This is a genomic window from Streptomyces sp. NPDC052052 (assembly GCF_040680455.1).
In the GTDB taxonomy this organism is placed as follows: Bacteria; Actinomycetota; Actinomycetes; order Streptomycetales; family Streptomycetaceae; genus Streptomyces.
On sequence record NZ_JBFAWU010000003.1, the window covers coordinates 339,631 to 394,784 of the forward strand.

Here is a 55,154-nt window from a genome sequence, read left to right on the forward strand (position 1 = left end):
ACCAGGGCGCGGACCGCCTTGTCCTCGGAGTGCATCCAGTCCAGCAGCTCGGTGGAACGTTCCTCCTTGCCGAGCAGTTGCCCGAAGATCTTGATCCAGGTCTCCATCATCGCCTGGGTGCCGTAGGTCAGACCGATGACCTTGAACCCGGCGTTCTCCAGGGGGGCGATGACGTCGTCGCCCATGTCACCCCACTGGATCACCACGTCCGGCTTCAGACCGACGATGGTCTCCACATTGGGGATGAAGTCGGCGCCCGCGATGGTGGTGGTCTTCTTCGACTTCGGGAAGAGCGTGCCGAAGATGCCCTGCTTGTTGGCGGTGAGCGTGGACTCGTTGATGCCGACGATGTGGTCGTAGGAACCGTCCACCGCCGCGATCATCGACGGCGACGGGATGATCGCGGTGGCGATGCGCTGCACCGGTCCGTCGAAGGTGATCTTCTTGCCGCGCTGATCGGTGACGGTGAACCCGGCACCGGACGCGGCGGTGCTGGAGTCCTTCACTTCTCTTGAGGAACACGCACCGAGCACGCCTACCCCGGCAAGGGCGGCGGTTCCGGCGCCGAGCCCTCGCAGGACGGTCCGCCGAGGCGGGAGAAATGGGGAAACAGCGGCAGGCACGTGCCACCTCCGGACGAATGGGGGGACTTAGGCATGCCTAACCTAATCCACGCCCGAAGTGGGCCCGGCAGGCGGGGGTGCTTTTTACGGGAACCCCGCCCCTGGTCAGCGGCGCGCGGGCACGGAACGAGACGGGCTCAACCGGCCGTCACCGGGTTCACCGGGCAGGGCGGGAGCAGGGGGGCGCCGCCCACGCGGGTACACGGGGCGGCGCGATGGAGCAGGGTGTGGCGGCCACGGCACCAGGAGTGGCGCGGCGACCGGCGCCTCCTGATTCCTGACCGGCCTGGTCACCTGTTTCGCGACACACGGCGGAACCTTCACGGCCTTCAGTCGCATGGACGACCGGGCGGCTCAGCGAAGTTCCTGGATCCGGATCAGGTTGCCCGCCGGATCACGGAAGGCGCAGTCGCGGATGCCGTACGGCTGTTCGGTCGGCTCCTGGACGACCTCGGCGTCGGCGGCCCGCACCTGCTCGAACGTACCGTCCAGGTCCGGGGTGGCCAGCAGGATCCAGCCGTAGGTGCCCTTGGCCATCATCTCGGTGATCGTGCGACGTTCGCCCTCAGTGATCCCGGGGTCGGTGGCCGGCGGCGCGAGGAGGATCGACGTGCTGGGCTGACCGGCCGGGCCGACCGTGATCCAGCGCATCGCGCCCTGTCCGACATCGCTGCGGACCTCGAAGCCGAGGGCGTCGCGGTAGAAGGCCAGGGACGCGTCCGGGTCGACATGAGGCAGGGCACTGGTGTGAATGGTGATGTCCATGTTGATCAGGCTAGGCGTGGCCTCGTGACGCCGCTTCTTGATTCCTGATCGATCAGGACACCTCCACCAGCCCGACCATCTCTCCACCACGCACGGCCGCCGCGCCCCCGTTGCACCCCACTGCCACCCGGCACGGCACCGCCCAGGATCTCCCCCGACCGCGCCCGGCGCCGGCCTCAGCGCGGAAGCCGCCCCTCCCGGTTGATCTCCGTCACCCGCGCCCGCAACTCCAGCCCCGGCGGCGCCGGCCGGACGAGATCCGGCGGACAGTCCCACTCCGCGCCACCGCCCGGCGGACGCAGTTGTACGTACGAGCCGACCCGGCCCATCACCCGGCCCACCCGCCCGTCCCGCGTGTCCAACGCGAACGACCCGGGCTCCGGCACGCACGGCTCACCACTCTCACCCGTCATGCTTCCGACCGCCCCTGCGCCTCCAGCACCACGCTCAGCCGCAACGCCGTATCGAGATTGCACCGGCCGAGGTCGACGAGCGGCGCCGCGGGTTCGTTCCCCGCACACGACACCGGGTCGACCCGCAACGACGGCAGCGTGATCCCCACTCCGGAGAACCCCTCCTTCAACCGCGCCACCGCGCCCTCCGCCGCCCGCACGCCTTCTTCGACCGCTTTGCACCGTTCCATCGTCGTCATGATCCATCTCTTTCCCACGCTGAGTAATGACAATGCATACCCAGCGTGTCCAACGCGTCGCTAGCCTGGAAGGGGCGCAGAACCAACAACCGCACGTGTGTCACAGGGAGTTGTCATGCCAGGGCCCAAGAAGCTCGACCCGTCCTCCTCGCCGCGCGCCCTGCTGGGAGCCGAACTCCGCCACCGCAGAGACAACGCCGGCCTCTCCCAGGAAGAGCTCGGCCTCCCGCTCTTCGTCAGCGGGTCGTTCATCGGCCAACTGGATTCCGGTACCCGTCGGATGCAGTTGGACCAGGCCCAGAAGCTCGACGAGATCCTGAAGGCGGACGGGTTCTTCGTACGGAACTGCGAGGCTCTGAAGAAGTCCAAGTACCCGGACCACTTCGCCGAGGCGGCGGAGGCGGAAGCGATGGCGAAGGCCATCAGGGAATACGCACCGCTGCTGATCCCGGGCCTGTTGCAGACGGAGGCGTACGCGCGAGCGGTTTTCCGGGCGTACCAGCCGACGGCTCCGGAGGACGTCATCAACGACCTGGTCGCGGCGCGGCTCGAACGGGCGCAGTTGCTGACCGGTCCAACAACGCCCCTGGTTTGGGCAGTTCTGGACGAGGCGGTCCTACGGCGACGGGTCGGCGGCCCGGCCGTGATGGCGGAGGCCCTGCGCCACGTCCTGAAGCTGGCTCGCGGGCACCGGATCATCGTGCAGGTGCTGCCGTTCAGCGCGGGAGCGCACGCGGCACTGAACGGCGCCCTCAAGCTCATGTCGTTCACTGATGCTCCCGCACTTGCTTACCTCGAGGTGCTGGGAACAGGGCACTTGGAAGACGATCCAGCATCAGTCTCCCGCTATGAACTGTCATACGAACTCGTCGTGGCCAGCGCCCTGTCACCGGAATTGTCTCTGACCCTGATCGAGTCGCTGGCGGAGGATTACGCTCATGAAGATCAGCAGCTCTGACTATGACCTGTCCACCGCGACTTGGTACAAGTCCTCCTGCAGCGGAGGCGAGGGCGGCAACTGCCTCGAAGTCGGCACCTGGCGGAAGTCCTCCTACAGCGGCGGCGACGGTGGCAACTGCCTCGAAGTAGCCGATGGCCACCCCGGCATCGTCCCCGTACGCGACTCCAAGGTGACCGAGGGCCCGACGCTCGTGTTCCGCTCAGCTGCCTGGGCGTCGTTCGTCGAGGACATCAAGAACGGCTAGGACACGCCCGGGTGGCAGGGAGGGCGCGTGCGCAGTTCCCTCCCCGCCACCACGTCGTTCTGATCTCCGTCAGGTCGCTCAAGCGCCACCATGACAACCGGCCGATCAGGCGATGCGGTGGCGCTCACACATCCCGCGGCATGCGGATGTTGTCGTACTTCGGGTTCGGCTCCTCACGCACCGCCTCGGCCAGTGCGGGCCCGCTGATCTCTCCGGGGCATCCTTGGGGCGGGTAGCCGGGTATGTCGCGGACCTTGTAGTAGATGCACACCAGCCGGTGCTCGCCCAGTCCCCAGGATCCGCCGCCGTACGGGAGCATCCGCTTGTCGCCGCAGACGGGACACCGCGCGCACGGGTGTACCAGCGTCCTGGGCTCGGTGAAGGCGTGGGGCAGGCGCCCGTCGACGATGGCCTGCCGCGGGAGGGTCAGGCCGTAGTACTCGCCCATGACCCGATAGACGTCCGACATCGTCACGTCGTCGGCTGCGTCGTCCCTGTGGACGCGGTCGGGGCGCTCGACGAATCCGCCCTCGGCCACCAAGCGGCGAGTGAGCGGGTGATCCGTCTTGTCGGTCGTGTACTCCCAGAACATCCAATCGCGATCCCCGTCCACGCCGACGGAGATGACCGGCGGGTCCATGGTCGTGTCCAGGACACTCACGGCGGTGTGTCGGGACCAGAGGTCCCTGCCCGGGGCGAGCCGGTAGTTGCGGTCGCCGGCATCGGGCGACTCGATCGCGAACGCCCAGCCGTTGTCGGCTTCGCCCAGCATCGCGTAGGCCGGCAGGTCCCTCGATCCGGACCCATGGGAAAGCTTCAGCATCTCGTGAGCGATACCCGGGTCCATGAGGGTGCCTGGCTGCGCGCCCAGATAGACAGCCAGTTCTTCGTGGCTGATGCCCTTCACCATGATGAGGGAGAAGCCTCCGTCACCCAGTTCGGCGTCAATCCACTCGATTCCGTCACTCATGGACGGGACCCTAGCGGGCGGGTGCGACAGCAGCCCGGGGCATCCCCGACTGCCGGGCCCGGTAGGTGGGCGCCGATCGCTCCAGCGTGTCACCAATGGGCCAGTGCACGACCCGGGCGCCTACGCCCGAGCCAGGATGAACGAGGCAGAGGCGGGAGCAATGAGACTCCCGCGCCGATGAGTTGAAGGTCATGCACTCACCTCGACGGCGCAGAAGTCTCATGCGTGGCAAACCTCCCGCTCTCACCCGGAGTGCGCGCCCCGGTGAGTCTCAGCGGTTTCGCGTCAGCAGGTCAGCCCGCGACGCCCTTTGCCACTTCCTGCAGTTCCTCGACGCTCGTGGTGAGGTTCCCCGAAGAGAGAGACCTCTGCGAAGTGGCGTCATCCGTAAGGGCCTTGACCTCGGAGGATCGCGCCGTCGCGGTGCCGCCGTCAGCATCCGTGTCGAAGATTCCCTGGTCCCCGCCGACCGGTGTCCAGATGTCTTCAGCGACGCTCTGGATTCCCGGATGCTCGTCGAGCGAGAGGCTGTCGCCGTAGATGATGACGTAGCTTCCGGGCGTCAACGGTGACGCGCCCTCCAGGTCCACCTTGTCGGTGTCCACGTTGCCGATGATTATCTCGCCCAGCGGGACCGGGTCGGCGCCGCGGGTCGAAGCGCCTTGATAGATCTCGGTGACGATGTCGGCCTTGTAGAAGACCATGGGCAGGCAGCCGGCATTCTCGGATTCCCCGCCCTCGATGCCGTCCGGCGGCGGACTCACGCTCGGGGTGGGCGAGGCGTCCTCGGGGTCGGAGTCCTCGGTGCCTGGAGTGGGTTCCCCGCCGTCTCCTGCCGCGTCCCCTCCGTCGTCGCATTCCCTGCTGACCACATCGCCGACCTTGACGTGGTACGCGGCCGTCGATGCCGCGGTCAGGTCCTCGACGCTGGAGTAGAGCTCGTAATCGGCTTCTCCGTGCATCTTCCCCTGCTCACTGCTGCCGCCCGCCGAGCAGGCAGCGACACACAGGGACATGGTGGCCGTCAGGGCAGCCAGAGCCAGTTTCGTCTTCATTCATCCACCTACGTTTGCCGTTCGATGCACTGTCACTTTTCACGGGGTGTACTTGGCTCTGGCGCCCTTGATGTCGTCGGACCAGGGACCGTCGCCACTGCACCCGAACTTGCCCGTCCCCTGCCGCATCAGGGACGGGCCCGATGAACAGGTGAGAGAGGTGTGACCCAGTCCGTAGGTGTGTCCTATTTCGTGCTCCGCCACCATCTTCTTCTGACGGGCGGTAAGTCCCTTCATGGTTCTGGAATTGAAGGCCACATACACTTCGTTGTAGGCCCAGTTACCGAAGATGCAGCCCTGCCACGACGTGCGCGCCCACGCGTCCCAGGTGTACGAACCGTCACGCACCTCCACCATGGGGTCCCCGTTGCTCTGCTGCTTGCTGAAGTATCCGGGGGAGTTCGGCGACGTGGTGTCCCACCGCTCCTGCGCGTTCCCGAAGGCGGTCTGGTATGTCGACGTGATGCTGTAGTAGCGGTACGAAATTGCACCCCCCTCGCCGATTCCGTAGAACTTCCCGCAATTGTGCGTATACGCCTGGGCCGGTGTCGCGGTGAACAGCATTCCCGCCGCCGCGACCATGAATGCAGTGAGCGCCGACAGCGACCTCCCCGCAATCACCCCGCCCGACTCCCTCGATCGGATACATCGCCTCAGTCGCACATTTCCCCCAGGTGGGTGTCAGGGTCATGATCAAACAGAAGAGAACATAGGGCGCCACACCCCATACGCACAAGATCTTTTTTTATTACTGAACCGGAGCTTCCTATTCCGTTCGTGCGACGGAATCACACCACCGAATCGCACAACGGAATCGCGCGGACGATTCGCACGGACGAATCGCACGTCGAATCGCATGGCCGGACCACTCGACCGAGCACATGACCGACCACCCGATTGCTCGCGTACCCGATCGAGTGGACGTTCCTGGCACAGATGTGATGTGAGGGAGAAACACCCTTTCCGAACGCGATCATTCGGCCGTGATCTCATCAACTCGGGCGGCTCACCGTCCCACCTCCCTGCTTCCGGTCGGGCTCGGTGCGCTCAGCGTGCTGGCCCTGCTCCCGGCAGTCCCGGCCTCCGCCACCACCGCACCCGCGCAGGGCAGCTCGCCACGCGCCGCCTCCTACGCGGCGCCCCGCCCGGTGACCCAGGCCGAGCTCGGGACCTCGCGCTACCTCGAATCGCTCCAGAACCGGCCCGAGCAGCTGAGAGCCTTCTTCACGGCGCTGCCCAAGGGGGGCGACCTCCACAACCACCTGTCCGGGGCGGCCAGGACCGAGTACCTGATCAAGCTCGCGGCCGAGAAGGGGCTGTGCATCGACGGCACGATGACGGCCGTGGCGCCGCCGTGCGGACCGGGCAAGCGGCCCGCCGCAGATGCGCAGACCGACGCCGCCTTCCGGCAGGAGGTCATCCGGGCCTGGTCCATGCAGGACTTCCCTGCCGGCCAGTCCGGGCACGACCACTTCTTCGCCACGTTCGACAAGTTCGGCATGGCGACCTGGGACCGCGGCAAGCTCCTCGCCGATGTCGCCAACACCGTGGTGAAGCAGAACCAGTTCTACCTGGAAACGCTGGTCACCCCCGCGTCGGACAGCGCCAAGAAGCTTTCCGAGACCGTGGGTTACGACCCCGACTTCGCCGCCTTCCATCGCAAGCTGCTGGCCGGGGGGCAGCTCGACCGGGTCGTGGACGAGGCGGTCAAGGAGGCCGACGACGCCGACACCCAGTTCCGGTCGACCGCGCACTGCGACACCCACCGCCCCGACCCGGGCTGCCGGCTGCCCGTCCGATGGATCTCCCAGGTGTCCCGCGGCAGCACACCGGCCCGGGTGTTCACGCAGATGGCGCTCGGTATGAGGCTGGCCGAGCGCGACCCGAGGTTCGTCGCGGTCAACCTCGTACAGCCCGAGGACTGGGACAGCTCGCTGTCCAACTACAGCCTCCAGATGCGCATGCTGAAGTACCTGCGCAGCCAGTACCCCGGCGCACATCTCACCCTGCACGCCGGTGAGTTGGCGCCCGGACTGGTCAAGCCCGAGGACCTGACCTTCCACATCCGGGAGGCCGTGCTCGTCGCCGGGGCCGAACGCATCGGACACGGTGTGGACCTGGTCCACGAGGACGACTGGCGCGGGCTCGCCCGGACGATGGCACAGCGCCATGTGGCGGTCGAGGTGCCGTTCTCCAGCAACAAGCAGATCCTCGGCATCGCGGGTGACGACCACCCGTTCAACGCCTACCGCCGCTACGGCGTCCCGGTGGTCCTGGCCACCGACGACCCGGGGGTCTCACGGATCGACATCAGCCACGAGTACCAGTACGCCGCCCAGACCTACGGTCTGCGGTACACCGAGCTGAAGGACCTGGCCCGCGCCTCGCTGGAATACGCGTTCCGCACCGGCCGCAGCCTGTGGGCGACCGGCTCCGCCCCCTCCGACTACCGCGTCGTCGCCGCCTGCGCGGGCGACCGGCCCGGTGCCGAACGCCTGAGCACCCGCTGCCTCCGCTACCTCTCCGACAACCCGAAGGCAGCGACCGAGTGGCGCCAGGAGAGCGCCTTCGCCGTCTTCGAGAGCCGTCACCGGTCATGAGCCCGCAACCGGCCGGGCCCCGGGCTCGCCCCGGGGCCCGGCCGTGCGTGCGCGGGCTGTCACCGCGTCCGGCCCTCGCCCGCCGGAGCGGACCAGAGCGAGCCGAGCGCGCCGAGCACAAGACGGCAGACCTCGTCCGGATGGGCGCCGGCCAGCGGCTCGCGTGCGACGACCGATCGCATCAGGCCGATCCCGAGCAGCCAGGCCATGGCCAGATCCGCGCGCAGGGTGCTGTCCTCGGCATCGGAGAGCCCGGCCAGGGTCTGCTGGTACTTCTCCCCCAGTTCCCGCAGGGCCTCGGCCGACTCGTCGCCCTGCCCGACGGACCGCAGATAGACCTCCAGGGAGCGGTCGTCCGACCCGGCGGAGGCGCTGCGCGTCAGCATCGAACGCAGGGCGGCCTCGAACAGTTCCTCGGGCGGCGTCGCCCGCAACCGCTCCCGTCCGCCCTGGGCGATGACCTCCGCCAGCAGCCCCTGCTTCGAGCCGAAATACCGGAACAGCAGGGCCTGGTTGGCGCCCGCACGCTCCGCGATGGACCGGACCGTAGCCCCCTCGTAGCCCCGCTCCGCGAACAGGTCGCGCGCCGCTTCCAGCAGCCGACGACGCGTGGCCGCGGCATCGCGCCGACGCTCTGCGGACGGTGGTGCGGCAGCGGGCTCCATGGCTCATTCCTCTCCAACGGCCCGTCAGGATAACGGCCATAAAGCGTTGTTGACCGCCGGAAGAGCACACTCCTACCGTTGTAAGCAGCTGCTTACATACTGGAGGTCACAGTGACGAAAGCAGACACCACCCCCCACGTCTATCCCTTCAACACAGGCGGCGGGCTCCAGCTCGCGGACGAGTACGAGCAGGTCAGGAACCAGCCGGGCCTCTTGCGGGTCCAGATGGAATACGGCGAACCGGCCTGGCTCGTCACCCGCTACGCCGACGCCCGCCTCGTCCTGGGCGACCCGCGTTTCAGCCGGGCCGCCGGGGCCTCGCACGACGAGCCGCGGCAGTCCGAGGGCCGCCGCGACGGCGGCATGCTCGGCATGGATCCACCCGACCACACCCGGTTGCGGTCCCTGGTCGCCAAGGCGTTCACGGTCCGCCAGGTCGAGAAGCTGCGGCCGCAGGTCCGGGAGCTGACCGCGGGCCTCCTCGACGACATGGAGGCCGCCGGGCCGCCCGCCGATCTGGTCGACCGCTACGCGCTGCCGCTGCCGGTCGCGGTGATCTGCCGGATGCTGGGCGTCCCCACCGAGGACCGGCCCCGCTTCCGTGTGTGGAGCGACGCCGCACTGTCGACCAGCTCGCTCACGGCCGAGGAGTTCGACGCCAACCGCGACGAACTGCGCGCCTACATGGCCAAGTTGATCGCCGACCACCGCGCCTCGCCGCAGGATGACCTGATGACGGCGCTGATCGAGGCCCGCGACGGCGGCGACCGGCTCTCCGAACGGGAACTCGTCGATCTGTGCATGGGCCTCCTGGTGGCCGGACACGAGACCACCGCGTCCCAGATCCCCAACTTCGTCCTCACCCTGCTGGACCACCCGGACCAACTGGCCCGGCTCAGGGCCGAACCCGAACTCATCACGGGTGCGGTGGAGGAACTGATGCGCTTCGTGCCACTGGGCAGCGGCGCCGGACAGGCCCGGTACGCCACCGAGGACATCGAGGTCGGCGGCACGCTCGTCCGCGCGGGCAGTCCGGTGCTGGTCGCCATCGGCGCCGCGAACCGCGACGCGCTGCGCTTCACCGCCCCCGGCGTGCTCGACTTCAGCCGCGAGAGCAACCAGCACCTCGGCTTCGGCCATGGCGTCCACCACTGCCTCGGCGCTCCGCTGGCCCGGATGGAGCTCCAGGAGGCGCTGCTCGCGCTCATCACCCGGTTCCCGGGGCTGCGGCTGGCCGGTGACGTGACGTGGAAGTCCGAGATGCTGGTTCGCGGTCCGCGCGTCATGCCGGTCGGGTGGTGAGCCAGATGGCCTGGAACGTACGCGTCGATCCGACCCTCTGCCAGGCGTCGGGCATGTGCGCCGGGGCGGTGCCCGAGGTGTTCGTGCTGGACGGCGCGTACTCACGCGTGCTCGTGGACGGGATCGAGCCGGACGAGCGGGTGCTGGACGCCGCCGACATCTGCCCGGCCCAGGCGATCACCGTGTACGACGGCGAGACCGTCATCGGCCCACGCCCCGACTGAGCCCCGGCGGCCCACCACCGAGCCCCCCACGGAGAAACCGCCCCGTGCCGGGAACGAGAGTTCCCGGCACGGGGCGGTTGCGTGAACGGCGAGGCAGGTGCGGGCGGATGCGCTCCTGGACGGACGGGCTAGCCGAGCCGCTCCAGGACCCACTGGCGGCGGTCATCGGGGCTGAGGACCACGCGGTTGCCCTGCGTGGTCAGGTTGCCGAACTCGCCCCGGCCGAGGGCGATCACGACCGGCTCCCTGTCGGTGTCGCCCTCGATCGACCACAGGTCGGGCTGACGGCCGCACGGGGCAACCCAGACGGTCGGCGGGTAGATCCGGAGCGGCGAGAGCGCCAGGCAGCGCTCCTCCCCGCGGGCCTCGACGATCTGGGCCAGGCCGTCGTCCTGGTTGCGGATCTCCCAGACGGTGCCGGGGCTGCACGGCTCGACGTGGCCGCCCAGCGGGCCCTCGCCGCCTGCGAGGCACTGGCCACTGCGCAGATCACGGATGAAGTAGGAGCCGTCGTCGGCGGCCTGGGCGGGGGTGGCCAGCGCCGCCACGGCGACGGCGGACGCGGCGAGAGACAGGATCGAACGGATACGCACGGGACTCCTCGTATGAAGAGAAGGGGGAGGAAGTGCGGGCCGTGCAGCCCGCACTTCCAAGATCACAGGAGTCCCTCGCCCTTCCCCCGATCCCGCCGTCGCGCCCGCACCGATCCACTCCACCAGCAGGGGCGCTCAGAAGCCCGCCCGGCGCATTGAGCGAACTCCGCACGCCCCCATCCGGCACCGCATCTCCCGGGGCTCGAGCCTCGATGTCCGAGCGCTCTTTCCGAGACCCGGGATCCGGAACCGGCTCCGGCGGGACGGGGGTCGCGTGCTCAGGGTGTTCCGGCGGGCATCGCCGCTGCCGCCCGTCCCGCGCCGACACGGCATCGACCCCCGGGACCAGTCGGTCCCGGGGGTCGATGAGGCACAGCTGTGCGAGAACTACCGATCCGTCAGGATCAGAAGTCCATGTCACCACCCGGCATGCCGCCCGGAGCGGCCGCGGCGGCCTTCTCCGGCTTGTCGGCGATGACGGCCTCGGTGGTGAGGAACAGCGCGGCGATGGACGCGGCGTTCTGCAGGGCGGAGCGCGTGACCTTCGCCGGGTCGAGGATGCCCTCGGCGATCATGTCGACGTACTCGCCGGTCGCGGCGTTCAGACCGTGGCCGACGGCCAGGTTGCGCACCTTCTCGACGACGACGCCGCCCTCGAGACCACCGTTGACGGCGATCTGCTTCAGCGGGGCCTCCAGCGCCAGCTTGACGGCGTTGGCGCCGGTCGCCTCGTCACCCGAGAGCTCCAGCTTCTCGAAGACGGCCGAGGCCTGGAGCAGAGCCACGCCACCACCGGCGACGATGCCCTCCTCGACGGCGGCCTTGGCGTTGCGCACCGCGTCCTCGATGCGGTGCTTGCGCTCCTTGAGCTCGACCTCGGTCGCGGCACCGGCCTTGATGACGGCCACGCCGCCGGCCAGCTTCGCGAGGCGCTCCTGGAGCTTCTCGCGGTCGTAGTCCGAGTCGGAGTTCTCGATCTCGGCACGGATCTGGTTGACGCGACCCTGGACCTGGTCGCTGTCACCGGCACCGTCGACGATCGTCGTCTCGTCCTTGGTGATGACGACCTTGCGGGCGCGGCCGAGCAGGTCGAGACCGGCGTTCTCCAGCTTGAGGCCGACCTCCTCGGAGATGACGGTGCCACCGGTGAGGATGGCGATGTCGCCGAGCATGGCCTTGCGGCGGTCACCGAAGCCCGGGGCCTTGACGGCGACGGACTTGAAGGTGCCACGGATCTTGTTGACGACCAGGGTCGACAGGGCCTCGCCCTCGACGTCCTCGGCGATGATCAGCAGCGGCTTGCCGGACTGCATGACCTTCTCCAGCAGCGGAAGGAGGTCCTTCACGCTGCTGACCTTGGAGTTCACGATCAGGATGTACGGGTCGTCGAGGGACGACTCCATGCGCTCCATGTCGGTGGCGAAGTACGCCGAGATGTAGCCCTTGTCGAAGCGCATACCCTCGGTGAGCTCCAGCTCCAGACCGAAGGTCTGGGACTCCTCGACGGTGATGACGCCTTCCTTGCCGACCTTGTCCATGGCCTCGGCGATGAGCTCGCCGATCTGGGTGTCGGCGGCGGAGATGGAGGCGGTCGAAGCGATCTGCTCCTTGGTCTCCACGTCCTTGGCCTGCTCCAGGAGGGCGGCGGAGACGGCCTCGACGGCCTTCTCGATGCCCCGCTTGAGCGCCATCGGGTTGGCACCCGCGGCGACGTTGCGCAGACCCTCGCGGACGAGAGCCTGGGCGAGAACGGTGGCGGTGGTCGTACCGTCGCCGGCGACGTCGTCCGTCTTCTTGGCGACCTCCTTGACCAGCTCCGCACCGATCTTCTCGTACGGGTCCTCCAGCTCGATCTCCTTGGCGATGGACACACCATCGTTGGTGATCGTGGGGGCGCCCCACTTCTTCTCAAGGACGACGTTGCGACCCTTGGGGCCAAGGGTGACCTTGACGGCGTCGGCGAGCTGGTTCATGCCGCGCTCGAGACCGCGCCGGGCCTCCTCGTCGAACGCGATGATCTTGGCCATGTGAAGTGGTCCTCCCGGACAGGGGTGGATTGCTCCGGACCGAGTGGCGCCCGCGACGGACGGCCTGCGCGACCGGTGGTTCCTTGCCCCACCGGCCCTGCGGGCCTCACCGGCCCGGTCCAAGTTCTGTCACTCTCACCTGGAGAGTGCTAACGCCAATGATTAGCACTCGACCCCCGAGAGTGCAAGCGCCTTCGGCGAAGGTCCGCCCAGGAGTGACGGCCGAAAGGAGCAGACGCCTCAGGGGTTCGCGGACGACGACAGCCGCCCGCCCGGGTACGCGAACGCGCGAAGGACCCGCACCTCTGGGGGTGTACCCCGGTGGTGCGGGTCCTTCGCGTATGAAGTGGTGTCGTTGGCCGACCGCGCCGAACTCAGCCGACGGCGAGCTTGACCATGTCCGCCTGCGGCCCCTTCTGGCCCTGCGAGATCTCGAACTCAACTCGCTGACCCTCTTCGAGGGTGCGGTAGCCGTCCATCTGGATCGCGCTGTAGTGGACGAAAACATCCGCACCACCGTCGACCGCGATGAAGCCGTACCCCTTCTCCGCGTTGAACCACTTGACGGTGCCCTGAGCCATGCCTAACTCCCCTATTACTGGCCCTTGCGCAGGACCGCACTTCGCGGACCCGGGTCAGAACTCACTCCCCGACAGGGCAGGGTGTGTGCGCCGGAACGCGTCGACCGCGGCCGAATGTATCTGCCCAACTGCCCTCTGCAACAGGTCAATCGGACGAGAAATCTGGGCAGCACCGATCGCCCGAATATGGGGAATTCGTAAGGATCCAGGGCAAGTCGGGCCAGACAAAGGAGACTTTTGACGCAAGGTGCTTCCGCACTTTGGCTGCTTCTTATCGCAGCCAGGCGCATTCTCATATGCGGGCGGCACGGGCAGCTGGGGGGACTTCCCACACTGTACCGCGCTCAACCCTACAGAATTGCCCCCTCCGCTTCTCTCGCAGAGGGGGCAATTCCGATAACGCTGTGAAGTCGGCGGTCAGCAGCCGCCCGCGACCGCCGGGATGATCGAGATACCGGCACCGTCCGGCGTCGCCGTCTCCAGACCGCCCTCGAAGCGCACGTCGTCGTCGTTGACGTACACGTTCACGAAGCGGCGCAGCTTGCCCTGGTCGTCCAGGACACGGGCGGCGATGCCCGGGTGGTTCTGCTCCAGGGACTCGATGACCTGCGAGAGGGTCGCGCCCTCGGCCGGGACCTCGGCCTGGCCGCCCGTGTAGGTGCGGAGGATGGTGGGGATACGGACCTTGACGCTCATGCGGATGCCTTTCTCCGGTCTCGGGTGGTCAGTTGCCGGCCAGGCCGGCGGCGCGGAACGCGTCCAGGCTCGGACGGATCGTCGCGGTCGCCTGCGAGGTGGCGGCCACCGCGTCCAGGGTCTTGAGGCCGTCGCCCGTGTTGAGGACGACGGTGGTCAGCGCCGGGTCGAGCAGACCGGCCTCGATGAGCTTCTTCGTCACGCCGACCGTCACTCCGCCCGCCGTCTCCGCGAAGATGCCCTCGGTGCGCGCCAGCAGCTTGATCGCGTCGACGACCTGCTCGTCGTCGACGTCCTCGACGGCGCCGCCGGTGCGGCGGGCGATGTCCAGGACGTACGGGCCGTCGGCCGGGTTGCCGATCGCCAGGGACTTGGCGATGGTGTTCGGCTTCTGGGGCCGTACGACGTCGTGTCCGGCCTTGAAGGCGGTGGAGACCGGGGAGCAGCCCTCGGCCTGGGCACCGAAGATCTTGTACGGCTTGTCCTCGACGAGACCGAGCTTGATCAGCTCCTGCAGACCCTTGTCGATCTTCGTGAGCTGCGATCCGGACGCGATCGGGATGACGATCTGGTCGGGCAGCCGCCAGCCGAGCTGCTCGCAGATCTCGTACGCCAGCGTCTTGGAGCCCTCGCCGTAGTACGGGCGCAGGTTGACGTTGACGAAGCCCCAGCCCTCGCCGAGCGGGTCGCCGATGAGCTCCGAGCAGAAGCGGTTGACGTCGTCGTAGTTGCCCTCGATGCCGACCAGTTCGCCGCCGTACACCGCGGCCATGACGACCTTGCCCTGTTCCAGGTCGTGCGGGATGAACACGCAGGAGCGGAAGCCGGCGCGGGCCGCGGCGGCGCCCACCGCACCGGCGAGGTTGCCGGTGGAGGAGCAGGAGAGGGTGGTGAAACCGAAGGCGCGGGCGGCCTCGACGGCGATGGCGACGACCCGGTCCTTGAAGGAGTGCGTCGGGTTGCCGGAGTCGTCCTTGACGTACAGCTCACCGGTGACGCCCAGCTCGCGGGCGAGGTTGTCGGCCTTGACCAGCTTGGTGCAGCCGGGGTTGATGTTGGGCTTGTCCGCGACATCGGCGGGGACCGGCAGCAGCGGCGCGTAGCGCCAGATGTTGTGGGGCCCGGCCTCGATGCGCTTCTTCAGTTCGTCGGGAGAGCCGCTCGGCAGGTCGTACGCCACTTCGAGCGGCCCGAAACAGGACGCGCAGGCGAAGATGGGGCCGAGTTCGAAACGCTCACCGCATTCGCGGCAGGAAAGCGCCGCTGCGGGGCCGAGGTCGACACCATCGGCGGAGGAATCGGTGTTCACTGCAACAGTCTGCGCAGCCATGAGAGGCGAGGCCCTTTCTCCTCATCTTCCTCGTGACGCATCTCGCCACGAGACGGAATTGGCACCTTCCCCACCTGACCTCGCGAATTGGGGTCGTCCCGGCTCGAACGAAATGGACGGCCGGGGGATGGGAGGGTTGCCGGGACTTCAACGGGCCGTTCCCTCAGTCCCTCTGGATGAGCGCTGTGGCACTGGATCAGCGATCCAGGCATTTTTCGGCGGACGGACCCCGACATACGACGGCCATCCGCGTTGTTCAAGACTGTAACCGAAGCCCTGGACGGTTGAGATAGTCGTCCGAACCGCGAGATGGATCACATACAGGGAGTATCGACCGTGCTCGAAGAGGTCGAACGCTGGCTGGTCAGTCGTTCCTGGTCGGCCGCCGACCGCCCGCTGGAGCGGCTCGTCGCCGCCAAGGCACGGGACCCGCGCCGCGGAAGCGTGAGCGTGGTGCTGCCCGCGCTGAACGAGGAGGCGACGGTCGGCGCGATCGTCACGACGATCCGGCGCGAGCTGATGGAGAAGGTCCGCCTGGTCGACGAACTCGTGGTGATCGACTCCGGTTCCACGGACGCCACCGCCCGGGTGGCCGGGGAGGCCGGTGCCCGGGTGGTGCACCGGGACGCGATACTCCCCCGGATCCCGGCCGTGCCCGGCAAGGGCGAGGTGCTGTGGCGGTCGCTCCTGGTGACCAGCGGTGACATCGTCTGCTTCGTCGACGCCGACCTGAAGGAGTTCTCGGCGGACTTCGTCTCCGGCATCGTCGGCCCGCTGCTCACCGAGCCGGACGTGCAGTTCGTCAAGGCGATGTACGACCGCCCGTTCGGCGACACCGCGGGCCAGGGGGGCCGTGTCACCGAACTGGTGGCCCGCCCGCTGCTCAATCTGCACTGGCCGCAGCTGGCCGGCTTCGTCCAGCCGCTGGGTGGCGAATACGCCGTGCGCCGCTCCCTCCTGGAACAGCTCCCCTTCCCCGTCGGCTACGGAGTGGAGCTGGGACTCCTGGTCGACGCCCTGCACACGGTGGGTCTGGACGCCCTGGCCCAGGTCGATGTGGGGGTGCGCAAACACCGCCACCAGGATGGACAGGCGCTCGGCCGGATGGCGGCGGCGATCTACCGGACCGCTCAGCTCCGGCTCTCCCGCGGCCACCTGGTCCGGCCTGCGCTCACCCAGTTCGAACGCGGCGAGAACGGCTTCGTACCGCGTACCCATACGGTGGACACCGCGGAGCGGCCCCCGATGCGCGAGATCGAGGAGTACGTCGCGCGCCGCGCGGCCTGACTTCGCACGTTTGGGCGGTTCGTGATCGGGCTAGATTCCGCAACATGGTCTCCGCGCACGAAGCCCAGCCCGAAGCCCCGTCCGCAGCCCCGTCCGAGGGCCGGCCCGCCGCGCAGGTCCTCGTCGCGTCCAACCGCGGCCCGGTCTCGTACACCCTGGCCGTGGACGGAACGCTCGAAGCCAGGCGCGGTGGCGGTGGGCTGGTCTCCGGGCTGAGCGCCGTCAAGGACAAGCTGTGGGTCTGCTCCGCACTCGGTGACGGGGACCGGGAGGCGGTCCGGCGCGGGGTCGGTGAGCAGGGCGTACGGATGCTCGACATCGACGAGGACGTGCACACCGACGCGTACCACGGCATCGCGAACTCGGTGCTCTGGTTCGTCCACCACATGCTCTACCAGACACCGCTGGAGCCGGTGTTCGACGCGGAGTTCCGGAGGCAGTGGGCGTCGTTCGAGACGTACAACCGGGCGTTCGCCGAGGCGCTCGCCGAGGAGGCGGGCCGGGGTGCGGCGGTGCTGGTGCAGGACTACCACCTGGCGCTGGTGCCCGGCATGCTCCGCGAGCTCCGCCCCGACCTCAGGATCGGCCACTTCTCGCACACCCCGTGGGCGCCCGTCGACTACTTCCGCCTGCTCCCCGACGACATCGCCGAGCAGGTGCTGCGCGGCATCCTGGGCGCGGACCGGGCGGCCTTCCTGACCCGGCGCTGGGCGGACGCGTTCGTCGACTGCTGCAACCGGATCCTGGGCGGCACCGGGCACACCGAGATCGGGGTGCACGGGCTCGGCGCGGACGCGGACTTTCTGCACGGGCGCGCGCACGAGGCCGATGTGGACGAGCGGATGGCGGCGCTGCGGGAGCAGATCGGCCCCGGGCGCAGGACGATCGTGCGGGTGGACCGGACGGAGCTGTCCAAGAACATCGTGCGGGGCCTGTTCGCCTACCGCGAGCTCCTCGAGGAGAGGCCCGAGTGGCACGAGCGGGTCGTCCATGTCGCCTTCGCGTACCCCTCGCGCCAGGACCTGGCGGTGTACCGCGAGTACACGGCCGAGGTGCAGCGGGTCGCCGACGAGATCAACACCGTGTACGGCACGGCGGGCTGGACGCCGGTCGTGCTCCACGTGAAGGACGACTTCGCCCGCTCGCTCGCCGCGTACCGGCTGGCCGACGTGGCGCTCGTCAACCCGGTCCGTGACGGCATGAACCTGGTCGCCAAGGAGGTCCCGGTCGTCTCCGACCACGGCTGCGTCCTGGTGCTGTCGCGGGAGGCGGGGGCCTACGAGGAGCTGGGCGGCGACGCGGTCGTGGTGAACCCGTACGACGTGTCCGCGACGGCGGCGGCGCTGCACGAGGCGCTCACGATGGCGGACGACGAACGGGCCGCGCGCACGCGGCGGCTGGCGGCGGCAGCGGTGGCACTGCCGCCGCAGCAGTGGTTCCTGGACCAGCTGGACGCGCTGCGCAGGACGTGAGCGCGGGTCCGGCCGGACCCGCAGCCCGCCGTCAGTGCTGGAGCCGGCGCGCGAGGGCCGCCAGGAACGCCACGACGGATCCCGGGCCGTTCAGCAGCAGATCGGCTCGTTCGGCCAGTTCGGGCACCTCCGCGCTGCCGCTGCACACCAGCAGGCCGGGGATGCCGTCCGGGCCCTCGGCGCGGAGTTTCTCCACGGTGGCGTACGCGGCGAGGTCGCCCAGGTCGTCGCCCGCGTAGAGGACGGACTCGGCGTCCGCTTCCCGCAGGTACCGCGCGAGCGCCACACCCTTGTCCATGCCCGGCGGGCGCAACTCCAGGACCAGGCGGCCCGGTTCGACGATCAGCCCGTGCCGGGCGGCGAGGTCGACCAGGGGGCCGCTCAGGGTCTCGAACGCCACCTGCGGGTCGGCGGCGCGGCGGGTGTGGACGGCAATCGCCTGCCCCTTCTCCTCGATCCAGGCGCCGCGCCCGGAGTCGAACAGGTCGAGCACACACGGGAGTTCGGCGCGGATCGCGGCGATGCCGGGGTGCGGGGCGGGGGTGTGCACGGCGCCCGAGGCGGCGTCCCAGCGTTCGGCACCGTAGTGGCCGAGGACGACGAGGTGGTCGAGTCCGGGCACTCCCGCGAACCCGCCGTACCGGACCGCGACGTCGGCCGGGCGGCCGGTGATCACGGCGATGGAGGCCACCTCGGGGGCGAGGGCGGCGAGGGCTTCGACCGTGCCCGGGTGGGCGCGGGCCTGTTCCGGGTCGGGGACGATGTCGGCCAGGGTGCCGTCGAAATCGAGCGCGATGACGGCCCGGTCCGGGCGCGCGAGGATCGCGGCGAGGGCTTCTCGGCCGGGTCGGGTGGTGGGGGTGGGGAGCTCGGACGGGGTCTCGCTCGGCGCGGGTACGTGCGGGTTGCTGCCCATGGGCCGAGCCTATAGCGGCCGTGCGGCGCCGGTCGCGCCGAGCGGCCGGTGCTCCGGGGCGCTCGGGGGCGTTCCGGGGCCGGAACGCCCTGGGCCGCCACTCAGCGGCGTCCCCGCCGGGCCTCGCGGACCCGGCGCAGGCGGTTCACCGTCACCGGGTCCTCCTCCAGCGCCCGCCGGTCGTCGAGCAGCGCGTTCAGCAGCTGGTAGTAGCGCGTGGGCGAGATGCCGAGCCGTTCGCGGATCGCGCGCTCCTTCGCGCCGGGACCGGCCCACGGCTGCCGTTCGAGGGCGAGCACGGCACGGTCCCGGTCGGACAGGCCCACGGGGCCGTCCGGGGTGCCGGGGCCATTCGGAGGAGCGGTCATATCAGCCAACCTATCGCCCGGCGGAACACCGTGGCGGCCGTGCTCCCGGACCGGCGGCGGTACCCCGTCCCGGTGCGCGATGGGGCGCCGGGACGGGAAGGGGGGCGCGACGTGCGGTGGTGTCAGCCGAGCGGGGCGACGGTGTCGCGCAGGGCGGCCAGCACGGGGGCGTACATGCGGGCCTTGATGGTCCCGAGGGTGTCGCCGGCCCTGTTCACCTGGGCCTGGGCCAGTTCGACGGCGGCCGTACGGACGGCGTCCTCGGCGACCGCCCGGTCGACGATGCCTGCGGCCTCGGCGTCGGTTCCGCCGTAGCGGTGGGCGGTGAGCATGGCCTGGTGGGCGGTCTGCGGGGCCAGCCGGGCCTGGATGAGGGCGGACATGGCGGGGGTGAAGGGGATGTTGATGTCCGCCTCGGGCAGGCACCAGTAGCCACGGTCGGCGCGCATGACGCGGAAGTCGTGGGCGAGGGAGAACATCGCACCGGCGGCGAAGGTGTGCCCCTGCAGAGCGGCCACGGTGATCACCGGCAGGGACAGCATCCGTGCGAACAGCCCGTGCACGGAGGCGACGTAGTCCTGGTGCTGGTCCGCGTGAGCGAACAGCCAGTCCAGGTCCAGGCCGTTGGAGTAGAACTTCCCCGTCGCGGCCGTCACCAGGGCCCGGGGTCCTTCCGCCTTCTCCACCTCGTCCAGCGCCGCGCCGACGGAGGCGATCCAGTCGGGGTGGAAACGGTTCTCCCCGTCTCCGAGATCGAGGACGAAGACCTGGTCATGGCGGTCGAGCGTGGGCATTTCGACTCCCTCAACGGTGGGCTGGATCGGGGCGGTGGGCTGGTCACGGCCTGAGGACGAAGCGTGGAGGACCGAACCCCGAGGGGCCCCGCAGTGCGCGAGGACGCGGTCGGCACGGCTACCGCCCACCGGGAACTCCCGTGCGAGAGGCGCCCCACAAGGATCTACTAAGCGGTAACTTATGCCGCGCGCGAAGGCCCCGCAAGGGTCCGGAGCAGGCTCCGCCCCGGCTGCGAGCACTCCTGCCGCAGGGCCCGTATCGCCAGAAGCCCCGACGGCCGACGCCGTGGGCCCGGCACCCGCGCGACGCACCCCGACCCACTCCCGGACCGCTCCCGGTTGGCTCACACGGGCATTGCCCTTGACCTGCACCGACTGCTAAGGAGGGGACGGGGTATGCCCCTTGATGATCCGGACCCGTGCCCCACCGCTGTGCCGCACCACTCGCCTCGTCACCGTTCCCCGCCGCAAGGAGCCGTCCAGCATGTCCCGTACCGCATCAGAGATCGCCACCCAGCCCGACTGCTGGCGCCGTGCCGCAGAGGCGGGAGCGGCGTTCGACGGACTGCCGCTGCCCGGCGAGCGGGTCGCCGTCACCGGGTGCGGCACCTCCTGGTTCATGGCCATCGCGTACGCGGCCCTGCGCGAGGCCGCCGGCCAGGGCGAGACGGACGCGTACCCCTCCTCGGAGTTCCCGGCCGGGCGGCCGTACGACCGGGTGGTGGCGATCACCCGCTCCGGCACGACGACCGAGGTGCTGGAGCTCCTCGGCGCGCTGCGCGGCAAGGTCACCACCGTGGCGCTGACCGCCGATCCGGCGACACCGGTCATGGACGCCGCCGACACGGTCGCCGTGCTGGACTGGGCCGACGAGGAATCGGTCGTCCAGACCCGGTTCGCTACCACCGCACTGGCTTTTCTGCGGGCCGGCCTGGAGGCGTCGGGCCCGCTTCCGGCCGGAGTGAAGACGGTCGCCGCCGCCGCGGTCGACGCGGAGCTCGCGGTGAGGGAGCCGCTGGACGAGGCGGTGGTCTCGGCCGAGCAGTGGACGTTCCTGGGGCGCGGCTGGACGTACGGCCTGGCCCAGGAGGCCGGGCTGAAGATGCGTGAGGCGGCGGGCGCCTGGACGGAGTCGTATCCGGCGATGGAGTACCGCCACGGCCCGATCTCGATCACCGGACCGCAGCGGGTGGCCTGGGTGTTCGGCCCCCTGCCGGAGGGGCTCGCCGGTGAGGTGGCACGGGTGGGCGGCACGCTGGTCGCCCATGCCACCGCGGACCCGATGGCGGACCTGATCCGGGCACAGCGGCTGGCGGTCGAGCTCGCGGAGTCGAAGGGGTACGACCCGGACCACCCGCGCAACCTCACCCGCAGCGTGATCCTTTCGCCCTGAGCCCACCGCCCGGCCCGCAGCTCGGGACATCCGGCGACGTTTTTGTATGCACGCGAAACAAACCGAAAAGTGGACTAGACCTTTTGGGGCGGGCGGGCGAGACTGTTTCCCGTGAAACACGTCATCGCCCTCGATGTGGGCGGCACCGGAATGAAGGCCGCACTGGTCGGGGCGGACGGCGCCCTGCTGTACGAGGCGCGCCGGGCGACCGGCAGGGAGCGCGGCCCCGACGCCGTCGTGGAGTCGATCCTCGCCTTCGCCGCGGACCTGCGGGCGTACGGCGAGGAGCACCTCGGCGAGAGCGCCGTCGCGGCCGGTGTCGCCGTGCCGGGCATCATCGACGCCCGGAACGGGATCGCGGTCTACGCCTCGAACCTGGGCTGGCGCGACGTACCGATGCGTGACCTGCTCGGTGAACGGCTCGGCGGCGTCCCCGTCGCGCTCGGCCACGATGTGCGCACCGGCGGGCTCGCCGAGGGCCGGATCGGCGCGGGCCGGGGCGCCGACCGCTTCCTGTTCCTGGCGCTGGGCACCGGAATCGCCGGGGCGATCGGCATCGAGGGCACCATCGAGGCCGGTGCGCACGGGTCCGCGGGCGAGATCGGCCACGTCGTGGTCCGGCCGGACGGCCCGGACTGCGGCTGCGGCCAGCGCGGCTGTCTGGAGACCCTGGCGTCCGCCTCCGCGGTGAGCCGGGCCTGGGCCGCGGCGTCCGGCGATCCGACGGCGGACGCCGCGGACTGCGCGAAGGCCGTGGAGTCGGGCGACCCCGCGGCCGTGGAGGTCTGGCGCAACGCGGTGGACGCACTCGCCGCCGGGCTCGTCACCGCGCTGACCCTGCTCGACCCCGGCACGCTCATCATCGGTGGCGGTCTCGCCGAGGCCGGGGAAACGTTGTTCACACCACTGTGTGCGGCCGTCGAGGAACGTGTCACGTTCCAGAAGCTGCCGTGCATCGTCCCGGCGGCCCTCGGGGACACCGCCGGATGCCTGGGCGCAGGGCTGCTCGCCTGGGATCTACTCTCCACGGAGGTATCCGCCTGATGGCCGGACGCGCAGACAGCACCGTTCTCGCAGGCGCCCGGGTGGTGCTTCCCACCGGGACCGTCGAGAACGGCCGAGTGATCGTCGAGGGCAGCCGGATCGCCGGCAGTGCGGCCCAGGACGCCCGGACCGTCGACCTGAGCGGGCACTGGGTGGTCCCGGGCTTCGTCGACATGCACAACCACGGCGGCGGCGGCGCGTCCTTCACCTCCGGCACCGTCGACGAGGTCCTCACCGGTATCCGTACCCACCGCGAGCACGGCACCACGACCCTGGTCGCCTCCACCGTCACCGGTGAGCTGGACTTCCTCGCCCAGCGGGCCGGCCTGCTGTCCGAACTGGTCGAGCAGGGCGACCTCGCCGGAATCCACTTCGAGGGGCCGTTCATCTCGCCGTGCCGCAAGGGCGCCCACAGCGAGGACCTGCTGCGCCACCCGGACCCGGCCGAGGTCCGCAAGCTGATGGACGCGGCGCGTGGCACGGCGAAGATGGTCACCCTCGCCACCGAACTCCCGGGCGGAATCGCGTCGGTGCGGCTGCTCGCCGAGCACGGGGTGATCGCCGCGATCGGACACACCGACGCGACGTACGACCAGACCGTCGAGGCGATCGACGCGGGCGCCACCGTCGCCACCCACCTCTACAACGCGATGCCCGGCCTCAACCACCGCGTGCCCGGACCGATCGCGGCCCTGCTGGAGGACGAGCGGATCACCGTCGAGCTGATCAACGACGGCACGCATCTGCACCCCATCGCCCTGGAGCTGGCTTACCACCACGTGGGGGCCGGCCGGGTCGCGCTGATCACCGACGCCATGGACGCGGCCGGCTTCGGCGACGGCCGGTACCAGCTCGGCCCGCTCGCGGTCGAGGTCAAGGACGGCGTCGCGCGGCTGGTCGAGGGCAACTCGATCGCGGGCTCCACGCTCACCCTGGACACCGCCTTCCGCCGGGCCGTGACCATCGACCGGATCCCGGTGGACGACGTCGTGCAGTCCATCTCCGCCAACCCGGCACGCCTGCTCGGTGTGTACGACAAGGTCGGCTCGCTGGACCCGGGCAAGGACGCGGACCTGGTCGTCCTGGACGCGGACTTCATGCTCAAGGGAGTCATGCGCAAGGGCGCCTGGATCGTCGAGCCCCGGATCGGGTGATCCCCCCGTTCGAGACGCTGACCGAGGGTTCGGCGCGTGCGTAACGAAGAGACGGCGGTTGGTCCTTGGGTCTGGGCCGTCCGCCGCCGCTTTGGCATGATCACCTGGGATACAGCCAGTCACAGCGCGTCTTCCCCGGGGAATCGCGCTCCGGAGCAGGGTTCGAGGGAGTGTTCGCGGTGATCCTCACGGTCACACTGAATACGGCACTCGACCTGACGTACGGCGTCCCGAAGCTCGTCCCGCACACCACCCACCGCGTCGGCGGCCTGTCCGAGCGCCCCGGCGGCAAGGGGCTCAACGTGGCTCGGGTGCTCTCCGCACTCGGCCACGAGACGGCGGTCACCGGCTTCGCCGGAGGCGCCACCGGCACCGTCCTGCGCGAGCTGCTGGCCGACCGGTCACCGGAGGACGCGGCCCTGGACCCCGGGGCCGCCCGCGTACCGATCACCGACGCCCTCGTGACCGTCGCCGGGAACACCCGTCGCACCGTCGCCGTCGTCGACCGGGCCACCGGCGACACCACCCAGTTCAACGAACCCGGCCCACTCGTCACCGCCGAGGAATGGGCCGCCCTCCTCGCCCGGTACACGGAACTCCTCACCGGGGCCGACGCCGTCGCCCTCTGCGGCAGTCTGCCGCCCGGCATCCACGTCGGCGCCTACGCCGAACTGGTCCGCCTGGCCCGCGCCACTGGTGTCCCGGTGCTCCTGGACACCAGTGGCGAACCGCTGCGCCGCGGCATCGCCGCCCGCCCCGACCTGATCAAGCCGAACGCCGAGGAGCTCGCCCAGCTCACCGGCTCCCGCGACCCGCTGCGCGCCACCCGCGACGCCCGCCGCCGCGGCGCGCACGGCGTCGTCGCGTCACTGGGTCCGGACGGCCTGCTGGCGGTCACCCCCGACGGCATCTGGCAGGCGTCCCCGCCCGCCAGGGTCCCGGGCAATCCGACCGGGGCGGGCGACTCCGCCGTGGCCGGGCTGCTGTCCGGCCTCGTCGAGGGCCTGAGCTGGCCGGACCGGCTGCGTCGGGCGGTGGCACTGTCGACGGCGACCGTGCTCTCCCCCACGGCCGGTGACTTCGACCGCGCGGCGTACGAGGATCTGCTGCCGCGGGCGAAGATCGAGGAACACCCACCGGCGGCCTAGGGCCTTTCGTTTGGATCACGCTGGGCACGCGAGCCCAGCGTGATCCAAACGAGAGGCCCTGTGTCGCGACCGGCCATGTCTGCCCACGACGGGCAGAGGTCGCCGGTCACGGCACCGGCTGCCACCCGCATCCGCTCGTCCGGTCCCCGGACCGGACGGTTCCGCAAGAGAAGTCGCAGAGGTCAGCATGCCGCTCGTCAGCACCGGTGAACTCGTCTCCGCCGCCCAGGCCGAGGGACGCGGAATCGCCGCCTTCAACGTCATCACGCTGGAGCACGCGGAGGCCATAGCGGCCGGCGCGGAGCGGGCCGGCGCGCCCGCCATCCTGCAGATCTCCGAGAACGCCGTGAAGTTCCACGGCGGGCGCCTCTCCCCCGTCGCCGCCGCGGCCGCCGCCGTCGCCCGCGCCTCCAGCGCCCCGCTGGCACTCCACCTCGACCACGTCGAGTCCGTGGAGTTGCTGCACCAGGCGCACGAGGCGGGCTTCGGCTCGGTGATGTTCGACGCCTCCAAGCAGGACTACGAGGAGAACGTGCGGGCCACCGCCGAGGCGGTGGCCTGGGGTCATGAGCGCGGCCTCTGGATCGAGGCCGAACTCGGCAAGGTCGGCGGCAAGGCGGGGGAGCCCCCGCTCGACGCCCACGCCCCCGGCGTCCGCACCGACCCGGACGAGGCGGCCGGGTACGTCCGCGACACCGGGGTGGACGCGCTGGCCGTCGCGGTCGGCTCCTCGCACGCCATGACCGAGCGCACCGCCGCCCTGGACCACGCACTGATCAGCCGGCTGCGCGACGCGGTTCCGGTCCCGCTGGTGCTGCACGGCTCCAGCGGTGTCCCGGACCACGAGATCCGCCGGGCCGTCGCCTCCGGCATGGTCAAGATCAACGTGGGCACGGCGCTGAACACGGCGTTCACCGGCGCGGTACGGGCCCACCTGGCCGAGAACGCCACGGGCGTCGACCCGCGCAGATACCTCGCACCGGGGCGCGAGGCGATGGCCGCGACGGTGGCGGGGTTCCTGGCCCTGATGGGCTGACCCGCCCCGGAACGACAACGGTCCGGCCCTTCTCACCCCGCTCGGGCGAGAAAGGCCGGACTGCTCGGGCAAGTTCGGGCGAGAAAGGCCGGACCCTGCTGGACTTCCGTCCTGGTCCCCGGCCGGATGTCGCCGCGGAACCGTATGGAACCGGGCTGCGCCTACGGCCGAGAGGCCCTACGGCTCCTTGATCTGCAGCCAGTCGAGGATGGCCTCGCACTGGTTGCCGGTCTCGCAGGACAGCTTGATGGTGTTCCGGCCCTGCTGGAGTGTCACCGGCGCCCAGGTGGTCTGCCAGTTCTTCTCCCAATTGGGGTCATCGCTGTTGATGAAGTTCTTCAGACCCAGCGGAGAAGGGTTCGCCTTGTCGTTCACCGTCAGCGTCGCGTTCGCGTCCTTGGCCGGGATGGCGTACCGCACGTACAGCTTGTACTCGCCGGCCTCATCGACGTTCGCCGTCCAGGTCGCCGACGCTCCCACCGTGTTGAACCCACCGATGTACATGCCGCCGGGGCCCTCGGCGCCCTCGACCGTCTTCTCGGTGATCGCGCCGCCGCCGAGCTTCAGCGTGGCCGCGTCCTGCTTGGGCAGCTCGGCCGGCGGCTCGGAGGTCGCGGACTGCTCGGGCGCGGGGGACTCCTCGACCTCGTCACCGGGGCCGGCGGACGAGGTGGCCTCGTCCTTCTTCCCGTCCTTGTCGTCGCCCGTGATCAGCGCGGCGCCGATGCCGATGAGCACGACCAGGACCACCGCGACCGCGCCGATGAGCAGCCCCTTGGTGTTCGGGCCGCCCTTGCCGGAGCCGCCTGCACGGCCGTGGCCGCCCTGCTGCGGGACATGCGGGGCGGGAGCGCCGCCGGGGTACGTCTCCGGGGCGGCGTACTGCGCGTTCGGCTGGCCGTACGACTGCTGGTACGGCACCTGCTGCCCGTACTGGCGCTCGCCGACGGTCCGCACCTGGTTGTACGAGGTGCGGGGGACACCGGGCTGCGGAGCCGCCGGACCCGGGTAGCCGTAGCCGCCCTGCCGAGGCGGCTGGGCGCCCGCAGCCTGTCCGTCCTCGTACAGGTAGCCGAACGGATCGTCGTCCTCGGGTGTGTTTGCGCCGCTGTTCCCGGCCGTCATCCCTGGGTCACTCCTCACCATGTCGCCAGCCGTCGCCGTGTGTGCCAGCCGTGGCCGACCGGCCGAGCCTACCCCGAACACACCGCCCCAAGAATTGCCGTGGCACCTCGTGGAACAGCACCGGGACACAGGGGCGGCGCGTATGCGGAGATCAGCCCGCCCTGCGGTGAACCTTCGCCCGGGACCGCTTCTCCACGTACATCCGCTGGTCGGCGGAGCGCAGCACCTCATCGGTGGTCATCCCGCAGGCGGCCCACCCGATACCGAAGCTCGCCCCGACGCGTACCGTCCGGCCGTCGACCCTGATCGGCGGAATGATGGCGTTCCGCAGGCGTACGGCCAGATCCGCCGCGTCCGCGCCGCCGAGCCCGTCGGCGAGAACGACGAATTCGTCGCCGCCGAGCCGGGCGACGGTGTCGCCGTCGCGGACGCAGGTGGTGAGCCGGTGGGCGACCTCGATCAGTACGGCGTCACCGGTGTGGTGGCCGAACCGGTCGTTGATCGACTTGAAGCCGTCGAGATCGCAGAAGAGGACCGCGAGGCCCTTCGTCCCGTCGTCGTGCTCGGTGTCGGGTGCGACGGAGTGCACATGGTGGTCGTACAGGGAGCCGGGCACCGGGTCGACGTCGTAGCCGTGCGTCCGTACGTCCGGATCGTCGACGTCGCCGTAGGCCGCGTCCAGCGCCTCGACGTCGTTGGCGGCCACCGCCTGCGGGCGATCGCAGAGCCGGGAGCCGAGCCGGGAGCGCAGCTCGGCACTGTTGGGCAGACCGGTGAGCGCATCGTGCGAGGCCCGGTGCGCGAGATGGAGCTCGTGGCGCTTGCGCTCCTCTATGTCCTCGATGTGGGTGAGCAGGAAGCGCGGGCCGTCCGTGGTGTCGGCGACGACGGAGTTGCGCAGCGAGACCCAGAGATAGGTGCCGTCCCGCCGCCCGAGCCGCAGCTCGGCACGGCCGCCCTCGGCGGAGGTGCGCAGCAGCGTGCCGATGTCCTCGGGGTGGACGAGATCGGCGAAGGAGTAGCGGCGCAGGACGGACGCGGGGCGGCCGATCAGCCGGCACAGGGCGTCGTTGGTGCGCAGCAGCCGGCCGTGCTGGTCGCCGCCCAACTCGGCGATGGCCATGCCGCTGGGGGCGTACTCGAAGGCCTGGCGGAAGGACTCCTCGCTGGCCCGCAGCGCCTGCTGTTCGCGCTCCAGGCGGACCAGGGCGCGTTGCATGTTCGCCCTCAGCCGGGCGTTGCTGATCGCGATGGCCGCCTGCGACGCGTACATCTGGAGGGCCTCGCGGCCCCAGGCACCGGGACGGCGGCCGTTGCGCGGGCGGTCGACGGAGATGACGCCGAGGAGATCGCATCCGCCACCGGTGGCGTACATCGGGGCGTAGAGCCGGTCCTGGGGATGCCACTCGTCCTCGAAGCGGGGCTCGGGGCCCTCGGTGTGCCACTGCGGCACGTCGTCGTCGAGGAGGACCCAGCCCTCGGTGTGCGGTATGAAGCGGAGCTCGTCCCAGGCCTCGGCCATCGAGAGTCGGCGCTCCCAGGATTCGCGCGAGCCCACCCGGCCGGTGATCAGGGCTTCCGCGGCGCTGTTGCCGGCCAGGGCGGCGACGACGAGGTCTCCGTCGGGACGGACGATGTTCACGCAGGCAAGCTCGTAGCCGAGACCGGTGACGACTCCGTCGGCCACGGTCTGCAGTGTGTCGGCCAGGCTCCGCGCCGTATTGAGCTCGCCGACGACCTGGTGCAGTTGCCGCAGCGCCGCAAGGCGGACGTACGGCTCCGACTCGGCCTCCATCGCTCGCACTCCCTGAGACCTCGACAGCACTCCAGGTTTCATATCGACGTACTTACTCCAGTGTCACGACCACTGAATCACAGTGAGCTGTGCAGCCGGTACACAGGGTCAGCATTTATGGCCCTCTGTGACTCAAGTCACAAGAGATCATTGAAGGGACGCGAGTGTCGCGTGCAGGCGATCCGTCCCCCCTCCTCCCCGCGTCTCCGGGCGGCCGCACCGGCGGACTCGGCCCTTCCGGGTCCGGGGTCCTAGGACCTGGCTGGTCCCCTGGCCCGATACAACGGCGGGACGTGCACGACTAGCGTTCCCGATGTGTTGCAGACAAAGCCCCCCACCCCGCGTTCCGAGTCCGTCCCCCATGCTGAGGGGGTGAGCAATGATGAGTTCCGAGGCGCCCTCGCCCGGCTGGCCGCCGGTGTCGTGCTGATCACCGCCGAGGAGCCGCCGCTCGACGAGAACGGGCGCGGCGAGGACGTCGGGATGACAGCCACCGCCTTCATGTCGGTCTCGCTGGATCCGCCGCTGGTCATGGTCAGCCTGCGCAACGACTCACGGATGGACGACCTGCTCTCGGAGCAGCCGCTGTGGGCGGTCTCCGTACTCTCCGAGAACCAGCGGCACATCGCCGGACGGTTCGCGATGAAGGGCCGGATCAGCGACCGGCTGCTGTTCGAGGACATCGCGTACACCCGGGGCGGGATCAGCCACGCACCCCTGATCGGAGGGGCCCTGGCCACGCTGGAGTGCCGCACCGAGCAGCGGGTCCCGGCAGGCGATCACACGCTCGTCATCGGCCGGGTGCTGAGCACGTCCCTGCCCAGTACGGACGGATCACCGCTGACGTACTTCCGGGGGCGGTACCGGCAGCTGGGGTGAGCGGGCGACCCCGCGGGGGCCGTCGCTCGGGAACGGGGCCGCGCCCGGGGTCGAGCGGGGCGGTCCGGATCGGGCGGAGAGCTACCAGTCGCGGCCGGAGCGGCCGCGCTTCGTCTCCCCGCGCTGCTTCTTCTCGCGCAGGCGGCGCTCGTTGATGCCGCGCGGAATCCTGGTTTTGCGACGGGGCCTGGGCGGCGGCGCCGTGGCCTCGGCCAGCAGGGACGTGAGCCGCACCAGAGCCGCTTCACGGTTGCGCCACTGGGAGCGGTGCTCGGACGCACGCACCACGACCACCCCGTCCACCAGCCTTCCCTCCAGACGCTGGAGCGCCCGCTCCTTCCACACCTCGGGCAGCGACTCGGTCGCCGCGAGGTCGAAGCGGAGCTCCACCTGGGAGTCGCTGGTGTTGACGTGCTGCCCGCCGGGCCCGGAGGACCGCGAGAAACGCCACCGGAGCTCGGCCTCCGGCAGGGAGACCGAACCGCGGATGACATGAGGCCCGGACATGACACCCATGTTCCCCGGACCACTGGGTGTTCGTCACCTTCTTTTGCCGTACGGGCCTTCGCCGCACAGGTCTTCGCCGTACGGCACGAGCCCGTGGGCCGAACGGGGCACTTCGGTAAAGAAAGTAAAGGGAACAGGAACTGCCCGGTCCCCTGCCCGCGTTATGACCTGTGACGGTAGCTTCGTGAAGGCACGAAGCCCGCACTCGACGACGAAAGGGACTTCCCATGGCTGTAAGCCTGTCCAAGGGCGGCAACGTCTCGCTCACCAAGGAGGCCCCGGGCCTGACCGCCGTCACGGTCGGCCTCGGCTGGGACGTCCGCACCACGACCGGGACCGACTTCGACCTCGACGCCTCGGCGATCGCGGTCGACCCCGGCGGCAAGGTCGTCTCCGACGGCCACTTCGTCTTCTTCAACAACAAGTCGACGCCGGACCAGACCATCGTCCACACCGGTGACAACGTCACGGGCCAGGGCGAGGGCGACGACGAGCAGATCAACGTCAACCTGGCAGGCCTGCCGGCCGATGTCGACAAGATCGTCTTCCCGGTCTCGATCTACGACGCCGAGACCCGCAGCCAGAACTTCGGCCAGGTGCGCAACGCCTTCATCCGCATCGTCAACCAGGCCGGCGGCACGGAGATCGCCCGCTACGACCTCAGCGAGGACGCCGCCACCGAGACCGCCATGGTCTTCGGCGAGCTCTACCGCAACGGCGCGGAGTGGAAGTTCCGCGCGGTCGGCCAGGGTTACGCCTCGGGCCTGCGCGGCATCGCCCAGGACTTCGGCGTCAACATCTGACGCTCCCGGGCCCCGAAGGTCCCTTCGCACCTGAGCCCCCGCCGCATCCCCTGCGGCCGGGGGCTCCGGCGCGTGTGCCTGGTCCGGCCGGGGGCTCGGGCGACCACGGTGTGGACGCGCGGGAGGGCATGACACCATCGAACCGTGCTCGACATCGGCTACTCCCTCTCCCGGCGCTTCCCCGATCCTCCGCAGACCGACTACCGCCGCGCGGACGTCCACGCTCTGCGGCACGACCTGTTCTCCGGGGACGTCTACCTCGCGGACACCGAGACGGACCGCGAACTGTCCACAGCCTGGGGATGGGTGCCCGTGCTCGACTTCGCCTGGGCGCTGTGCGACATCGTCGAACAGATCGACCAGGACCCGCGCGGCAACCGCTCGCACCGCCGGCAGTTCGCCGAGCTGGACTTCACCGAGTCGTCCGACCGGATGCTCTTCGAGCGCCGCTTCGGCTGGGTGGACATCGAGGCCGACTGGATGTCCGGCGACGAGCCCCCCATCACCTTCAACCACGCGCTGCTGCGCCGCGAGGCCCGCGACTTCCTGCACGATCTGATCGCCGACCTCTCCGACATGCACGAAGGACTCGCCGACAACCCCGTCGTCTGGGACCTCCAGGCCCGCTTCCCCCGCATCTGATCCGAAGAGCGCCCCCTGCCGGAGGACGACCCGGCCCCGGCGGGCTACGCCTCCACCCGCACCCCGATCTGCGCCGCGAACGCCGGTGCCAGCTCCATCAGCTGCGCCGGGCTGATCACCGCTCCGGCCAGCCGCTCCACCCCGCGCGCGATGTCGAGCTCGGCGACCGTCCGCAGGTCCACCGCGTCCATCCGCACACCGCTGAAGTCGGCCCGCTTCAGCACACAGTCGCGGAACTCCACCCGCACCAGCTGCGCGTCCCCGAAGTCCGGCTCGGACAGCACACAGCCCTCGAACACCACGTCCGTCAGCCGGGCCTTGCGCAGATTCAGGTAGTCGGTCTTCCCACCGCGCACCAGCACCCGCTCCAGCACCGCACCGTGCAACTGCGTCCCGCCCAGCCGCGCGTCCACCACCTCCACATCGCGCAGCGACGCCCCCGCGAGGGAGGTACCCACACCTCGTATGCCGGTCAGCACCGAGTCGATGAAACGGGCTCCGTCCAGGGCCGTGCGGTCCAGTGTGCAGCCGTCCAGCGCGCAGTCCATGAACCGGGCCCCCGGCCCCGACTCGTCCGCGAGATCCGTCCCCTCGAACCGCAGACCGTCGTAGTCCCCGTCGGGCTCAAGCCCTCCCCCGTCGTACGCGACGAGCGGTGGCAGCCGCACCTGGGGCCGCCGTGCCGCTGCGATGGTGTCCGTCTTCCCGCTCCTGCGTGCCATGCCCCCATCCTGGCCCACCCGACCGACAACACCGCATCACCGCTGCCGCACAGACGCCCCGGATCCGGACCTACCGCCCCGTCCCGAGCCTGGTCAGCGCATCGTCCGTCAGACGGTAGACGGTCCACTCGTCCTGCGGCCGTGCGCCGAGCGACTCGTAGAACGCGATGGACGGGGCGTTCCAGTTCAGCACCGACCACTCCAGGCGCTCGTAGCCGCGCTCCGCACAGATCCGTGCCAGCTCCGTCAGCAGCGCCTTCCCGTGCCCGCCGCCCCGTCGGTGCGGACGTACGTACAGGTCCTCCAGGTAGATGCCGTGCACCCCGCGCCAGGTGGAGAAGTTGAGGAACCACAGCGCGAAGCCGACGACCTCGCCGTCGTCGTCCGACTCGGCGATGTGCGCATACGCGGCGGGCTGCTCACCGAACAGTGCCTCGTGCAGCTGCTCCTCGGTGGCTTTCGCCTCGTGCAGCGCCTTCTCGTAGTCCGCCAGCTCACGGATCATGGCGTGGAGGACGGGGACATCGGCAGGGGTGGCGGTACGGATCATGAAGGCAGCGTAAGCACCGACCCCGTGCTCCGCCGACAGCACCCCATGAGATCCGCGGCGGCCCGCCCCGGCAGCGCGGTGGGAGAACCCGGCCGTCCTGTCGTCCCTGAGGGCTGTCCCGTGGGCCGGGTGCCGGCCGGGCCGCCCGGAATGTCGATTCCACGGACACCCGTGGAGCCGTGCGTCAATCGGTTATGACTCCGAGCAGCCCCGCCCCGCCCACCGGACCGCGTGCCGCGGCCGGCTCGTGGATCCGCAGCGCCGGCTCGTGGGTCCGCAGCGCACCCGGCACGTACATCTGGCTGGCCGCGCTCTTCGTCACCACCGTCATCGCCCATCGGATGTCACCCGGTTTCGAGGCGGAGTTCCTGCGCCGGCGCTCGACCAACCTCCATGAACTCTCCCGGAACCCCGTACGCGTACTGATCACCAGCGCCTTCTGGATCGACAGCAGCCACTGGCTCCCCTACGCCGTCCTCTACACCGTCTTCCACGCCTCCGCCGAACGCTGGCTCGGCACCCTGCGCTGGCTCGCCGTCGTCGTCATGTCCCATGTCCTCGCCACCCTCGTCAGCGAAGGCGTAGTCGCCTGGGCCATCCGGAACGGAGAGGTCCCGCCGTCCGCCGCCCACACGCTCGACATCGGCGTCAGTTACGCGCTCGCGGGCGTCATCGGTGTCCTCACGTACCACATCCCGCCTCCCTGGCGATACGTGTACCTCTTCGCCGTCCTGGTCTTCTACGGCATTCCGCTCGCCGCCGGCCCCGCCTTCACCGACGTCGGCCACTTCACCGCCGTACTCATCGGTCTCGCCTGCTACCCACTGACCCGGCACCGGCCCAGGACGAAACCCGCCTCGGCCCAGTAACGTCCCGCCCAGGGAAGGCGATGCCGCACCGCAGGCATGACGTGATGGCTTCGTGGCCGGCGGCACAGCACCTCCTCCCGGCACGGCTCGACAGCACGGCTCCACAGCAGGGCTCCACCCGAGGGCCTCACACCGGACAAAGCAGGGCAACATGAGCACCGTCAACGGCGGCATATCGTTCTGGTACGCGGACCAGGGCCTCTCCGCCCCCAGGGAACCCCTCCCCGGCGACACCACCGCCGACGTCTGCATCGTCGGCGGCGGATACACCGGACTGTGGACCGCCTACTACCTCAAGAAGGCCGTCCCCTTCCTCAACATCACCGTTCTCGAAGCCAAGTTCTGCGGCTACGGCGCCTCAGGGCGCAACGGCGGCTGGCTGTACAACGGCATCGCGGGCCGCGACCGCTACGCCCGGCTCCACGGTCACGAAGCCGCGGTCCGCCTGCAGCAGGCGATGAACGACACCGTCGACGAGGTCGTCCGGGTCGCCGCCGAGGAGAACATCGACGCCGACATCCACCAGGGCGGGGTCCTCGAAGTCGCCTACACCCCGGCCCAGTTGGCGCGGCTCAAGGACTTCCACTCGGTGGAGATCGCCTTCGGCGAGAAGGACCGCGTCCTGCGCGGCGCCCGCGAGACCGCCGAGCGGATCAACGTCGCCGGCGCCGTCGGCTCCACCTGGACACCGCACGGCGCCCGCCTGCACCCGGTCAAACTCGTCCAGGGCCTCGCCGCGACCGTCGAGGCGCTCGGTGTCACCCTCCACGAGTCGACACCCGTCACCGAGATCAGGCCCAAGCACGCCCACACCCCGTACGGCACCGTCCGCGCCCCGTACATCCTGCGCTGCACCGAGGGATTCACCGCCAACCTCAAGGGCCAGAAGCGCACCTGGCTGCCCATGAACTCCTCGATGATCGCCACCGAACCGCTGCCCCGGTCGATGTGGGACAACATCGGCTGGGACGGCCGCGAAACCCTCGGGGACATGGCCCACGCCTACATGTACGCCCAGCGCACCGCCGACGACCGCATCGCACTCGGCGGCCGCGGCGTCCCCTACCGCTACGGTTCCCGCACCGACAACGACGGGCGCACCCAGCCCGCCACCATCGAGGCCCTGCGCGACATCCTGGTCCGCTTCTTCCCCGTCACGGCGGGCGTCCGCATCGACCACGCCTGGTCCGGCGTCCTCGGTGTCCCGCGCGACTGGTGCGCCACCGTCACCCTCGACCGCTCCACCGGCCTCGGCTGGGCGGGCGGCTACGTCGGCTCCGGTGTCGCCACCACCAACCTCGCCGCCCGCACCCTGCGCGATCTGATCCAGCAGGACTCCGGCCAGTCCGGTCCCACCGAACTGACCACCCTGCCCTGGGTCGGCCACAAGGTCCGCCGCTGGGAACCGGAACCCTTCCGCTGGATCGGCGTCCACGGCATGTACGCCGCCTACCGCGCCGCCGACCGCCGCGAAATCGCCTCGCCCCGGCACGGCACGGACCCCCTCGCGAAGGCCGCGGACCGGCTGGCCGGGCGGCACTGAACAGACCGCGGCTGCGGGCACCCGCCACCGGGGCGGCGGGTGCCCGCAGCCGCGGGAGAGCCGCAAAGCGCACATCACTACATAACTGCACATCAGAGGGCTGCCACAGAAGCCGACCTCCCCGCATCGCCCGATGCAACTTAGGTTAGGCTAACCTCATCTTCGCCCCTCTGGAGAATCCCATGCCCCGCACCTCCCGGCCCCTGCAGATCCATCCCATCGTGATGCGCCGTGCAGTGGTGACACGTGTCATCGACGTCACCCCCCACATGCGCCGCATCACGCTGTCCGGACCCGAACTCGCGGCCGGAGAGATGGGCGCCGGGTTCGAGCGCCCGCCCTTCCGGTCCGACGGCTTCGACGACCACGTGAAGATGATCTTCCCTCCGGCCGAGGGTGAACTGCCGTCCTCCGGGGTCCAGCAGGAGACCCGCTTCGCCTGGAACCCCGAGATCCTCGGCTACACCCGGGACTACACGGTGCGTTCCTGGGACCCGGAGAACCAGACGTTCGACATCGATGTCGCACGTCACGACCACGGTCTGGCGACGTCCTGGGCGTTCCGTGCACAGCCGGGCGACGAGGTGCAGTTCGCGGGCCCCAAGACGTGCACGCTCCGCAACGACGAGGCCCAGTGGCATCTGCTGGTCGGCGACGACACCGCGCTGCCCGCGATCGGCCGCTGGCTCGAGGAGGCCCCGCAGGGCACGCGCGGTCATGTGATCGTGGAGATCCCGACCCTGGCCGACCGTCAGGAGATCGAGACCGCGGCCGACGTGGAGATCGAGTGGCTGGTCCGTGGTGACGCACCCGCCGGGACGAGCACCCAGCTCTTCGATGCGGTGCGCCGCGTCGCCGTCCCGGACTGCCGTGTCTATGCCTGGGTCGCCGGTGAGGCGATGACCATCGCCCCCATCCGCCGGTACCTCCGCCGTGACCTGGCGCTGCCGAAGGAGGACATCGAGGTCACCGGCTACTGGCGGCTGCCCCCGGGCGCCGCGGTGAAGGCGCGGCAGCCGGCCGACCGGGCGGAGCAGGCGGTTCCGGGTCCCGCGAAGGAGGACGAGGAGACCGCGACGCAACTGATCACCGATGTGCACGAGATGACGGAGCTGCTGCCACCGATCGTCACCCGGGTCGCCGTGACCCTCGGCATCGGCCCGGCCGTCGCGTACGGCATGACGACGCTCGACTCCCTGGCCCGCGAGGTCGGTGTCGAGGCAACCGCGCTGCGTCCGCTGCTGGAGGCGATGACGGCCCTGGGGCTGCTGGAGGCCGACGGAGAGCACTACCGCAACACCGGGCGTGGCGCGGTCCTCATGGAGCCCTCCTCCCAGGAGGAGCTCTCGCTCGACAACCCCGTGAACCGTGAGGCGCTGGCGCTCGTCGATCTGGTGGACGTACTGCGATCGGGCCGCCCGGCATCGCGTCTCGGTGACGCGCCGTGGCGTGAACGCCGCTCGGCCGTCGACGTGTTGGACTCGGCCCATCAGGAACGCGCCGCGGAGGAACTCCAGTACGTCCTTCCGATGCTGGCGCAACTCCCCGCGGTGACCGAGGCACGCACGCTGGCCGTGTTCGGTGACGCCTCTGCGGTCGTCGCGTCCCAGGTGGCGCAGGGCCGCACCGTGCAGATTCCGGGTACGGCGGGGACGACGTGGGCGGCGCACGACTGCGCGGTCCTCGTCGCCGTGCTGGAAGGACGTTCGGACGAGGAGGCGTTGAGCATTCTGCGGACCGCGCTCGCCGCCGGCCCGGCAGTCGTGCTCGCCGAGCGCACCTGCGACAGGGCCGCGGCCGACGACCACGTATCCGAGTACGCCCTCACGAGCCTGGCGGTGACCGGACGGACGCTGCGTACCCGTGCGCAGTGCGAGGAGTTGCTGCGCCGCGCGGGTGCGTCGACCGTCGAACGCTCCGTCCTCGGCTGGGGTTTCGGGCCGTTCGGGACAGTGACCGTCGCACATGTCTGACGTCGCCCCCTCCCCCCGCGTGGCCGGGCCAGGTGAGATCGGGGACCCGTCCGGTGCGCGGAAGGCCACCGGACGGGCCGCCGACGCCACCCGGTCGTCGCGGATGCCTCTGGTCCTGGCCGGGCTCACGGTGGCCCTGGTGCTGTCGGTCGGTGTGAGTCTGTTCGTGGGCGCCGAGGCCATCGCACCTTCGCGGGTGTTCTCCGCCCTGTTCGGCCACTCCGACCGCGAGGCCGAGTTGCTGGTCTCCACCTACCGCATGCCCCGCACCCTCGTCGCGATCACGGTCGGTGCGGCCCTGGGGGTGGCCGGTGGTCTCATCCAGGCCTACACCCGCAACCCGCTCGCCGATCCCGGCATCCTCGGTGTGAACGCGGGGGCCGCGCTCGGTGTGACCCTCGCGATCTGGGGCGGGCTCTCGTTCACCATCGGTTCGCTGGTCTGGCCCGCCCTCGTCGGCGCGTTCGTGGCGACCGTCGCGGTGCTGCTGCTCTCCGCCTCCGGCCGGGGACCGGCGACGCCGGTGCGGATGACGCTCTCGGGTGTCGCGCTCGCGGCGGTACTCAGCGGAATCACCACCTCCATCCGGCTGGCCGACCCGCGCACCTTCGACCGCTTCCGGTCCTGGGTGGCAGGGTCCGTCGCCGGGCGTTCGCTCGACGATCTGGCGGCGGTGGCCCCGTACCTGGTGGTCGGGCTGGTGCTCGCGCTGGTCCTGCTGCGGCCGCTCAACGCGATCGCGCTCGGTGAGGACCTGGCGGCCTCACTCGGCGTCAACACCCGCCGGACGCGGCTGCTCACGATCGTCGCGGTCACGCTGCTGGTGGGGGCGTCGACGGCGGTGGCGGGACCGATCTCCTTCCTCGGCCTGATGGTTCCGCACATCTGCCGACTGCTGATCGGCAACGACCACACCCGGATCATCCCGATGTCGATGCTGGTGGCCCCGGTCGTCCTGCTCGTCGCCGACACGGTGGCCCGGGTGATCATCCCGCTGCGCGAGATACCCGTCGGCATCATGACGGCCTTCATCGGAGCGCCGGTCCTCATCTGGCTCGTGTCCGGCCGGAAGGTGAACACCCAGTGAGTACATGGATCGAAACGGACCGCGGTTCCGTAGTGGTCCGGACGCGGGGACGCGTACCGGTCTCGGGACGGATTCCGGTGCGCGGGACCCTCGTCTGCGCGGGGATCGTCGTGCTCACCCTGGCGGTGACACTTCTCGCGCTGATGCTCGGCAGCGTGGTGTACTCACCCGCCGAGGTCTTCACGGCCGTGTTCGGCGAAGCCCCCCGGTCCGTCGAACTCTTCGTCGTCCAGTGGCGTCTGCCGCGCGCCCTGGCCGCTGCCGTGTTCGGTGCGCTGCTCGGGATGGCCGGCGGCCTCTTCCAGGGCATCACCCGCAATCCGCTGGGCAGCCCCGACATCATCGGCTTCACGGCGGGTGCCTCGGCCGGCGGTGTCGCGGTCGTCGCCTTCATCGGCTCCGGCTATTTCCTGGTCGCGGGAGGCGCCCTCACCGGCGGACTCGTCGTCGCCGCCCTGGTGATGCTGCTCTCCAGGGGCGGAGGCGTCTCCGGCTTCCGCCTGGTGATCGTCGGCATCGGCCTGAGCGCCATGCTGGTGAGCCTCGAGTCGTGGTTCATCCTGACCGCCGACCTCGAACTGGCCCAGGTCGCCGCACTGTGGAGCGCGGGTTCGCTCAACGGCACCAGCTTCACGTTCACCGGTCCCGCGCTGGTGACCGGGTGCCTCGCGCTGGTCCTCGTCGGTGCGCTGATGAGCCGTCGGCTCACGCTGCTGGACCTCGGCGACGACATGTCCGCGTCACTCGGCGTACCCCCCGAACGGACCCGGCTGATGGCCATGGTCTCGGGTGTCGTCCTGGTGGCGATCGTGACCGCGGCAGCCGGCCCGATCTCCTTCGTCGCACTGGCCGCCCCGCACATCGGCCGACGGCTCGCCGGAGCCTCGGGAACGGCTCTGGGCCCGGCCACCTGTGCCGGCTCCTTCATCCTGGCCAGCGCCGACCTGCTCTCCCAACACGCCATCCCCGACCACACCTTGCCGGTCGGTGTGGTCACCGTCGCGATCGGCGGCCTCTACCTCATGACGCTCCTCGTGCGCGAGAACCGGAAGGGAACCCTGTGACCAGCTTCGAGAGGCACGCCCCGACCGGTGAGATCTCACTGCGGGCCGACGACATCACGATGGCGTACGAACAGCGCGTCATCGGTGAGCATCTGACGGTCGGCATCCCCGACGGCGAGTTCACCGTGATCCTCGGACCGAACGCCTGCGGCAAGTCCACACTGCTCCGCTCGCTCTCACGTCTGCTGCCACCGCGGGCCGGCACCGTCTACCTGGACGGCAAGGACATCCACCGCATGCGGGCGAAGGAGGCCGCCATCCGGGTGGGGCTGCTCCCGCAGTCCGCGGTGTCGCCGGCCGGCATCACGGTCTTCGACCTGGTACGCCGGGGCCGCTACCCGCATCAGTCGGCCCTCTCCCGCTGGAGCGCGGAGGACGAGCAGAGCGTGCGGCAGGCGCTCGAACAGACCAACATGACCGAGCTCGCCGACCGTTCGGTGGACGAACTGTCGGGCGGCCAGCGCCAGCGTGCCTGGATCGCGATGGCGCTGGCGCAGGAAAGCCCGATCCTGCTGCTCGACGAACCGACCACCTTCCTCGACGTCTCGCACCAGATCTCACTGCTCGATCTCTTCTCCGACCTCAACCGCACGGCCGGACGGACGATCGTTGCGGTGCTGCACGACATCAACCACGCGGCCCGCTATGCCGGCCACCTCGTGGTGATGTCCGGCGGCCGCGTCGCCGCCGAGGGAAGCCCCGCCGATGTCCTCACCACGGATCTGCTCCGAGAGGTGTTCGGCATCGACGCCACCATCATCGAGGACCCCCTCAACGGTGGACCTCACGTGATCACACGACACCAGGGCCGTTCCGTCGCCCCCACCCCCCAGCCCCGAAAGGCCGCATGATGAAGTTCCCCTCCCTCGCCCTGATCTCCTGCACCGCGGTGCTGTCCCTCGGCCTCGTCGGCTGCTCCTCCTCGGACGACGACGCCTCCGCCGAGAAGTCCGGGACGTCCGTGAGCAAGACCCGTACGGTCATGGACGCCACGGGCGCGAAGATCAAGGTCCCGGCCACCCCGAAGCGTGTCGTCACGTTGCACTACGCGGCGGCCCAGCCCGTGATCGACCTGGGCTTCACACCGGTCGGCCAGAGCGCGTTCAACGAGGCGTCCGTTCCGGAGGAGATGGTCGAGAAGATCGAGTCCGTCCCGGTCGTCACCACCCAGGACGAGCCCGACCTCGAGAAGATCGCCAATCTCGATCCCGACCTCATCCTCGTCCCGAACACCTACGAGGAAGAGGTCGTCGAGCAGCTCAAGGCTGTCGCCGCCGTCTACACCTTCACGCTCAGGGGCGGTGACCGCGCGAAGTGGGACCAGCGCACCGAGGAGGTCGCCGACGCGCTCGGCGCGACGGAGAAGGTCGAGGAACTCGCCGACGCCTTCGGCAAGCGTCAGAAGGAGATCTCCGAGAAGTACGCCGACCTGGCGAAGGAGAACTCCGTCGCCGTCATCGGCGCGTTCGAGGAGAACAACTTCTACGCCTGGGGCGAGAAGAACATGACCGGCACCATCCTGGCACCGCTCGGCTTCACCTGGTCCAAGCAGGAGAACGACATCGTCAAGAAGGAGTCCGAGCCCGAGGCGACCCTCTCCAACGAGAAGCTCACCTCCGCCGTGGGCGACGCCGACGTGCTCTTCATCGACTCGGACCTGCGCGGCACGGTCAACTCGTTCATGACCGACCTGCAGAAGACCACGCTCTACAAGGAGCTGCCCTCGGTGAAGAACGGCCACGTGTACAAGATCGGCAAGACCACCATCGCCGGGTACAGCGACGCGAACTACGCCCTCGACCGCATCGAGGAGGCCCTGGAGGACCTGCAGAAGTAGCCACGTCCGCCGGGACCGGCCCGAAACCCACGACGGTGGTCGGGCCGGTACCCCTGCCGGCACCGCCGTGTACAGCATCATCAAAGCGAAGTGACCGCTCCTCATGGGTAGGTCCACAGGGTCGGCAGCTACCGGAGAGCACTCAGCGCCCTCGACCTCGCACCAGAGTTCGGCGTGTCGGCCCCTCCTCCTCGGCGACGCCGAGAAGCGGGAGGCTTCCTCCGCGACGATTCAAGGCGTTGATCCCGAAGGCGGACAAGCGGCGCTTGCGGATCTCCTCATCACCACGCGGCGTGACTCCCGAGCTCGCCAAAGGGCACCGCCTGCCAGGGTTGTTGCCCCGCCTGTTGTGACGCCTGCGGCCACCGAGCCGAAGCAGGCCGGGCCGTCACGCCCCGTTCCGGGCACTCGGCAGCCCAGGACTCTGTCCACCCGTGACAGGTTGAGGCGTCGGCAGCTCGTTGAAGAAGGACTCGGCCTCATCACGACGGATTCCCATGATCACGTCGATCAGCGCGCGGGTATCCGTCTCTCTGCGCTCGGGAGACGACGGTTCATCCACGGCCTCGCTGCGGGCCATCTTCCACTTGAGGTACGCGTGGCTGATCGCTATCTCCGTATTGCGCAGCAGAATCCACGACTGGTCGAAGCGGTAGAAGGAGCGCAGAGCCGTTACTGCGGAGATGGCCACGCCCACAAGCGACAGGACCAGTTCCTTATGGGCGAATTGCGAGGTGGCGAGCAGGGGGAGTGCCGCGCCAGTGATGATCACAACGATGCCGCTGAATCGATGTCCTCGTCGGTGCCAGCGCGCGCGGGCGTCGTAGAAGTGCCGTAACTGCTGGACATACCGCTCCACTGCGGTGTCGAACTCGTCATCAGGAACACTCAGGAACTCCTCGAGCGACGGAGCACGGAACCTTTGAGCAGGTGTCCCCACAGGGTCTCCCTCATGTCGTTGCCTCTTGGTGGGCCGCCGGCAGATACCCGTCGAAGAAGAAGTTGTCCGCCACGCGCGCCGCGCGGGCTTCACTCTCTGCCGAGGTGACGGTCCAGGCAAGAAGCGGGATGCCCCGCCGCTGCCAGAACGTGGCGTAGCGGGACGGAAGCATCTTGAGCTCGCAGGCGATGAAGTCCGGGGATGTCACCACGTTGGTCACCATGGTTCGGCCGATCATTGATGCTCCCCAGCTCGCGGCGTGCAACGCTCCGGAGATCTGTCCGACAGGTCTGTCACTGATCATTCGTTGGAGCCGGTACACGGCCAGCGGATCGAAGGATTGCAGGGCGACGGGTCCAAGGTAGTCCTGGATTCCCGCGGCTACGGCTCTTTCCAGACGTGGGCGCAACTCCGGGCGCCAGCGCCGGACATCGATGACGACAGGGACCTGGCCGTCGATGATCTCCAGGACCTGTTCGAGGGTGGGCACCGGTTCGCCGGAGTCACGAAGTCTCAGCCGCCCCAGGTCCACACGGCCTATCCGGGAGACATGCAGCCGGGCTCCTGTCATCCGCTCCAGCGTGGCATCGTGCAGAACGACGAGTGTGCCGTCACCGGCCAACTGGACATCGAGCTCGACCGGGACGCCCCGCTCGACTGCGCGGCGGAATGCCGCCAGCGAGTTCTCGGGGACGCCGAGGGAGGTGTCGAACAGGCCACGGTGCGCAATCGGCGCTGATACAAGCCAGTTGTACTCCTGCACAGGGCCCTCCCGCGGTAGACACCACCCCTCCTGGGTATCCCCTCGCGGAGGCCGGAGAACCTGGTCCCCACTCCGTGCACTACGACCTCTGGACCGCCCCGCACGTCTCACCGGGGCTTCGCCCGGTCGATGCGGAGCCTTCCGGTCGGGGTGGCGCGAAGGCAGCGGTTCAGGCCGGGCTCCTCCGCCCTCTCTACCGAACCCGGGCGGCTCACCCCTCTCTTGGGCGCACTGTCATCGCACCAGTGGCTGAGAATGCAGGGGACTGGGAGGGCAGTCCCCTGGACTGCGCGTGGGCGATCTGGGCAGGATCGCAGTCGTGGATGGATCGATGGTGGCCTGGGCGATACAGGTCGGGGAAGCGGAGCTCAGTTCTGTGCTTCCTCGGCGATGGGCACATTCCCATGGAGTCGCGCGTCGTGCGGCCGATCTCGGGAGGATCTTGGGGGGTGATGCTGGCCTTCTGGCTGCTGCCGCGACGCTCCATGACATCGGGTACGCGCCCCGCCTGGCGGCTACGGGATTCCACCCTCTCGACGGTGCACGGTTTCTCCGTGACGCTCACAGCGCTGATAGACGGCTGGTGCGACTCGTGGCTAACCACTCATTCGCGTTATTGGAAGCAGAGGAACGTGGGCTGAGAGACAGACTTGAAGCTGAGTTCCCAGTTCTCGAGGATCAGCGGCTCGTGGATGCGTTGGTCTACTGCGACATGACGACGACGCCCTATGGTGAGGGCACTTCTGTCGAACCTCGGCTGGCGGAGATCACCGGCCGTTACGGTTCTGACAGTCTGGTGGGGCGGTTCATCCAGCGGGCGGCGCCGGAGATTCGGGCTGCTGTGCAGCGGGTGGAAGCAGCATTGGCCGCTCAGCCCAGGTAGGGGTACGTGCCGGCGAGGTAGTCGCCGATCTGCTGGCGCATGCTGGGGTGGATGTCGTACTGGTCCAGGTCGCTTGGCTGGACGTAGCGGACGCCGTCGGCCTCGTCGTTGATGGTGGGTTCACCGCCCATTGGGCGCCCGATGTAAGTGTTCTCGTACTGCTGCCGGATCTCACCGTCGGTGTAGGCCACGATGTGATTGGGGTTCGTATAGACCCCCAGGAAGCCAATGATCTCCGCGATGATGCCGGTCTCTTCCAGGCATTCGCGCACCGCGCACTGTGCCGCCGTCTCACCGATGTCCTGGGCGCCACCAGGTAGAGCCCATTGACCCGTGTCCCGTCGGCGCTGGAGCAGGATGGCGCCGCTGTCGTCGACGACGAGCAGGTTGTTGGCGGGAATGAGCGTGTTTGCCTTGGGGGCCTTGGGATCGTTGTAGTACTCAGTTCTGCCCATGTGACGAGGGCCCTTCCTGGTCTGGCGTCCAGGGCCGCGCAGTGGCCCAGACAGCTTCGAAGCTCTGAGCGTAGTTGTCGAACCATCCTGCAGTGTCAACCCGCTTGAGATGGAGCAGCGGGTTGGCACTGGCCGGCTGACCCCAGACATGCGGGTTGACCAGAAGGTCGTCGTCGTAGCGGAACAGGGAGGTGTAAAGCGTGGTGTCGTGCAGCCTGACCTCGCAGCCTGCCTCGGACAACAAGGGTCGGTAGTAGGTCAGGGAGGCACGGATCTTGGCAGCGAGTGCGTCGCCGATGCCTTCTTCGCAGCCGCGGATGGCCACCGCCTGGCCGTTCGAGTCGCCAAAGCAGAGCCGTACTTGAACGCCGTCCGCAGCGCGCTCGGCAAGCATCTTGGCGACGTGGGGATTGGACTGGGCGAAGAACGTGCCGGAGAAGAAGAGAACGCTGATCTGCTCTTGGGCTCCCTTCAGTAGCGAGAGCCACATGTCACGGGGAACACTGGCCCGGTTCTGGTAGGTCCCGACGAGCTCCAAGCCTGACCCGGGACTGGGTTGTCCGTCATTCAGCGCTGAGGCTGGGGTTGGGGCTGGCCAGAGGAACAGTTCCTCCACCCGTAAGTGTTGGGCAGCGCGGAATCGGTGGCGCGGATGGGGAACGCGCCCGCCGAGCCAGCGACTGACGGTCTTCGGGTCTACCTCGCAGAGCTCAGCGAGTGACTCTGGCGAGAGGCCACGCTGGGCGAGTACGGAGTGCAGTCGCTCGTTCACAGACGTCATAAAAGCCGAGGTGGTCAGGAGCGGGCAAGGACGTTATGGGACGTTCCTCGGAAGCCAGAGCTTCGACCACGGTACTTACGCTGGTCGTATGGAGCTCATCGTCCTGTGGGACATCGACCACACGCTCATCGAGAATGCCGGGGTCAGTAAGGAAATCTACGCTGCCGCCTTTACGGCGCTGGCGGGAACCAGTCCGGCCGAACCGGCGAGGACAGAGGGGCGTACAGACCGCCTGATCATGCGCGACATGTTCCAGCGGAACGGTCTTGCCGAGCCGGACTGGGCGGCTGTCGAGGCGGCTCTTACAGGCGCAGGGAAGGAGCGCATCCACGATCTCAGCCGGCGCGGAACAGCTCTTCCCGGCGTGCGTGACGTCTTGAAGGCAGCCTCGGTACACGAGGGCTGGGTGTCTTCGGTTCTCACCGGCAATATTGCTGCCAACGCCCGCGTGAAGGTATCGGCCTTCGGACTCGACCCCCTCCTCGACCTGCCTGTTGGTGCTTATGGGGCTGACGCTCTCCAGCGTCCGGGCTTGGTGGCTGTTGCCCGGGAGCGCGCCCAACGCCTCCGGGGCGCGCGGGATGACGTGCCTGTCGTGCTGGTGGGAGATACCCCGAGGGATGTTGAGGCCGCGCTCGCCACGAACTCCGGGATCATTGCAGTCGCTTCTGGCGTCCACAGCTCCGAAGAATTGAGGGCTGCCGGCGCGCAGGTAGTGCTACCGAACCTGACGGACACTGCGCAGGTTCTCGGGATCCTGGAGACCTTCGAGGCCCACTGAAAACGTCCCAGGACGTCCCCGGGGCGTCCGGATACGCGGTGATGCTGTCCGTACTCGTTCCGCCAGCATCAGGTCTCCTACCAGGCAACTGCCCGAAGGAGACCCACGTGATCGGGGAAGTCACCGGGATCCGCAGGATCCGGATGCTGTACCTGCAGCTGTTGTACCGCTGCAACTTCGAGTGTCTGCACTGCTTCCATGGCAAGAGGCTCAAGCACGCCGATGCCTTCACTGCAGACGAGGCCGTCAACCTCCTCACGCTCATGCGCGACCAGTACGGCACCGAGGCTGTCACCCTCCTGGGCGGCGAGCCGTTCGTCTACAAGGCCCTCGCCTACGTCGTCCGGTACGTCAAGCAGGAACTGGGCATGCAGGTCGAGATCTGCACCAACGGCTACCGGATCGAGCGCCGACTCGCCGAGATCGCCCCCCACCTGGACCTGTTGCGGGTATCGCTGGAGGGCATCGGCTCGACCAACGACCACGTCCGCAAGTTCGGGAGCTACCAGAGTGCGCTGAGCGCACTCGACACCGCCCGAGGACTTGGTGTCCGCACCGGTGCGACCTTGACGGTCACCTCTCACAACATCGGCGAGGTGGTCCCGCTTGCCCGCACCCTCCAGGACTACGGAGCAGAGCAGTTGAAGCTCCACTGCCTCCGGCCGGTCGGCAACGCAGCAGATCACCCCGAGCTTCTCATCACCGACTCCGCCGCCTACATCCGCCTGCGTGAAGAGCTCCAGACCGCCGACCTGACCATCGAAGTGATCGTCGACGAGGACTTGTCCGAGAACGGCGCCCCGGAGATCTGCGCTCCTGCAGGTGGCCTGACTCAGATCGATCGGATCGAGGCCGACCCGCGCGGCGCACTCACCATGTCCTGCAAGGCTGTCGGCAAGGACTCCCACGCTTTCTGGTACGACAAGCTCGCTGACCACATCGACCACCGGCCATCCGCCACCGACGAACTCACGCTCGCGGTACCGGACGTCGTGTACGGCCGTGTCTGACGCCCCGCTGTTCGAGAGCCTCGAAGGACTTCGCGGCACCGGCAAGTCGACCATCGCACCGATGCTGGCAGCAGCCCGTGAAGCCGTTCTGGTCCCGACCGTGCCGCTCTTCTACCAGCCTCTGCGGCGCGAGGTGGACCTGCGGGGCAATACCGAGGCCAGGATGTGCTTCTACCTGTCCGCGCTGTTCACCGCGGCTGACGAGATACAGCGCTACCTGTCCTCAGGCACCCCGGTCGTCGTGGAGAGCTACTTCGCTCGCTGCCTCGCCACCCACCACGCTCTCGGCGTTCGCCTCGGGATCAGTCTGCCGCCCGACCTGCCACGGCCCGTGACCTACCAGCTGACGTGCGACGAAGACGAGCGCCGGCGTCGGCTCGCTGAGCGGACCAAGCCGGCCTCCCGCTGGGACACCCTCATCGAGGGCTCTGGCGACCGGGTTACCGACGCCTACGCCCAGTTCCCGATGCACCGCGTGGACACCACGCGCCTGGACCCCGACGAGGTCCTCCAGGCAATCCTCGCCACCGACATGCAAGGACCCCACCACCGTGCAAACGCAGAGCCTGTGGGAACACACCCTCACCTTCTTCCCCCAGTTCCTCGCCGCGCTGAAGGAGCGTGCCACTCCTGACGCCACTGTCACGGTCATCGGCGCGAGCGACGGCAAGTTCATCCTGCCGCTGGCCGCCGCCGGCTACCGAGTGATCGCCGTAGAACGCGACCCACGTGCTCTTCACGGTGGAGAGGTCACGCTCCCGGGTGACAACCAGGCCCACGCGCTGGGCCTCATCGACCGGCTCAAGCTCGAATCGCTGTATGACCGAGTGCAGGTCGTGGAGGAGGACTTCCTTCAATGGGAGCCTCCGGACATGCCCTGCGACGCCATCTGGACGAGCTGCTCGTGGCATTACAGCGCCAACCACCATCGCCCGCTCGCCGAGTTCATCACCCGCATGCAGTCGCCCCTACGCCAGGACGGCCTGTTCGGCGCGGAGTTCATGATGCCTGTCACCCAACGCCAGCACCTGATCGAGCACTACACCTCCCCCGAGAAGCTCAGGCGCCACTTCATCGGCGACTGGGACGTCCTGCTGACCCTGCGAACGAATGAGTTCGCCGAGCGAGCCCACATCGGCCAGCTCCAGGACCACACCCACCGAATGGGCCTGCTCCTCGCGGCCCGCACCCCCTCGTAGCGCAAAGGACAAGCTCATGAAGCACGAGTACGAGGCCAAGTTCCTCGCCATCGACGTCGCCGGCCTCCAGGCCAAGCTGACCTCTCTGGGCGCCGCCCAAGCATTCCCGCGCACCCTTCTCACCCGCAAGATCTTCGAGAACGACTCCCTCGAAGGAGGTACCTGGGTGCGGCTGCGTGACGAGGGCACCCGATCGACTCTGACCCTCAAGCAGGTCACCGACGCCACCACGATCGACGGCACAACCGAGATCGAGACCGAGGTCACGGACCTGCACGCCATGGCTGAGATCCTCCGCAGCCTCGGCATGCGCGAGGTCCGGTACCAGGAGAACTACCGCGAGGAGTGGCGCCTCGGCGAGGTCGCCTTCGACTTCGACACCTGGCCTGACCTCCCCACCTTCGTCGAGATCGAAGGGCCCGACGAAGCATCGGTCCGACAGGCAGCTGCACTGCTCGAACTCGACTACTCCGACGCCCGATTCGGGAGCGTCGATGAGATCTACAAGAGCGAATCCAGCCGTGACATCCTGGCCGAACCCACCCTCCTCTTCGCGGACGCGGACAAGAGCGAGGCAGCCCCAGCAGCCGCCCATGGCCACTGACGGACCGGGGGCGAGAGCGGGTCAGCCGCAGGTCAGTGAGGATGTGGTCGGCGTGTTCGGGGACGGCAGCGCGTACGTCGCTGGCCAGGGTTCGGCGGGTCTCGTCCTTCGAGCGGCGGGCTTCGAGTTCGGTGAGAGCGGGGGTGAGGGAGCTGTCGGCTACTACCTGGAGGGCCTGCCGAGCGGAGTCGGCCTGGTGGGCGTGGTCGGCCGTTCTCGGCTGCGGCGGTCTGCCGATCTCTCACAGGCTTCTTGGTCGGGGCGCTGACCGGACGGCCGACGCGCAGCTTCTCGACCAGTCAGGGCCAGCCAGGCGGGCCCGAAAAAGAAGGACCCCGGCGACCCTCCGCTCACGCATCGCTCACGCAGGCCGTCCCGCTTTCCCTCAGCCGTAGGCCCGCCACGCCCCCGAGCACCACAAAACCCCAGGTCAGCTGGTGTCTGACCTGGGGTTTCTCCGAGCCCCCTGTCGGATTCGAACCGACGACCTACGCATTACAAGTGCGTTGCTCTGGCCAGCTGAGCTAAGGAGGCGTGCCGGAGCAGTGTAACCAACACCGCACCCGGCGGTGCTCCACAATGTCACACCCCTCGAACTGCTGACATATCCCGCACGGCCAGGTAGCGTCACCGGGGATTCACCCAAGTGGATCAGACCACTCCCTTACTCGGATCGTCCGGCACGTTCCTGCCGGTGAAGGAGAAGATTCAGCATGGCCAGCGTCACGTTCGACAAGGCGTCCCGCATCTACCCCGGCTCCACCAAGCCGGCCGTGGACCAGCTCCAGATCGACATCGCGGACGGCGAGTTCCTCGTCCTCGTCGGTCCTTCCGGTTGTGGCAAGTCGACCTCCCTGCGCATGCTCGCGGGTCTCGAGGACGTCAACGCCGGCGCGATCCGCATCGGTGACCGCGATGTCACGCACCTGCCCCCGAAGGACCGGGACATCGCCATGGTGTTCCAGAACTACGCGCTCTACCCGCACATGAGCGTCGCGGACAACATGGGCTTCGCGCTCAAGATCGCCGGTGTCAACAAGAGCGAGATCCGGGCGAAGGTCGAAGAGGCCGCCAAGATGCTGGACCTCACCCAGTACCTGGACCGCAAGCCGAAGGCGCTCTCCGGTGGTCAGCGTCAGCGTGTCGCGATGGGCCGCGCGATCGTGCGTGAGCCGCAGGTCTTCCTCATGGACGAGCCGCTGTCGAACCTCGACGCCAAGCTCCGCGTCTCCACCCGTACGCAGATCGCCTCGCTCCAGCGCCGTCTGGGCATCACGACCGTGTACGTCACGCACGACCAGGTCGAGGCCCTGACCATGGGCGACCGTGTCGCGGTCCTCAAGGACGGTCTGCTCCAGCAGGTCGACTCGCCGCGCAACATGTACGACAAGCCGGCGAACCTCTTCGTGGCCGGCTTCATCGGCTCCCCCGCCATGAACCTGGTCGAGGTCCCGATCACCGACGGCGGCGTGAAGTTCGGCAACAGCGTCGTCCCGGTCTCCCGCGAGGCGCTCACCGCCGCCGCGGACAAGGGCGACAGGACCGTCACGGTCGGCATCCGCCCCGAGCACTTCGACATCGTCGAGCACGGCGGCGAGGCCGCGAAGTCCCTCACGAAGGGCAGCACCGACGCCCCGGCCGGTCTGGCCGTCTCGGTCAACGTCGTCGAGGAGCTCGGCGCCGACGGCTACGTCTACGGCTCCGCACGGGTCGGCGGCGAGGACAAGGACCTGGTCGTCCGCGTCGGCGGCCGCTCCGTCCCGGAGAAGGGCACCACGCTGCACGTCGTGCCGCGCCCGGACGAGCTGCACGTCTTCTCGACCTCGACGGGTGCGCGCCTCACCGCCTGACGCCTCATCCGCACAGTGAACGGCCCCGCACGTACGTCGTGCGGGGCCGTTCGCGCGCCCGGGGGGCGCGGAGGGGTGCGGCGTGGAGAGGTGGGTGGATGCGCACGCCCCCGTGGCGGGGTTTGGATGCACACGCCGCAGAATTCCCCGGCACACCGGGCATTTCTCCGCCGTACGTCAACATGCGATTCGAAAAGCATCCCCGAAACATCCCCCCCAGGAGTGACGGAATGTCGCCACTCCCTCACTGCCCGCTACGCTCGCTGCGTGACCCACTCCGCGCGCCGCATTGGCCGAACCCTCGCTTTCGTACTGCCCGTCGTGATGGTCCTCTCCGGGACTCTCGCCGTCACCAGCGTGCCGTGGGCAGCGCACAACTCCGAGTCGCAGGTCCTGACCGCGTCTGCCCGGACCGTCTCGAAGCGTGCCGCGGCACGTGCCCCGCAGGAGGTGCTCCGTGACCGTCTGCTCGTGGAGCTCCGGCAGAAGGACCCGGGTGTCGCACTGACGGATCTTCAGCGTTCCGTCGAGGGCCGCCCGTCGCTCGCCCGGCACTGCATGTCGATCGCGAAGGCGCTCGGCCGCGCCGCGGTCGAGCAGTACGGCCCGACGCGGGCCCACCGCTTCTCCCGTCCCGTCTGCGACACCTCCTTCGCCTCGGGCGTCGCACAGTTCAGCTGATCCGCCGGTCCGGGCACGCCTATCGTGCCTGGTATGCATACGTATCCGACGCAGGCCGTGATCCTGGCAGGTGGCCAGGGGTCACGGCTGCGCCCGTACACCGATGACCGCCCCAAGCCGATGGTCGAGATCCCGGGCACCGGGACCCCGATCATCGGCCATCAGCTTTCCTGGCTGGCCGCCGAGGGCGTGACCGATGCCGTGGTGTCGTGCGGTCATCTGGCCGAGGTGCTGCAGGAGTGGCTGGATTCGGCGGTGCTCCCGCTGCGCGTGACCACCGTCGTGGAGACCGAGCCGCTGGGGCGCGGCGGCGGACTGAAGTACGCCGCCGGCCGGCTGCCCGAACCGGACGAGCCCTGGTACGCCACCAACGGCGACATCTGGACGCGCTTCTCGCTGCGCGAGATGGCGGCCTTCCACGCCGAACGCGACGCGACCGCCACGCTGGCCCTGGCCCGTCCCCGGATCCCGTGGGGCGCGGTGGAGACGGACGCGTTCGGGCACATCACCGACTTCATCGAGTCGCCGCCGTCGCCGTATCTGATCAACGCCGGTGTGTACGTCTTCTCGCCGGTCTTCACGACCCTGCTGCCGGACCGGGGCGACCACGAGCGGACGACGTTCCCGCGCCTGGCCCGTGAGCGCCGACTGGCCGGGTACCCGCTGCCGCACGGGGCGTACTGGCGGGCCATCGACACGGCGAAGGACCTGGCCGAGGCGGCCAAGGAACTGGACGGGCAGTAGCGCGGGCAGGACGAGCAGACGGAAGGGGCGGCCACCGGAACGAACCGGTGGCCGCCCCTTCCGGGTCCGGCAGGCCCTCAGTCGAACAGGCCACCGATGGGGTTCTGCCCGTCGCCGGGCGTCCCGCCGGACGTCCCGCCCGACATCCCGTCCGACGTTCCGCCGTCGGAGCCGCCGCCGTCCCAGTCACCACCCGTGGAGCCGCCGCCGGTGCCCGTGGAGCCGGAGGAGCTGGGGCCTGAACTGCTGGACGGAGGCTGCTGCGGGCTCGTCCGCTGGTGCTGCGGCTGCTGCGTGGTGCCCTGGGTCTGGCTCGGCTCTCCGCCGGCCGCCGCCGAACCGGACTCGCGGACGGTGTCCGCGGCAGGTGTGGACGCCTCGGTGGCCGGGGCGCCGGTGGCGCTGCGCGAGGGCGAGGGGTGCCGCCCTTCCGGTGTGCGGGAGGCGCTGAGGGACTCCTGCGGGAGCGGGGAGCCGGGGAGCTGGTTGGTCGGTTCGCCGTGCGGACCGGGCACCGTGACGACCTGGGAGGAACGGACCGCGCCACCGAGCATCGAGCCCACCAGCAGGGTGAGGCCGACGACGACGGTGGCGACGGCGGCGCCCCGGCGCAGCACCCGGCGGCGGAGGTCCCAGATCGCCGAGCGCGGGCCGAGGGTGCGCCAGGCCTCCCCGGCGAGCCGTCCGTCGACGGAGTAGACGGGTGCACCCGCGATGATCAGCGGGCTCCAGGCGGCGAGGTAGATGATGTCGGGCGCGTCGTAGACGGCGACGCTGCGCCAGCTGACGGTGACCAGCAGGGCGGCCGAGAGGAGCGCGCCGACGGAGGCGGCGACCCGCTGCCAGAGGCCGAGGACGGTCAGCACACCGACGACGACCTGGAGGAACGCGACGGTGAGTCCGGCACCGACGGGGTGCGAGAGCGCGAAGTCGCGCAGCGGCTCGGCCAGTCCCCAGGGGTGCAACGAGGTCAGCCACTTGACCATGGAGCCCCGCTCGCCGCCGTCGAAGTAGACGGGGTCGCACAGCTTGCCCATGCCGGCGCAGATGGAGATGAAACCGAGGAAGACGCGCATCGGCAGCAGTACGACGCCGAGGTTCATCCGGCGCCCGGGGTAGTACGCGTGCCGCACGGAATCGCCGACGCGGCGCCGTCCCCGTGCCTCGGCGGTGTCGTCGTACGCGTCGTCGTACGCGACATCGTCGTACGCACCCTCGTCGTACGGCTCCTGTCCGTACGGTCCGGGGGCGCCCGGGGCGACCGGGTCGTAGGCGCCGACCGCCTGGCGCATGGGCGGCAGCAGGGGGCCGCCGCCGGGCCGGCCCGGTCCGCGGGGGGCGGTGATGACGGGGGTGGGCTGGGTGTCGTCGAGGTGCTCGATGACCTGGGTGCCGCCCGCGTCGAACCCGCCGTCGAACCCGTGACCGGGGTGCGCGGCGTAAGGGTGGTAGGCGTCGTACGCCGGTGCCGGGCGGCTCGCGGTGGAGTCCCGTACGGCCTGGAGGAGCCCGGTGGCGCCGGGGTCACCGGGGGCGGACCTGCCGCTCCACACGAGGGGCGCGCGCCTGCCGGGCACGGCTCCGACGGGGCCGCTCATGGCGGGGATCCTGGGCACGCCGGCGGGGGCCAGACCGCGCAGCCGCGGGCGCTGGCCGGGGGCGAGCTGCACCCGGAAGCTGGCGTGGTTGACGATGACCTGCGCAGGATCGCAGTCCACCTTGGTCATGCTCAGGGCGGGTTGGTCGTCGAACCGAGGCGTTCTGGTGTCCACACTCATCTAACCGAGTGATGTGTGATTAGGACACTGCCTTGACGGCCCCGAATGTCCGAGGCCCGTCAACAGCCCTCCGGGCCGGCGCGGCCGGGGTGTTCCTGCCTCTCTCTTCCTGCCTCTCCCCAGCAACGTGTCTCTCCGCGGCGCGAGCCGCAGCAGCTCCCCTCGCGTCCGGGGCAGGGGGACGTCGCGCAGGGATCCGCACCGATCCCGCCGTCCCGGACCCGGCAGCCGTCGGCCATGGAGATGTACCGGCTCATGGGTAATCGGGCGCACGCGGGTTCCACCGCATCCGTCGACAGAAACGCTTTCACGCGACGTCTCCCTAGCAGTTCCCGGGGAATCGAATCCTTTCCCCGAAGGGCGACCGCAACCCACACCTCTCTCTAATTCACCTCTCATAAATAATTCATTCACGCCACAGAAGGCCATAACTCCCGACTCATGGAGCGTGGATAGAACAGCACCTTGGCGGGCGGATCCCCGCATGTTCCAAGGAGGTACGAACGGATGTCGTTGCACGATCCACGGATACGGGCAGCCGCCCGCCGCGCCCGACGGGCACTGCGCGCCTTGAGATCGACGGGCACGCAGACCCCGCCCCGCGCCCGCCCCGCCCCACGCGGGGACCGGCTGGTTCCCGATCCGGTGTTCGTCATCTCCTCGGTGCGCTCCGGGTCGACCCTGCTGCGGGTGCTCCTCAACAGCCATCCGGTGATCCGCGCACCGCACGAGATGCATCTGCGCACCCTGGAGGTCCGCAGGTCGAAGAAGTACACCGACAAGGCCATGAGCGAACTGGGCCTGGACGGCAACGAGCTGGAGTACCTGCTGTGGGACCGCATCCTGCACCGGGAGCTGACCCACAGCGGCAAGGACGTCATCGTCGACAAGACCCCGGGCAACGCCTTCGTCTGGCGTCGCCTGCACGAGGCCTGGCCGCAGGCGCGCTACATCTTCCTGCTTCGCCACCCCGCCTCCATGGTCGCCTCGCTGATGAACGGTCGCCCGGACCGCGATCCGGACCAGACGGTCGCCGAGGTGAAGAAATACGTCGACGCCGTGGAGGAGGCCCGCTCGTCCCTGCCGGGTCTCACCGTCCGGTACGAGGAACTCACCGAGGATCCGGAAACAGTGACCCGGCGAATCTGTGAATTCCTAGGAGTTCCCTGGGAATCCACCATGCTGGATTACGGCAAGCAGGATCACGGACCTTTCAAGGCATTCATCGGGGACTGGAGCGAAACCATCAAGTCCGGCAAGATTCAGAAAGCACGTCCGCTGCCTGCCGCGGATGCCGTACCGGAGGCCCTCCGGGCGATTTCCCGGACGTGGGGATACGCGTGCTGAGCCCGGCGGACGTCTGCCGCTGTGGGGCGACCGTCTGGCTGA

Annotated in this window: 59 protein-coding genes, 1 tRNA gene, 1 pseudogene and 1 riboswitch (2 of these 62 only partly in view); of the genes and pseudogenes, 33 read left to right on the forward strand and 28 right to left on the reverse strand. The window is 69.4% G+C overall.

The window, feature by feature from the left end; genetic code table 11:
- The 4 genes from AB0L71_RS05570 to AB0L71_RS05585 all read right to left on the reverse strand — a co-directional run.
- Positions 1-506 carry the 5' end (the start) of an ABC transporter substrate-binding protein gene (locus AB0L71_RS05570; RefSeq protein WP_365238202.1) on the reverse strand. The gene continues 526 nt to the left of window position 1, outside the view, so 506 of the gene's 1,032 nt are visible here — the first part of the coding sequence; it begins with the start codon at positions 504-506; its stop codon lies off the left edge, out of view.
- A gap of 471 nt (positions 507-977) precedes the next feature.
- Complete coding sequence (locus AB0L71_RS05575) at positions 978-1,388, reverse strand: VOC family protein (protein ID WP_365238204.1); 411 nt, start codon at positions 1,386-1,388, stop codon at positions 978-980.
- Positions 1,389-1,564: 176 nt separating this feature from the next.
- Positions 1,565-1,801, reverse strand: a complete 237-nt coding sequence (locus tag AB0L71_RS05580) for a hypothetical protein (RefSeq protein WP_365238207.1) — start codon at positions 1,799-1,801, stop codon at positions 1,565-1,567.
- Positions 1,798-2,040 carry a hypothetical protein gene (locus AB0L71_RS05585; protein WP_365238209.1) on the reverse strand — a complete coding sequence of 81 codons (243 nt, stop codon included), beginning with the start codon at positions 2,038-2,040 and terminating at the stop codon, positions 1,798-1,800. The genes AB0L71_RS05580 and AB0L71_RS05585 overlap by 4 nt, the downstream gene beginning before the upstream one ends.
- A gap of 115 nt (positions 2,041-2,155) precedes the next feature.
- On the opposite strand from AB0L71_RS05585, the gene AB0L71_RS05590 reads away from it, so the two are divergent.
- Positions 2,156-2,998, forward strand: coding sequence for a helix-turn-helix transcriptional regulator (locus AB0L71_RS05590; RefSeq protein WP_365238212.1), 843 nt, complete (start codon positions 2,156-2,158; stop codon positions 2,996-2,998).
- Positions 2,979-3,245 carry a DUF397 domain-containing protein gene (locus AB0L71_RS05595; protein ID WP_365238214.1) on the forward strand — a complete coding sequence of 89 codons (267 nt, stop codon included), beginning with the start codon at positions 2,979-2,981 and terminating at the stop codon, positions 3,243-3,245. Before AB0L71_RS05590 ends, AB0L71_RS05595 begins: the two co-directional genes overlap by 20 nt.
- 124 nt (positions 3,246-3,369) lie before the next feature.
- Here AB0L71_RS05595 and AB0L71_RS05600 read toward each other — a convergent pair whose 3' ends face one another.
- The 3 genes from AB0L71_RS05600 to AB0L71_RS05610 form a co-directional block, all read right to left on the reverse strand.
- Positions 3,370-4,215 carry a hypothetical protein gene (locus tag AB0L71_RS05600; protein ID WP_365238216.1) on the reverse strand — a complete coding sequence of 282 codons (846 nt, stop codon included), beginning with the start codon at positions 4,213-4,215 and terminating at the stop codon, positions 3,370-3,372.
- 293 nt (positions 4,216-4,508) lie between these two features.
- Complete coding sequence (locus tag AB0L71_RS05605; RefSeq protein WP_365238218.1) at positions 4,509-5,270, reverse strand: hypothetical protein; 762 nt, start codon at positions 5,268-5,270, stop codon at positions 4,509-4,511.
- A 39-nt stretch (positions 5,271-5,309) separates the two neighbouring features.
- Entirely contained in the window at positions 5,310-5,891 is a 582-nt protein-coding gene (locus AB0L71_RS05610; RefSeq protein WP_365238220.1) for a hypothetical protein, read from the reverse strand.
- A gap of 362 nt (positions 5,892-6,253) precedes the next feature.
- Between AB0L71_RS05610 and AB0L71_RS05615 the strand changes: the two genes are divergently transcribed.
- The gene (locus AB0L71_RS05615; RefSeq protein WP_365238223.1) at positions 6,254-7,870 is read left to right on the forward strand and encodes an adenosine deaminase; all 1,617 of its coding nucleotides are present in this window, start codon (positions 6,254-6,256) and stop codon (positions 7,868-7,870) included.
- 59 nt (positions 7,871-7,929) lie between these two features.
- Here AB0L71_RS05615 and AB0L71_RS05620 read toward each other — a convergent pair whose 3' ends face one another.
- Positions 7,930-8,535 (reverse strand): TetR family transcriptional regulator, encoded by a 606-nt coding sequence (locus AB0L71_RS05620; RefSeq protein WP_365238226.1) that lies wholly within the window; start codon positions 8,533-8,535, stop codon positions 7,930-7,932.
- Positions 8,536-8,646: 111 nt separating this feature from the next.
- Here AB0L71_RS05620 and AB0L71_RS05625 point away from each other — a divergent pair, with 111 nt between their 5' ends.
- Complete coding sequence (locus AB0L71_RS05625; RefSeq protein WP_365238229.1) at positions 8,647-9,837, forward strand: cytochrome P450; 1,191 nt, start codon at positions 8,647-8,649, stop codon at positions 9,835-9,837.
- A 5-nt stretch (positions 9,838-9,842) separates the two neighbouring features.
- The gene (locus AB0L71_RS05630) at positions 9,843-10,061 is read left to right on the forward strand and encodes a ferredoxin (RefSeq protein WP_365238232.1); all 219 of its coding nucleotides are present in this window, start codon (positions 9,843-9,845) and stop codon (positions 10,059-10,061) included.
- A 128-nt stretch (positions 10,062-10,189) separates the two neighbouring features.
- Here the strand turns inward: AB0L71_RS05630 and AB0L71_RS05635 are convergent, their stop codons facing one another.
- The 5 genes from AB0L71_RS05635 to thrC form a co-directional block, all read right to left on the reverse strand.
- Positions 10,190-10,654 (reverse strand): hypothetical protein, encoded by a 465-nt coding sequence (locus tag AB0L71_RS05635; RefSeq protein ID WP_365238234.1) that lies wholly within the window; start codon positions 10,652-10,654, stop codon positions 10,190-10,192.
- A 404-nt stretch (positions 10,655-11,058) separates the two neighbouring features.
- Entirely contained in the window at positions 11,059-12,681 is a 1,623-nt protein-coding gene (gene groL, locus AB0L71_RS05640) for a chaperonin GroEL (RefSeq protein WP_365238237.1), read from the reverse strand.
- Positions 12,682-13,055: 374 nt separating this feature from the next.
- Complete coding sequence (locus AB0L71_RS05645; RefSeq protein WP_003967346.1) at positions 13,056-13,262, reverse strand: cold-shock protein; 207 nt, start codon at positions 13,260-13,262, stop codon at positions 13,056-13,058.
- Between the two features lie 417 nt (positions 13,263-13,679).
- Complete coding sequence (locus AB0L71_RS05650) at positions 13,680-13,958, reverse strand: MoaD/ThiS family protein (RefSeq protein ID WP_365238239.1); 279 nt, start codon at positions 13,956-13,958, stop codon at positions 13,680-13,682.
- A 28-nt stretch (positions 13,959-13,986) separates the two neighbouring features.
- On the reverse strand, positions 13,987-15,288 hold the full coding sequence (thrC, locus tag AB0L71_RS05655) for a threonine synthase (RefSeq protein ID WP_365238242.1): 1,302 nt from the start codon (positions 15,286-15,288) through the stop codon (positions 13,987-13,989).
- Positions 15,289-15,306: 18 nt separating this feature from the next.
- A riboswitch (SAM riboswitch) is annotated at positions 15,307-15,471 on the reverse strand.
- A gap of 153 nt (positions 15,472-15,624) precedes the next feature.
- On the opposite strand from thrC, the gene AB0L71_RS05660 reads away from it, so the two are divergent.
- Both AB0L71_RS05660 and AB0L71_RS05665 read left to right on the forward strand, forming a co-directional pair.
- Positions 15,625-16,575, forward strand: coding sequence for a glucosyl-3-phosphoglycerate synthase (locus AB0L71_RS05660; protein WP_365238245.1), 951 nt, complete (start codon positions 15,625-15,627; stop codon positions 16,573-16,575).
- Positions 16,576-16,619: 44 nt separating this feature from the next.
- On the forward strand, positions 16,620-18,047 hold the full coding sequence (locus tag AB0L71_RS05665) for a trehalose-6-phosphate synthase (protein WP_365238247.1): 1,428 nt from the start codon (positions 16,620-16,622) through the stop codon (positions 18,045-18,047).
- A gap of 31 nt (positions 18,048-18,078) precedes the next feature.
- Here AB0L71_RS05665 and otsB read toward each other — a convergent pair whose 3' ends face one another.
- From otsB to AB0L71_RS05680, 3 genes are all read right to left on the reverse strand, one after another.
- A complete protein-coding gene (otsB, locus tag AB0L71_RS05670) occupies positions 18,079-18,963 on the reverse strand; it encodes a trehalose-phosphatase (RefSeq protein WP_365238249.1) in 885 nt (294 codons plus the stop codon).
- 101 nt (positions 18,964-19,064) lie between these two features.
- The gene (locus AB0L71_RS05675) at positions 19,065-19,331 is read right to left on the reverse strand and encodes a DUF3263 domain-containing protein (protein ID WP_365238252.1); all 267 of its coding nucleotides are present in this window, start codon (positions 19,329-19,331) and stop codon (positions 19,065-19,067) included.
- 122 nt (positions 19,332-19,453) lie between these two features.
- On the reverse strand, positions 19,454-20,125 hold the full coding sequence (locus tag AB0L71_RS05680) for an enoyl-CoA hydratase-related protein (protein WP_365238254.1): 672 nt from the start codon (positions 20,123-20,125) through the stop codon (positions 19,454-19,456).
- 484 nt (positions 20,126-20,609) lie between these two features.
- Between AB0L71_RS05680 and AB0L71_RS05685 the strand changes: the two genes are divergently transcribed.
- The 5 genes from AB0L71_RS05685 to AB0L71_RS05705 all read left to right on the forward strand — a co-directional run bounded on the left by AB0L71_RS05685 (position 20,610) and on the right by AB0L71_RS05705 (position 25,900).
- Positions 20,610-21,518, forward strand: a complete 909-nt coding sequence (locus tag AB0L71_RS05685) for a sugar isomerase (RefSeq protein ID WP_365238257.1) — start codon at positions 20,610-20,612, stop codon at positions 21,516-21,518.
- A gap of 111 nt (positions 21,519-21,629) precedes the next feature.
- A complete protein-coding gene (locus AB0L71_RS05690) occupies positions 21,630-22,562 on the forward strand; it encodes an ROK family protein (protein WP_365238260.1) in 933 nt (310 codons plus the stop codon).
- Positions 22,562-23,716, forward strand: a complete 1,155-nt coding sequence (gene nagA, locus AB0L71_RS05695) for an N-acetylglucosamine-6-phosphate deacetylase (protein ID WP_365238262.1) — start codon at positions 22,562-22,564, stop codon at positions 23,714-23,716. The genes AB0L71_RS05690 and nagA overlap by 1 nt, the downstream gene beginning before the upstream one ends.
- A 179-nt stretch (positions 23,717-23,895) precedes the next feature.
- On the forward strand, positions 23,896-24,864 hold the full coding sequence (locus tag AB0L71_RS05700) for a 1-phosphofructokinase family hexose kinase (RefSeq protein WP_365238265.1): 969 nt from the start codon (positions 23,896-23,898) through the stop codon (positions 24,862-24,864).
- A 187-nt stretch (positions 24,865-25,051) separates the two neighbouring features.
- Complete coding sequence (locus tag AB0L71_RS05705; RefSeq protein ID WP_365238267.1) at positions 25,052-25,900, forward strand: class II fructose-bisphosphate aldolase; 849 nt, start codon at positions 25,052-25,054, stop codon at positions 25,898-25,900.
- Positions 25,901-26,077: 177 nt separating this feature from the next.
- Here AB0L71_RS05705 and AB0L71_RS05710 read toward each other — a convergent pair whose 3' ends face one another.
- Both AB0L71_RS05710 and cdgB read right to left on the reverse strand, forming a co-directional pair.
- The gene (locus AB0L71_RS05710) at positions 26,078-27,025 is read right to left on the reverse strand and encodes a CBM35 domain-containing protein (protein WP_365238270.1); all 948 of its coding nucleotides are present in this window, start codon (positions 27,023-27,025) and stop codon (positions 26,078-26,080) included.
- Positions 27,026-27,176: 151 nt separating this feature from the next.
- Complete coding sequence (cdgB, locus tag AB0L71_RS05715) at positions 27,177-28,820, reverse strand: diguanylate cyclase CdgB (RefSeq protein ID WP_365238273.1); 1,644 nt, start codon at positions 28,818-28,820, stop codon at positions 27,177-27,179.
- 372 nt (positions 28,821-29,192) lie between these two features.
- Between cdgB and AB0L71_RS05720 the strand changes: the two genes are divergently transcribed.
- The gene (locus AB0L71_RS05720; protein WP_365238276.1) at positions 29,193-29,699 is read left to right on the forward strand and encodes a flavin reductase family protein; all 507 of its coding nucleotides are present in this window, start codon (positions 29,193-29,195) and stop codon (positions 29,697-29,699) included.
- Positions 29,700-29,780: 81 nt separating this feature from the next.
- On the opposite strand, the gene arfB is transcribed toward AB0L71_RS05720, so the two are convergent.
- Positions 29,781-30,215 (reverse strand): alternative ribosome rescue aminoacyl-tRNA hydrolase ArfB, encoded by a 435-nt coding sequence (arfB, locus tag AB0L71_RS05725; protein ID WP_365238279.1) that lies wholly within the window; start codon positions 30,213-30,215, stop codon positions 29,781-29,783.
- A gap of 218 nt (positions 30,216-30,433) precedes the next feature.
- Here arfB and AB0L71_RS05730 point away from each other — a divergent pair, with 218 nt between their 5' ends.
- The gene (locus tag AB0L71_RS05730; RefSeq protein WP_365238281.1) at positions 30,434-31,009 is read left to right on the forward strand and encodes a TerD family protein; all 576 of its coding nucleotides are present in this window, start codon (positions 30,434-30,436) and stop codon (positions 31,007-31,009) included.
- A 144-nt stretch (positions 31,010-31,153) separates the two neighbouring features.
- Positions 31,154-31,651, forward strand: a complete 498-nt coding sequence (locus AB0L71_RS05735) for a hypothetical protein (RefSeq protein ID WP_365238284.1) — start codon at positions 31,154-31,156, stop codon at positions 31,649-31,651.
- Between the two features lie 44 nt (positions 31,652-31,695).
- Here AB0L71_RS05735 and AB0L71_RS05740 read toward each other — a convergent pair whose 3' ends face one another.
- Positions 31,696-32,373 carry a pentapeptide repeat-containing protein gene (locus tag AB0L71_RS05740; protein WP_365238286.1) on the reverse strand — a complete coding sequence of 226 codons (678 nt, stop codon included), beginning with the start codon at positions 32,371-32,373 and terminating at the stop codon, positions 31,696-31,698.
- A 70-nt stretch (positions 32,374-32,443) separates the two neighbouring features.
- On the reverse strand, positions 32,444-32,923 hold the full coding sequence (locus AB0L71_RS05745; protein ID WP_365238289.1) for a GNAT family N-acetyltransferase: 480 nt from the start codon (positions 32,921-32,923) through the stop codon (positions 32,444-32,446).
- A 194-nt stretch (positions 32,924-33,117) separates the two neighbouring features.
- Between AB0L71_RS05745 and AB0L71_RS05750 the strand changes: the two genes are divergently transcribed.
- From AB0L71_RS05750 to AB0L71_RS05780, 7 genes are all read left to right on the forward strand, one after another.
- On the forward strand, positions 33,118-33,792 hold the full coding sequence (locus tag AB0L71_RS05750) for a rhomboid-like protein (RefSeq protein ID WP_365238291.1): 675 nt from the start codon (positions 33,118-33,120) through the stop codon (positions 33,790-33,792).
- 151 nt (positions 33,793-33,943) lie between these two features.
- Positions 33,944-35,335, forward strand: coding sequence for an FAD-dependent oxidoreductase (locus AB0L71_RS05755; RefSeq protein WP_365238293.1), 1,392 nt, complete (start codon positions 33,944-33,946; stop codon positions 35,333-35,335).
- Between the two features lie 182 nt (positions 35,336-35,517).
- Entirely contained in the window at positions 35,518-37,308 is a 1,791-nt protein-coding gene (locus AB0L71_RS05760) for a siderophore-interacting protein (RefSeq protein WP_365238295.1), read from the forward strand.
- Complete coding sequence (locus tag AB0L71_RS05765) at positions 37,301-38,395, forward strand: iron ABC transporter permease (RefSeq protein ID WP_365238297.1); 1,095 nt, start codon at positions 37,301-37,303, stop codon at positions 38,393-38,395. Before AB0L71_RS05760 ends, AB0L71_RS05765 begins: the two co-directional genes overlap by 8 nt.
- Positions 38,392-39,459 (forward strand): iron chelate uptake ABC transporter family permease subunit, encoded by a 1,068-nt coding sequence (locus AB0L71_RS05770; RefSeq protein WP_365238300.1) that lies wholly within the window; start codon positions 38,392-38,394, stop codon positions 39,457-39,459. The genes AB0L71_RS05765 and AB0L71_RS05770 overlap by 4 nt, the downstream gene beginning before the upstream one ends.
- Positions 39,460-39,518: 59 nt before the next feature.
- A complete protein-coding gene (locus AB0L71_RS05775) occupies positions 39,519-40,310 on the forward strand; it encodes an ABC transporter ATP-binding protein (protein WP_365238381.1) in 792 nt (263 codons plus the stop codon).
- On the forward strand, positions 40,307-41,296 hold the full coding sequence (locus tag AB0L71_RS05780; RefSeq protein WP_365238302.1) for an ABC transporter substrate-binding protein: 990 nt from the start codon (positions 40,307-40,309) through the stop codon (positions 41,294-41,296). The genes AB0L71_RS05775 and AB0L71_RS05780 overlap by 4 nt, the downstream gene beginning before the upstream one ends.
- 388 nt (positions 41,297-41,684) lie before the next feature.
- On the opposite strand, the gene AB0L71_RS05785 is transcribed toward AB0L71_RS05780, so the two are convergent.
- Together AB0L71_RS05785 and AB0L71_RS05790 are read right to left on the reverse strand one after the other, a co-directional pair.
- Complete coding sequence (locus AB0L71_RS05785; RefSeq protein ID WP_365238305.1) at positions 41,685-42,236, reverse strand: DUF4231 domain-containing protein; 552 nt, start codon at positions 42,234-42,236, stop codon at positions 41,685-41,687.
- Positions 42,237-42,246: 10 nt separating this feature from the next.
- Positions 42,247-42,999, reverse strand: coding sequence for a glycerophosphodiester phosphodiesterase family protein (locus AB0L71_RS05790; protein WP_365238307.1), 753 nt, complete (start codon positions 42,997-42,999; stop codon positions 42,247-42,249).
- A gap of 331 nt (positions 43,000-43,330) precedes the next feature.
- Here AB0L71_RS05790 and AB0L71_RS05795 point away from each other — a divergent pair, with 331 nt between their 5' ends.
- Positions 43,331-43,882 carry an HD domain-containing protein gene (locus AB0L71_RS05795; protein WP_365238384.1) on the forward strand — a complete coding sequence of 184 codons (552 nt, stop codon included), beginning with the start codon at positions 43,331-43,333 and terminating at the stop codon, positions 43,880-43,882.
- Here the strand turns inward: AB0L71_RS05795 and AB0L71_RS05800 are convergent.
- Positions 43,870-44,337 (reverse strand): NUDIX domain-containing protein, encoded by a 468-nt coding sequence (locus tag AB0L71_RS05800; RefSeq protein WP_365238310.1) that lies wholly within the window; start codon positions 44,335-44,337, stop codon positions 43,870-43,872. The two genes, AB0L71_RS05795 and AB0L71_RS05800, sit on opposite strands and share 13 nt — an antisense overlap.
- Positions 44,324-45,109, reverse strand: a complete 786-nt coding sequence (locus AB0L71_RS05805) for a helix-turn-helix transcriptional regulator (protein WP_365238313.1) — start codon at positions 45,107-45,109, stop codon at positions 44,324-44,326. The genes AB0L71_RS05800 and AB0L71_RS05805 overlap by 14 nt, the downstream gene beginning before the upstream one ends.
- Before the next feature lie 97 nt (positions 45,110-45,206).
- On the opposite strand from AB0L71_RS05805, the gene AB0L71_RS05810 reads away from it, so the two are divergent.
- The 5 genes from AB0L71_RS05810 to AB0L71_RS05830 all read left to right on the forward strand — a co-directional run bounded on the left by AB0L71_RS05810 (position 45,207) and on the right by AB0L71_RS05830 (position 48,712).
- Positions 45,207-45,899 (forward strand): haloacid dehalogenase-like hydrolase, encoded by a 693-nt coding sequence (locus AB0L71_RS05810; RefSeq protein ID WP_365238315.1) that lies wholly within the window; start codon positions 45,207-45,209, stop codon positions 45,897-45,899.
- Between the two features lie 107 nt (positions 45,900-46,006).
- Positions 46,007-46,909 (forward strand): radical SAM protein, encoded by a 903-nt coding sequence (locus tag AB0L71_RS05815; protein ID WP_365238317.1) that lies wholly within the window; start codon positions 46,007-46,009, stop codon positions 46,907-46,909.
- The gene (locus tag AB0L71_RS05820; protein ID WP_365238319.1) at positions 46,902-47,543 is read left to right on the forward strand and encodes a hypothetical protein; all 642 of its coding nucleotides are present in this window, start codon (positions 46,902-46,904) and stop codon (positions 47,541-47,543) included. The genes AB0L71_RS05815 and AB0L71_RS05820 overlap by 8 nt, the downstream gene beginning before the upstream one ends.
- Positions 47,461-48,108 (forward strand): SAM-dependent methyltransferase, encoded by a 648-nt coding sequence (locus tag AB0L71_RS05825; protein ID WP_365238321.1) that lies wholly within the window; start codon positions 47,461-47,463, stop codon positions 48,106-48,108. The genes AB0L71_RS05820 and AB0L71_RS05825 overlap by 83 nt, the downstream gene beginning before the upstream one ends.
- A 16-nt stretch (positions 48,109-48,124) precedes the next feature.
- Positions 48,125-48,712: a class IV adenylate cyclase gene (locus tag AB0L71_RS05830; RefSeq protein WP_365238323.1), complete on the forward strand. Its 588-nt coding sequence runs from the start codon at positions 48,125-48,127 to the stop codon at positions 48,710-48,712.
- A gap of 31 nt (positions 48,713-48,743) precedes the next feature.
- On the opposite strand, the pseudogene AB0L71_RS05835 reads toward AB0L71_RS05830, so the two are convergent.
- Positions 48,744-48,917, reverse strand: a pseudogene (locus tag AB0L71_RS05835) (mobilization protein); the annotation flags it as partial.
- A gap of 255 nt (positions 48,918-49,172) precedes the next feature.
- Positions 49,173-49,246: transfer RNA gene (locus AB0L71_RS05840), tRNA-Thr, on the reverse strand.
- A gap of 179 nt (positions 49,247-49,425) precedes the next feature.
- On the opposite strand from AB0L71_RS05840, the gene ugpC reads away from it, so the two are divergent.
- From ugpC to AB0L71_RS05855, 3 genes are all read left to right on the forward strand, one after another.
- Positions 49,426-50,562, forward strand: a complete 1,137-nt coding sequence (ugpC, locus tag AB0L71_RS05845; protein WP_365238325.1) for a sn-glycerol-3-phosphate ABC transporter ATP-binding protein UgpC — start codon at positions 49,426-49,428, stop codon at positions 50,560-50,562.
- 267 nt (positions 50,563-50,829) lie between these two features.
- A complete protein-coding gene (locus AB0L71_RS05850; protein ID WP_365238327.1) occupies positions 50,830-51,243 on the forward strand; it encodes a hypothetical protein in 414 nt (137 codons plus the stop codon).
- Between the two features lie 33 nt (positions 51,244-51,276).
- A complete protein-coding gene (locus tag AB0L71_RS05855; RefSeq protein ID WP_365238329.1) occupies positions 51,277-51,987 on the forward strand; it encodes a nucleotidyltransferase family protein in 711 nt (236 codons plus the stop codon).
- Between the two features lie 77 nt (positions 51,988-52,064).
- Here the strand turns inward: AB0L71_RS05855 and AB0L71_RS05860 are convergent, their stop codons facing one another.
- Positions 52,065-53,765: a DoxX family membrane protein gene (locus AB0L71_RS05860; protein ID WP_365238331.1), complete on the reverse strand. Its 1,701-nt coding sequence runs from the start codon at positions 53,763-53,765 to the stop codon at positions 52,065-52,067.
- Between the two features lie 507 nt (positions 53,766-54,272).
- Here AB0L71_RS05860 and AB0L71_RS05865 point away from each other — a divergent pair.
- Positions 54,273-55,112 carry a sulfotransferase gene (locus tag AB0L71_RS05865; RefSeq protein WP_365238335.1) on the forward strand — a complete coding sequence of 280 codons (840 nt, stop codon included), beginning with the start codon at positions 54,273-54,275 and terminating at the stop codon, positions 55,110-55,112.
- On the forward strand, positions 55,109-55,154 hold the 5' portion of the coding sequence (gene cysC / locus AB0L71_RS05870) for an adenylyl-sulfate kinase (protein ID WP_365238387.1). It continues 509 nt past the right edge of the window; only the first 46 of its 555 coding nucleotides appear in the window; its start codon is at positions 55,109-55,111; the stop codon falls past the right edge of the window. Before AB0L71_RS05865 ends, cysC begins: the two co-directional genes overlap by 4 nt.

Bases quoted from the DNA above. Each gene is read 5' to 3' on its own strand.
- AB0L71_RS05780 (WP_365238302.1), top strand. From the start codon at position 40,307: ATGATGAAGTTCCCCTCCCTCGCCCTGATCTCCTGCACCGCGGTGCTG.
- otsB (WP_365238249.1), bottom strand. From the start codon at position 18,963: ATGGGCAGCAACCCGCACGTACCCGCGCCGAGCGAGACCCCGTCCGAG.
- AB0L71_RS05855 (WP_365238329.1), top strand. From the start codon at position 51,277: ATGCATACGTATCCGACGCAGGCCGTGATCCTGGCAGGTGGCCAGGGG.
- AB0L71_RS05630 (WP_365238232.1), top strand. From the start codon at position 9,843: ATGGCCTGGAACGTACGCGTCGATCCGACCCTCTGCCAGGCGTCGGGC.
- groL (WP_365238237.1), bottom strand. From the start codon at position 12,681: ATGGCCAAGATCATCGCGTTCGACGAGGAGGCCCGGCGCGGTCTCGAG.
- nagA (WP_365238262.1), top strand. From the start codon at position 22,562: ATGGCCGGACGCGCAGACAGCACCGTTCTCGCAGGCGCCCGGGTGGTG.
- AB0L71_RS05740 (WP_365238286.1), bottom strand. From the start codon at position 32,373: ATGGCACGCAGGAGCGGGAAGACGGACACCATCGCAGCGGCACGGCGG.
- AB0L71_RS05860 (WP_365238331.1), bottom strand. From the start codon at position 53,765: ATGAGTGTGGACACCAGAACGCCTCGGTTCGACGACCAACCCGCCCTG.
- cdgB (WP_365238273.1), bottom strand. From the start codon at position 28,820: ATGGAGGCCGAGTCGGAGCCGTACGTCCGCCTTGCGGCGCTGCGGCAA.
- AB0L71_RS05685 (WP_365238257.1), top strand. From the start codon at position 20,610: ATGTCCCGTACCGCATCAGAGATCGCCACCCAGCCCGACTGCTGGCGC.
- AB0L71_RS05710 (WP_365238270.1), bottom strand. From the start codon at position 27,025: ATGACGGCCGGGAACAGCGGCGCAAACACACCCGAGGACGACGATCCG.
- AB0L71_RS05755 (WP_365238293.1), top strand. From the start codon at position 33,944: ATGAGCACCGTCAACGGCGGCATATCGTTCTGGTACGCGGACCAGGGC.
- AB0L71_RS05645 (WP_003967346.1), bottom strand. From the start codon at position 13,262: ATGGCTCAGGGCACCGTCAAGTGGTTCAACGCGGAGAAGGGGTACGGC.
- AB0L71_RS05760 (WP_365238295.1), top strand. From the start codon at position 35,518: ATGCCCCGCACCTCCCGGCCCCTGCAGATCCATCCCATCGTGATGCGC.
- AB0L71_RS05705 (WP_365238267.1), top strand. From the start codon at position 25,052: ATGCCGCTCGTCAGCACCGGTGAACTCGTCTCCGCCGCCCAGGCCGAG.
- arfB (WP_365238279.1), bottom strand. From the start codon at position 30,215: ATGGGTGTCATGTCCGGGCCTCATGTCATCCGCGGTTCGGTCTCCCTG.
- AB0L71_RS05580 (WP_365238207.1), bottom strand. From the start codon at position 1,801: ATGACGGGTGAGAGTGGTGAGCCGTGCGTGCCGGAGCCCGGGTCGTTC.
- AB0L71_RS05775 (WP_365238381.1), top strand. From the start codon at position 39,519: ATGGCGTACGAACAGCGCGTCATCGGTGAGCATCTGACGGTCGGCATC.
- AB0L71_RS05605 (WP_365238218.1), bottom strand. From the start codon at position 5,270: ATGAAGACGAAACTGGCTCTGGCTGCCCTGACGGCCACCATGTCCCTG.
- ugpC (WP_365238325.1), top strand. From the start codon at position 49,426: ATGGCCAGCGTCACGTTCGACAAGGCGTCCCGCATCTACCCCGGCTCC.
- AB0L71_RS05595 (WP_365238214.1), top strand. From the start codon at position 2,979: ATGAAGATCAGCAGCTCTGACTATGACCTGTCCACCGCGACTTGGTAC.
- AB0L71_RS05620 (WP_365238226.1), bottom strand. From the start codon at position 8,535: ATGGAGCCCGCTGCCGCACCACCGTCCGCAGAGCGTCGGCGCGATGCC.
- AB0L71_RS05650 (WP_365238239.1), bottom strand. From the start codon at position 13,958: ATGAGCGTCAAGGTCCGTATCCCCACCATCCTCCGCACCTACACGGGC.
- AB0L71_RS05665 (WP_365238247.1), top strand. From the start codon at position 16,620: ATGGTCTCCGCGCACGAAGCCCAGCCCGAAGCCCCGTCCGCAGCCCCG.
- AB0L71_RS05765 (WP_365238297.1), top strand. From the start codon at position 37,301: ATGTCTGACGTCGCCCCCTCCCCCCGCGTGGCCGGGCCAGGTGAGATC.
- AB0L71_RS05575 (WP_365238204.1), bottom strand. From the start codon at position 1,388: ATGGACATCACCATTCACACCAGTGCCCTGCCTCATGTCGACCCGGAC.
- AB0L71_RS05865 (WP_365238335.1), top strand. From the start codon at position 54,273: ATGTCGTTGCACGATCCACGGATACGGGCAGCCGCCCGCCGCGCCCGA.
- AB0L71_RS05675 (WP_365238252.1), bottom strand. From the start codon at position 19,331: ATGACCGCTCCTCCGAATGGCCCCGGCACCCCGGACGGCCCCGTGGGC.
- AB0L71_RS05745 (WP_365238289.1), bottom strand. From the start codon at position 32,923: ATGATCCGTACCGCCACCCCTGCCGATGTCCCCGTCCTCCACGCCATG.
- AB0L71_RS05810 (WP_365238315.1), top strand. From the start codon at position 45,207: ATGGAGCTCATCGTCCTGTGGGACATCGACCACACGCTCATCGAGAAT.
- AB0L71_RS05750 (WP_365238291.1), top strand. From the start codon at position 33,118: ATGACTCCGAGCAGCCCCGCCCCGCCCACCGGACCGCGTGCCGCGGCC.
- AB0L71_RS05795 (WP_365238384.1), top strand. From the start codon at position 43,331: ATGGTGGCCTGGGCGATACAGGTCGGGGAAGCGGAGCTCAGTTCTGTG.
- AB0L71_RS05830 (WP_365238323.1), top strand. From the start codon at position 48,125: ATGAAGCACGAGTACGAGGCCAAGTTCCTCGCCATCGACGTCGCCGGC.
- AB0L71_RS05585 (WP_365238209.1), bottom strand. From the start codon at position 2,040: ATGACGACGATGGAACGGTGCAAAGCGGTCGAAGAAGGCGTGCGGGCG.
- AB0L71_RS05680 (WP_365238254.1), bottom strand. From the start codon at position 20,125: ATGCCCACGCTCGACCGCCATGACCAGGTCTTCGTCCTCGATCTCGGA.
- thrC (WP_365238242.1), bottom strand. From the start codon at position 15,288: ATGGCTGCGCAGACTGTTGCAGTGAACACCGATTCCTCCGCCGATGGT.
- AB0L71_RS05600 (WP_365238216.1), bottom strand. From the start codon at position 4,215: ATGAGTGACGGAATCGAGTGGATTGACGCCGAACTGGGTGACGGAGGC.
- AB0L71_RS05730 (WP_365238281.1), top strand. From the start codon at position 30,434: ATGGCTGTAAGCCTGTCCAAGGGCGGCAACGTCTCGCTCACCAAGGAG.
- AB0L71_RS05800 (WP_365238310.1), bottom strand. From the start codon at position 44,337: ATGGGCAGAACTGAGTACTACAACGATCCCAAGGCCCCCAAGGCAAAC.
- AB0L71_RS05590 (WP_365238212.1), top strand. From the start codon at position 2,156: ATGCCAGGGCCCAAGAAGCTCGACCCGTCCTCCTCGCCGCGCGCCCTG.